Origin of the sequence: Paenibacillus sp. FSL W8-0186, assembly GCF_037969765.1 — a bacterium.
GTDB lineage: Bacteria > Bacillota > Bacilli > Paenibacillales > Paenibacillaceae > Fontibacillus > Fontibacillus woosongensis.
Genome location: NZ_CP150207.1, coordinates 4,705,434 through 4,762,496, shown reverse-complemented (window position 1 = coordinate 4,762,496; position 57,063 = coordinate 4,705,434). Strand labels below are relative to the sequence as shown.

The 57,063-nt window shown below is 51.8% G+C and carries 57 protein-coding genes and 1 riboswitch (2 of these 58 running past the window's edge); of the genes, 43 read left to right on the top strand and 14 right to left on the bottom strand.

The annotated features are described in order from the left end of the window. Window positions 1-1,419: the 3' portion of a SulP family inorganic anion transporter gene (locus MKX50_RS21405; RefSeq protein ID WP_339157751.1), read on the top strand. 42 nt of this gene lie to the left of the window's left edge; only the last 1,419 of its 1,461 coding nucleotides appear in the window; its start codon lies beyond the left edge, outside the window; the stop codon is at window positions 1,417-1,419. 55 nt (window positions 1,420-1,474) lie between these two features. Here the strand turns inward: MKX50_RS21405 and MKX50_RS21400 are convergent, their stop codons facing one another. Further along, entirely contained in the window at window positions 1,475-1,777 is a 303-nt protein-coding gene (locus MKX50_RS21400; protein WP_213593902.1) for a hypothetical protein, read from the bottom strand. Window positions 1,778-1,799: 22 nt separating this feature from the next. Next, the gene (locus tag MKX50_RS21395) at window positions 1,800-2,417 is read right to left on the bottom strand and encodes a TetR/AcrR family transcriptional regulator (protein ID WP_213593901.1); all 618 of its coding nucleotides are present in this window, start codon (window positions 2,415-2,417) and stop codon (window positions 1,800-1,802) included. Between the two features lie 188 nt (window positions 2,418-2,605). Here MKX50_RS21395 and MKX50_RS21390 point away from each other — a divergent pair, with 188 nt between their 5' ends. The 3 genes from MKX50_RS21390 (at window position 2,606) to MKX50_RS21380 (ending at window position 6,231) form a co-directional block, all read left to right on the top strand. Next, complete coding sequence (locus MKX50_RS21390; protein ID WP_339157750.1) at window positions 2,606-4,852, top strand: MMPL family transporter; 2,247 nt, start codon at window positions 2,606-2,608, stop codon at window positions 4,850-4,852. 80 nt (window positions 4,853-4,932) lie between these two features. Beyond that, window positions 4,933-5,649 (top strand): MBL fold metallo-hydrolase, encoded by a 717-nt coding sequence (locus tag MKX50_RS21385; protein ID WP_339157749.1) that lies wholly within the window; start codon window positions 4,933-4,935, stop codon window positions 5,647-5,649. 21 nt (window positions 5,650-5,670) lie between these two features. Beyond that, window positions 5,671-6,231, top strand: coding sequence for a TetR-like C-terminal domain-containing protein (locus MKX50_RS21380; protein ID WP_339157748.1), 561 nt, complete (start codon window positions 5,671-5,673; stop codon window positions 6,229-6,231). 411 nt (window positions 6,232-6,642) lie between these two features. On the opposite strand, the gene MKX50_RS21375 is transcribed toward MKX50_RS21380, so the two are convergent. Then, window positions 6,643-7,212 (bottom strand): type II toxin-antitoxin system PemK/MazF family toxin, encoded by a 570-nt coding sequence (locus MKX50_RS21375; protein WP_213593894.1) that lies wholly within the window; start codon window positions 7,210-7,212, stop codon window positions 6,643-6,645. Window positions 7,213-7,436: 224 nt separating this feature from the next. Between MKX50_RS21375 and MKX50_RS21370 the strand changes: the two genes are divergently transcribed. Together MKX50_RS21370 and def are read left to right on the top strand one after the other, a co-directional pair. Beyond that, window positions 7,437-7,694, top strand: a complete 258-nt coding sequence (locus MKX50_RS21370) for a YqkE family protein (RefSeq protein ID WP_213593892.1) — start codon at window positions 7,437-7,439, stop codon at window positions 7,692-7,694. Window positions 7,695-7,745: 51 nt separating this feature from the next. Continuing rightward, window positions 7,746-8,327 (top strand): peptide deformylase, encoded by a 582-nt coding sequence (gene def, locus MKX50_RS21365; protein WP_339157747.1) that lies wholly within the window; start codon window positions 7,746-7,748, stop codon window positions 8,325-8,327. A 70-nt stretch (window positions 8,328-8,397) separates the two neighbouring features. Here def and MKX50_RS21360 read toward each other — a convergent pair whose 3' ends face one another. Then, entirely contained in the window at window positions 8,398-9,321 is a 924-nt protein-coding gene (locus MKX50_RS21360) for an AEC family transporter (protein ID WP_339157746.1), read from the bottom strand. 186 nt (window positions 9,322-9,507) lie between these two features. Between MKX50_RS21360 and MKX50_RS21355 the strand changes: the two genes are divergently transcribed. From MKX50_RS21355 to MKX50_RS21310, 10 genes are all read left to right on the top strand, one after another. Next, window positions 9,508-10,395 (top strand): ABC transporter ATP-binding protein, encoded by an 888-nt coding sequence (locus MKX50_RS21355; protein ID WP_339157745.1) that lies wholly within the window; start codon window positions 9,508-9,510, stop codon window positions 10,393-10,395. Then, entirely contained in the window at window positions 10,392-12,593 is a 2,202-nt protein-coding gene (locus MKX50_RS21350) for a hypothetical protein (RefSeq protein WP_339157744.1), read from the top strand. Before MKX50_RS21355 ends, MKX50_RS21350 begins: the two co-directional genes overlap by 4 nt. Beyond that, the gene (locus MKX50_RS21345) at window positions 12,577-13,299 is read left to right on the top strand and encodes a hypothetical protein (protein ID WP_339157743.1); all 723 of its coding nucleotides are present in this window, start codon (window positions 12,577-12,579) and stop codon (window positions 13,297-13,299) included. The genes MKX50_RS21350 and MKX50_RS21345 overlap by 17 nt, the downstream gene beginning before the upstream one ends. 67 nt (window positions 13,300-13,366) lie before the next feature. Further along, a complete protein-coding gene (locus tag MKX50_RS21340; RefSeq protein ID WP_213593880.1) occupies window positions 13,367-13,996 on the top strand; it encodes an RNA polymerase sigma factor in 630 nt (209 codons plus the stop codon). Further along, on the top strand, window positions 13,977-14,831 hold the full coding sequence (locus MKX50_RS21335) for a hypothetical protein (protein ID WP_213593878.1): 855 nt from the start codon (window positions 13,977-13,979) through the stop codon (window positions 14,829-14,831). The genes MKX50_RS21340 and MKX50_RS21335 overlap by 20 nt, the downstream gene beginning before the upstream one ends. Next, window positions 14,818-15,678, top strand: a complete 861-nt coding sequence (locus MKX50_RS21330; protein ID WP_339157742.1) for an ABC transporter ATP-binding protein — start codon at window positions 14,818-14,820, stop codon at window positions 15,676-15,678. The genes MKX50_RS21335 and MKX50_RS21330 overlap by 14 nt, the downstream gene beginning before the upstream one ends. 311 nt (window positions 15,679-15,989) lie before the next feature. After that, window positions 15,990-17,282, top strand: a complete 1,293-nt coding sequence (locus MKX50_RS21325; RefSeq protein WP_283925829.1) for a homocysteine synthase — start codon at window positions 15,990-15,992, stop codon at window positions 17,280-17,282. 1,239 nt (window positions 17,283-18,521) lie between these two features. Further along, window positions 18,522-20,465, top strand: coding sequence for a heavy metal translocating P-type ATPase (locus MKX50_RS21320; protein WP_339157741.1), 1,944 nt, complete (start codon window positions 18,522-18,524; stop codon window positions 20,463-20,465). 183 nt (window positions 20,466-20,648) lie between these two features. Beyond that, entirely contained in the window at window positions 20,649-21,602 is a 954-nt protein-coding gene (trxB, locus tag MKX50_RS21315) for a thioredoxin-disulfide reductase (protein WP_213593865.1), read from the top strand. Window positions 21,603-21,666: 64 nt separating this feature from the next. Continuing rightward, a complete protein-coding gene (locus tag MKX50_RS21310; RefSeq protein ID WP_339157740.1) occupies window positions 21,667-21,915 on the top strand; it encodes a glutaredoxin family protein in 249 nt (82 codons plus the stop codon). A gap of 123 nt (window positions 21,916-22,038) precedes the next feature. On the opposite strand, the gene MKX50_RS21305 is transcribed toward MKX50_RS21310, so the two are convergent. Then, window positions 22,039-22,236: a hypothetical protein gene (locus tag MKX50_RS21305; RefSeq protein ID WP_213593861.1), complete on the bottom strand. Its 198-nt coding sequence runs from the start codon at window positions 22,234-22,236 to the stop codon at window positions 22,039-22,041. Window positions 22,237-22,516: 280 nt separating this feature from the next. On the opposite strand from MKX50_RS21305, the gene MKX50_RS21300 reads away from it, so the two are divergent. Further along, window positions 22,517-23,659, top strand: a complete 1,143-nt coding sequence (locus MKX50_RS21300) for a transglutaminase domain-containing protein (protein ID WP_339157739.1) — start codon at window positions 22,517-22,519, stop codon at window positions 23,657-23,659. 124 nt (window positions 23,660-23,783) lie between these two features. Here MKX50_RS21300 and MKX50_RS21295 read toward each other — a convergent pair whose 3' ends face one another. Together MKX50_RS21295 and MKX50_RS21290 are read right to left on the bottom strand one after the other, a co-directional pair. Next, a complete protein-coding gene (locus MKX50_RS21295) occupies window positions 23,784-25,244 on the bottom strand; it encodes an amino acid permease (protein ID WP_339157738.1) in 1,461 nt (486 codons plus the stop codon). A gap of 105 nt (window positions 25,245-25,349) precedes the next feature. Further along, window positions 25,350-25,545, bottom strand: a riboswitch (Lysine riboswitch). A gap of 126 nt (window positions 25,546-25,671) precedes the next feature. After that, window positions 25,672-26,820 (bottom strand): virulence factor, encoded by a 1,149-nt coding sequence (locus tag MKX50_RS21290; protein WP_339160232.1) that lies wholly within the window; start codon window positions 26,818-26,820, stop codon window positions 25,672-25,674. A 169-nt stretch (window positions 26,821-26,989) separates the two neighbouring features. On the opposite strand from MKX50_RS21290, the gene MKX50_RS21285 reads away from it, so the two are divergent. The 5 genes from MKX50_RS21285 to MKX50_RS21265 all read left to right on the top strand — a co-directional run bounded on the left by MKX50_RS21285 (window position 26,990) and on the right by MKX50_RS21265 (window position 32,483). Beyond that, window positions 26,990-27,217, top strand: a complete 228-nt coding sequence (locus MKX50_RS21285; RefSeq protein WP_339157737.1) for a hypothetical protein — start codon at window positions 26,990-26,992, stop codon at window positions 27,215-27,217. Continuing rightward, window positions 27,150-28,499 carry a cytochrome ubiquinol oxidase subunit I gene (locus tag MKX50_RS21280; protein WP_339157736.1) on the top strand — a complete coding sequence of 450 codons (1,350 nt, stop codon included), beginning with the start codon at window positions 27,150-27,152 and terminating at the stop codon, window positions 28,497-28,499. Before MKX50_RS21285 ends, MKX50_RS21280 begins: the two co-directional genes overlap by 68 nt. Next, window positions 28,496-29,527 carry a cytochrome d ubiquinol oxidase subunit II gene (locus MKX50_RS21275; protein ID WP_339157735.1) on the top strand — a complete coding sequence of 344 codons (1,032 nt, stop codon included), beginning with the start codon at window positions 28,496-28,498 and terminating at the stop codon, window positions 29,525-29,527. The genes MKX50_RS21280 and MKX50_RS21275 overlap by 4 nt, the downstream gene beginning before the upstream one ends. A 216-nt stretch (window positions 29,528-29,743) precedes the next feature. Beyond that, the gene (locus MKX50_RS21270; RefSeq protein WP_339157734.1) at window positions 29,744-30,694 is read left to right on the top strand and encodes an MBL fold metallo-hydrolase; all 951 of its coding nucleotides are present in this window, start codon (window positions 29,744-29,746) and stop codon (window positions 30,692-30,694) included. Between the two features lie 163 nt (window positions 30,695-30,857). After that, window positions 30,858-32,483 carry an ATP-binding cassette domain-containing protein gene (locus MKX50_RS21265; RefSeq protein WP_155612015.1) on the top strand — a complete coding sequence of 542 codons (1,626 nt, stop codon included), beginning with the start codon at window positions 30,858-30,860 and terminating at the stop codon, window positions 32,481-32,483. A gap of 728 nt (window positions 32,484-33,211) precedes the next feature. Here the strand turns inward: MKX50_RS21265 and MKX50_RS21260 are convergent. Continuing rightward, on the bottom strand, window positions 33,212-33,400 hold the full coding sequence (locus tag MKX50_RS21260; protein ID WP_155612014.1) for a hypothetical protein: 189 nt from the start codon (window positions 33,398-33,400) through the stop codon (window positions 33,212-33,214). Between the two features lie 194 nt (window positions 33,401-33,594). Between MKX50_RS21260 and MKX50_RS21255 the strand changes: the two genes are divergently transcribed. Further along, a complete protein-coding gene (locus MKX50_RS21255; protein ID WP_213593849.1) occupies window positions 33,595-34,467 on the top strand; it encodes a cation diffusion facilitator family transporter in 873 nt (290 codons plus the stop codon). Window positions 34,468-34,703: 236 nt separating this feature from the next. Continuing rightward, window positions 34,704-35,744: an SH3 domain-containing protein gene (locus MKX50_RS21250; RefSeq protein ID WP_339157733.1), complete on the top strand. Its 1,041-nt coding sequence runs from the start codon at window positions 34,704-34,706 to the stop codon at window positions 35,742-35,744. A 94-nt stretch (window positions 35,745-35,838) separates the two neighbouring features. Here the strand turns inward: MKX50_RS21250 and MKX50_RS21245 are convergent, their stop codons facing one another. Continuing rightward, complete coding sequence (locus tag MKX50_RS21245; protein WP_339157732.1) at window positions 35,839-36,162, bottom strand: hypothetical protein; 324 nt, start codon at window positions 36,160-36,162, stop codon at window positions 35,839-35,841. Window positions 36,163-36,290: 128 nt separating this feature from the next. Here MKX50_RS21245 and MKX50_RS21240 point away from each other — a divergent pair, with 128 nt between their 5' ends. After that, window positions 36,291-36,875, top strand: coding sequence for a hypothetical protein (locus tag MKX50_RS21240; RefSeq protein ID WP_339157731.1), 585 nt, complete (start codon window positions 36,291-36,293; stop codon window positions 36,873-36,875). 81 nt (window positions 36,876-36,956) lie between these two features. Here the strand turns inward: MKX50_RS21240 and MKX50_RS21235 are convergent, their stop codons facing one another. After that, the gene (locus tag MKX50_RS21235; protein WP_213593841.1) at window positions 36,957-37,121 is read right to left on the bottom strand and encodes a DUF1328 domain-containing protein; all 165 of its coding nucleotides are present in this window, start codon (window positions 37,119-37,121) and stop codon (window positions 36,957-36,959) included. Between the two features lie 260 nt (window positions 37,122-37,381). On the opposite strand from MKX50_RS21235, the gene MKX50_RS21230 reads away from it, so the two are divergent. The 11 genes from MKX50_RS21230 (at window position 37,382) to MKX50_RS21180 (ending at window position 49,270) form a co-directional block, all read left to right on the top strand. Beyond that, complete coding sequence (locus tag MKX50_RS21230) at window positions 37,382-37,888, top strand: DUF948 domain-containing protein (RefSeq protein ID WP_213593839.1); 507 nt, start codon at window positions 37,382-37,384, stop codon at window positions 37,886-37,888. 48 nt (window positions 37,889-37,936) lie between these two features. Further along, complete coding sequence (locus tag MKX50_RS21225; protein WP_213593837.1) at window positions 37,937-38,464, top strand: hypothetical protein; 528 nt, start codon at window positions 37,937-37,939, stop codon at window positions 38,462-38,464. A gap of 116 nt (window positions 38,465-38,580) precedes the next feature. After that, on the top strand, window positions 38,581-38,925 hold the full coding sequence (locus tag MKX50_RS21220; RefSeq protein ID WP_213593835.1) for a general stress protein: 345 nt from the start codon (window positions 38,581-38,583) through the stop codon (window positions 38,923-38,925). Between the two features lie 141 nt (window positions 38,926-39,066). Then, window positions 39,067-40,236, top strand: a complete 1,170-nt coding sequence (locus MKX50_RS21215; RefSeq protein WP_213593833.1) for a fused response regulator/phosphatase — start codon at window positions 39,067-39,069, stop codon at window positions 40,234-40,236. Continuing rightward, a complete protein-coding gene (locus tag MKX50_RS21210; protein WP_339157730.1) occupies window positions 40,233-43,901 on the top strand; it encodes a response regulator in 3,669 nt (1,222 codons plus the stop codon). The genes MKX50_RS21215 and MKX50_RS21210 overlap by 4 nt, the downstream gene beginning before the upstream one ends. An 80-nt stretch (window positions 43,902-43,981) precedes the next feature. Continuing rightward, the gene (locus MKX50_RS21205) at window positions 43,982-44,854 is read left to right on the top strand and encodes a protein-glutamate O-methyltransferase CheR (protein ID WP_155612004.1); all 873 of its coding nucleotides are present in this window, start codon (window positions 43,982-43,984) and stop codon (window positions 44,852-44,854) included. Between the two features lie 29 nt (window positions 44,855-44,883). Further along, window positions 44,884-46,578, top strand: a complete 1,695-nt coding sequence (locus MKX50_RS21200; protein ID WP_339157729.1) for a response regulator — start codon at window positions 44,884-44,886, stop codon at window positions 46,576-46,578. 53 nt (window positions 46,579-46,631) lie between these two features. After that, entirely contained in the window at window positions 46,632-46,970 is a 339-nt protein-coding gene (locus tag MKX50_RS21195; RefSeq protein WP_155612002.1) for an STAS domain-containing protein, read from the top strand. 18 nt (window positions 46,971-46,988) lie between these two features. After that, window positions 46,989-47,441: an anti-sigma B factor RsbW gene (gene rsbW, locus MKX50_RS21190; protein ID WP_339157728.1), complete on the top strand. Its 453-nt coding sequence runs from the start codon at window positions 46,989-46,991 to the stop codon at window positions 47,439-47,441. Continuing rightward, a complete protein-coding gene (locus MKX50_RS21185; RefSeq protein WP_155612000.1) occupies window positions 47,438-48,211 on the top strand; it encodes a sigma-70 family RNA polymerase sigma factor in 774 nt (257 codons plus the stop codon). The genes rsbW and MKX50_RS21185 overlap by 4 nt, the downstream gene beginning before the upstream one ends. A gap of 90 nt (window positions 48,212-48,301) precedes the next feature. Further along, window positions 48,302-49,270, top strand: a complete 969-nt coding sequence (locus MKX50_RS21180) for a magnesium transporter CorA family protein (RefSeq protein ID WP_339160230.1) — start codon at window positions 48,302-48,304, stop codon at window positions 49,268-49,270. 94 nt (window positions 49,271-49,364) lie between these two features. Here the strand turns inward: MKX50_RS21180 and MKX50_RS21175 are convergent, their stop codons facing one another. From MKX50_RS21175 to MKX50_RS21165, 3 genes are all read right to left on the bottom strand, one after another. After that, a complete protein-coding gene (locus MKX50_RS21175) occupies window positions 49,365-49,589 on the bottom strand; it encodes a hypothetical protein (protein WP_283925802.1) in 225 nt (74 codons plus the stop codon). Between the two features lie 53 nt (window positions 49,590-49,642). Continuing rightward, on the bottom strand, window positions 49,643-49,963 hold the full coding sequence (locus MKX50_RS21170) for a DUF5665 domain-containing protein (protein WP_339157727.1): 321 nt from the start codon (window positions 49,961-49,963) through the stop codon (window positions 49,643-49,645). 96 nt (window positions 49,964-50,059) lie between these two features. Beyond that, on the bottom strand, window positions 50,060-50,428 hold the full coding sequence (locus tag MKX50_RS21165; protein ID WP_213593815.1) for a YtxH domain-containing protein: 369 nt from the start codon (window positions 50,426-50,428) through the stop codon (window positions 50,060-50,062). Between the two features lie 195 nt (window positions 50,429-50,623). Between MKX50_RS21165 and MKX50_RS21160 the strand changes: the two genes are divergently transcribed. After that, complete coding sequence (locus MKX50_RS21160) at window positions 50,624-51,637, top strand: asparaginase (protein WP_339157726.1); 1,014 nt, start codon at window positions 50,624-50,626, stop codon at window positions 51,635-51,637. Window positions 51,638-51,784: 147 nt separating this feature from the next. After that, on the top strand, window positions 51,785-52,504 hold the full coding sequence (locus MKX50_RS21155; protein ID WP_339157725.1) for a pirin family protein: 720 nt from the start codon (window positions 51,785-51,787) through the stop codon (window positions 52,502-52,504). A gap of 134 nt (window positions 52,505-52,638) precedes the next feature. Here the strand turns inward: MKX50_RS21155 and MKX50_RS21150 are convergent, their stop codons facing one another. Continuing rightward, window positions 52,639-52,866, bottom strand: a complete 228-nt coding sequence (locus MKX50_RS21150) for a DUF1128 domain-containing protein (protein WP_155611993.1) — start codon at window positions 52,864-52,866, stop codon at window positions 52,639-52,641. A 134-nt stretch (window positions 52,867-53,000) separates the two neighbouring features. Between MKX50_RS21150 and yyaC the strand changes: the two genes are divergently transcribed. The 5 genes from yyaC to MKX50_RS21125 all read left to right on the top strand — a co-directional run. Further along, the gene (gene yyaC / locus MKX50_RS21145) at window positions 53,001-53,546 is read left to right on the top strand and encodes a spore protease YyaC (protein ID WP_339157724.1); all 546 of its coding nucleotides are present in this window, start codon (window positions 53,001-53,003) and stop codon (window positions 53,544-53,546) included. A gap of 101 nt (window positions 53,547-53,647) precedes the next feature. Further along, window positions 53,648-54,448, top strand: coding sequence for an alpha/beta hydrolase (locus MKX50_RS21140; protein ID WP_339157723.1), 801 nt, complete (start codon window positions 53,648-53,650; stop codon window positions 54,446-54,448). A gap of 167 nt (window positions 54,449-54,615) precedes the next feature. Continuing rightward, window positions 54,616-55,263, top strand: coding sequence for a DUF6483 family protein (locus MKX50_RS21135; RefSeq protein ID WP_339157722.1), 648 nt, complete (start codon window positions 54,616-54,618; stop codon window positions 55,261-55,263). Between the two features lie 58 nt (window positions 55,264-55,321). Then, window positions 55,322-56,488, top strand: a complete 1,167-nt coding sequence (locus MKX50_RS21130) for an SAM-dependent methyltransferase (RefSeq protein ID WP_213593804.1) — start codon at window positions 55,322-55,324, stop codon at window positions 56,486-56,488. Between the two features lie 128 nt (window positions 56,489-56,616). Next, a protein-coding gene (locus tag MKX50_RS21125) for an O-antigen ligase family protein (protein WP_339157721.1) crosses the window boundary here: on the top strand, window positions 56,617-57,063 show its beginning. Its footprint extends 1,785 nt past the window's final position; the window shows 447 of its 2,232 coding nt (coding positions 1-447); the start codon lies at window positions 56,617-56,619; the stop codon falls past the right edge of the window.

The following is a 57,063-nucleotide window of genomic DNA, read 5'->3' as shown; positions in this document are numbered from 1 at the left end:
ATACGTGCTGATCTGCTGTCCGGCCTGACGGTTGCTTTTGCTTTAATCCCCGAGGCAATCGCCTTCTCGCTGTTGGCTGGAGTGAGCCCGATGGTAGGGCTGTATGCTTCATTTTTCATCGCCGTAGTGATTGCTTTTGCGGGGGGAAGGCCGGGAATGATCTCGGCAGCCACGGGGGCAATGGCGCTGTTGATGGGCGGCCTCGTTCGCGACTATGGCATCGAGTATCTCTTTGCAGCTACGATTCTCGCCGGCGTCATTCAAATTATTCTCGGCGCGCTGCGGCTTGGGAAATTAATTACCTTTTTGCCGCATTCCGTAATGGTAGGATTCGTAAATGCACTAGCGATCCTGATCTTTATGGCCCAGCTTCATTATTTTGCAGGCGAAGGCTGGGTGATGTACGCCCTAGTTGCACTGACTCTAGTTATTATTTATGTATTTCCCCGGATGACGAAGGCTTTTCCTTCGGCTTTGGCGGCAATTATCATCGTATCCGTCATCACGATGCTGCTTGGCCTGGACGTCAAGACGGTGGGAGACATGGGGACGATTACAAGTGCTTTGCCGGTATTCCATCTTCCTGAGGTAGGCTTGTCGTGGGACATGCTTAAGGTGATATTTCCAGTATCCTTATCGTTGGCCGTAGTCGGGCTGCTGGAGTCATTGATGACGGCGACTTTGATCGATGAGATTACCGATACGCCAAGCGATAAGAACCGCGAGATGAAGGGGCAGGGACTGGCTAACATCGTTACGGGCTTCTTTGGCGGGATGGCGGGCTGTGCCATGATTGGCCAGTCGATGATCAACGTTAAATCCGGTGGACGAACCCGTTTGTCTACACTGGTGTCAGGTGTTGGCCTGTTGTTCCTCATCATCGTGCTCGGTGATGTCGTCAAGGAGATCCCTATGGCAGCCCTGGTCGGCGTAATGTTCATGGTTTGCATAGGCACGTTCGATTGGGGTTATATCAGATCCATGCGCCGAAAAATCCCATACTCGGAAGGCTTTGTGATGGTTGTAACCGTCGCGGCCGTCGTAGCCACGAACAATCTTTCCATTGGCGTCGGCATCGGCGTATTGCTCAGCGCGCTTATTTTTGCCTGGAGGATGGCCAAGATTCGGATTACTTCCGAAGAGAGGGCTGATTTCAAGCAATATACGGTGAAAGGGCAAATGTTCTTCGGCACCGTATCGGGCTTCCTGAATGAATTTGACGTATCGGACGACCCGAAGCATATCGTTATTGATTTTACGGGATCTCACGTGTGGGATCATTCCGCCGTCCAGGCTATTTCCAAAGTCATTGCGAAATACCAGGAGCAGGGTAAGAAGGTACAGATCGTTGGGCTAAACAGCGAAAGTTCGGAGCTCGTTGACCGGGTTGGATTATTCGTTCCCGGAGAACAGGGTTAATGTACAGAAAAAAGGCAGGTCCGCGTAACATGAATGCGGCCTGCCTTTTATATTTTTATAGGAGACGGAATCTTTCAAGCTGATCCTGCAGTCCTTCCCGGGTCAGAATTTCCACCTGCTTCGGCCCGATCAAATCGAAGTGAGGATAAGCGTCCCGGCGATGAATGTATTTCGGGTTCAGCCCGTTATCCTCGCACCATGCCGCCAATCGCTCCAAATCATTGCACCCGACTTTGGTGACGGTCGTAATGCCCGGAAAGCGCGGATCCAGCCAGTAATGCGTCAAGTATGCAATTTCTCCTCGCGAGGCCCGCTGTTTCCAGGCGTTCAGCTCGTCCCGGGTGATCCCAAAGGCCATAGCTTTCATCCCTTTGCTGTCATTATTTGTGAATGCCCCTCCACAGAAAGGCTACGATTTTAGCTGCTGCTTCTTCATGCGACTCGAACAAGGACTCATTATTCGAATAGCGCCGTTCGCCAATCCTCAGCATGGACACATATAAATGCGCCGTGAGAAAAGGGTCATCGCAGTGGATCTCCCCCTGCCTGGCGGCATCGGCGAAGCCGGTCTCCAGCGCCTCGTACAGGGCGTTCTCATGCTGGTTCAACTGATTATGCTGCTCCTCGGTCAAATGATGCTTCACCTTTTCTGCCATGCCGTCCATATGTATCTGCGGAACACGCAAATAATTTTGGGCAATGAGCTCAAGCCGTTCCCGAAAAGAGCCTGGCTGAGCAAGCAGCGTCTCGATCCGTTGCCTGACATTGACGAGTACAGCGACCATCGAGGCCACGAACAGTTCGTTTTTAGTTGGAAAGTAATAATAGACGGAAGCTTTGGTTACGCCCGAATGCTGCGCAACCATATTCATGGAGACGGATTCGAAGCCATTCTCCATAAACAGCTTAGAGGCTATGAATAAAATATGCTGCGAAGTAGGCAGCCCTTCCTGCTGCACGGGAGGCCTTCCCAAGGGCTTCTTGTTCGGTGCTTTCATTAAGGTCACCTCAAATTACTTTACTGACGAATCATTATACCATAAGAAGCTATTCAAATAATCATCTTTCCTTGGACAGGCAGCAAATGAAAATAGATAATTGATAATTAACCTTCCGGTATATATAATTACTGTTATGATTTAAATCACGTTGACCCAAATTTGAAAATATGGAGATGAGAGAAGCGATGGAACATTTGCTGGAGCGGCTTGGCCGCTGGTTTGCGGGAAGCAAAACGAAATGGATCACCGTGGCTGTCTGGATCGTTCTCGTAGGAGCCTTGAGCGCGATCTGGCCGGGCGTTAATGAGAAGGAGGACAATAATGCGGCCAATCTAGAGGCGTCGATGCCCTCGGTACAGGCACAGCAGTTGGCTGAGCAGGAGTTCCCGAGCGATTCCGGGATTCCGGCATTGCTTGTCTGGCAGAGGAACACCGGGTTGACCGAGCAGGATTTCGGCAGCTTGCAGCAGCTTGCGGCTTGGCTGACGGACCATCCGCTTACAGGACAGGAGGGGGTGCCGCCCTTCCACCAAATGCCGCTTCCCGTGCTTCAGAAGCTGGCTTCCGAGGATGGAACGGCATTCGTGCTGCCGCTGTTCTTCAGCAAAGAAGCCGACACGGATACCCTCGAAGCGGGCATGAAGCAAATCCGGGAACGATCGGCGGAAATATTTGGAGCTGATCCGTTTGCAGTAAGCATTGGCGATGGGGAAGATCTATCGGCAAGGGTATCTGGCCCGGCAGGTATTTCCATTGATGCGGTCGGTTTGTTCTCGAGCGCGGACGTATCGCTGCTTATTGCCACGGTGCTGCTTGTACTCGTGCTGCTGCTGCTTATTTACAGATCTCCGATATTGGCGATGATTCCTTTGATCGGGGTAGGCTTTGCCTACGGGGCGGCCAGCCCGATTCTCGGTAAAATGGCCGACATGGGCTGGATTACCGTCGATTCGCAGGGAATTTCCATCATGACGGTACTGCTGTTCGGCGCGGGAACGGACTATTGCTTGTTCATGATTTCGCGTTTCCGGCAAGTTCTCGGAGTAGAACGTGATAAGACGAAGGCGCTTGTCCGCACATTCAAAGACTCCGCCGGAGCGGTCGCAATGAGCGGCTTCACCGTCGTCATTGCCTTGCTTGCGCTTTTATTCGCCAAATACGGCGCGGTTCACCGGTTTGCGGTGCCGTTCAGCTTATCGATCCTGATTATGGGCGCAGCCAGCCTGACGCTTGTTCCTGCGCTGCTGGCTATCTTTGGCCGCGGCTCCTTCTATCCGTTCGTGCCCCGTACACCGGAGATGATTGCCGAAAGAGCCCGGAAGAAGGGCAAGCCTGTTCCGGCCAATTCTCCGGCAGCAGCCAAGCAGCAGGGGGGCCTGATCGGCCGGGCGGTAACGCGCCGTCCATGGCTTATCATTGCGATCACCGCCATTTTTCTGGGCGCCTGCGCACTGAATGCCACCCGGATCGAATATACCGTGGACTTATTGTCGACGTTTCCCGAGAGCAGCCCGTCACGCGAAGGCTTTGCCGTTATCGGCGACAAGTTTACTCCAGGCGAGCTGGCCCCGATTAAGCTTATGGTTAATACGGAAGGGAAGGACGTGCCTCTGAAAGAGACGTTCTCCGCTCTCGCTTACGTTAGTAAAGTGTCGGAGGCGGCAGAAGGGAGCGGCAACCCGGATATTAAAGCTATAGATATCGAACTGAATCTGAATCCGTATTCCAATGAAGCGATGGCGCTCCTTCCAGAGCTGCGGGAGACAGCAGAAAGAATCCTCCGGACAGCTGGCATTACTGCACCGGAGGAGCAGGTATGGATCTCGGGGCAGACGGCAACCCAATATGATACGGAGCTGACGAATCAGCGCGATACGGCCCTCATCATCCCGATCGTCATCGGGCTGATCGCGCTTCTGCTGCTGCTGTATCTGCGCTCCGTCGTGGCGATGCTGTATCTCGTTCTGACCGTTGTGTTGTCCTATTTCTCAGCGCTGGGTCTCGGCTGGTTCGTCATTCATGATTTAATGGGCACCGCGGCGATACAGGGGCTTATTCCGCTTTATGCATTTGCTTTCCTTGTAGCCCTCGGCGAGGACTATAACATATTTATGATCTCCAGCATCTGGCGCAAGAGCAGAACGATGCCGCTGAAGCAGGCGATTCGGGACGGGGTGACGGAGACGGGCGGCGTCATCACGTCAGCCGGGCTGATTCTGGCCGGAACGTTTGCCGTCCTCGCAACGCTGCCGATACAGGCGCTCGTTCAGTTCGGCATCATCTCGGCGATCGGCATTTTGCTGGATACGTTCATCGTTCGTCCATTCCTTGTGCCATCCATTACAATGGTTCTGGGCCGCATCTCCTTCTGGCCGGGACGAGGTCCAAAGAGAAAACGGGCTGAGCAAGCGGAGCCGTATTCGACAAGTTAAAAAAATAATGCTTGCAAAACTAATACCATTAGTTAAAATAAAAACTAATGGTATTAGTTTATGTAGAGGAGCGTGTGTGGATGAGGATCATTCAGCGTGAATATTTAAAGCAAATCACGTTTATGCCCAGAGTGTTTCCGGTAAATTGTTATCTGGTTGAGGAGGAGGAGAGCCTTACTTTAGTAGATGCCGCTCTTCCTTATAGTGCGGCTGGGATCACGCAGGCGGTCAAGGATAGCGGCAAACCGCTGGCGCGAATCGTATTGACCCATGCCCATGATGACCATGTTGGGGCTTTGGATAAATTGAAGGCGAGCTTTCCAGAAGCAGAGGTATATATATCCGAGCGTGATGCGCTGCTGCTTGCCGGCGACCGGAGCCTCCAGCCCGGCGAGCCGCAGATGCCGATCCGGGGCGGGGTGCCCAAGTCCGTCAAGACCCGGGCGGATCATCTCGTCCGCGAAGGAGACAGCATCGGCTCCCTGCAGGTCATTGCTGCTCCCGGCCACACACCGGGTTCGATTTCGCTGCTCGATATGAGAACAAGGACGCTGCTCGTCGGCGATGCTTTCCAAACAAGAGGAGGGCTTACCGTGTCGGGGCATCTGCGTCTGAGCTTTCCTTTTCCGGCGCTGGCTACATGGAATAAAGAGGCGGCAATTGCAAGCGCGGTCAGGCTGGCGGAGCATCGGCCCGCCCTGATTGGGGCAGGGCATGGAGAGATGCTGGATAGCCCGGACAGGGTGATGCAGGCAGCAATACTGGCGGCGCGGCGCCAATTGGAGCGAAATAATTAGAACTTATGAGGAGTGTTCATCATGCCACCAAGACCTGGTCTTGATACCCGTACAGTACTGATGGCTGCGGTAGAGATTGCCGACCAGCAGGGCGTTCAGGCCGTAACGATTGCTTCGGTCGCAGCCGCCCTAGGAGTTCGTTCTCCATCGCTGTACAACCATATCCGCGGGCTCGAAGAGCTGAAAGCTCTGCTTGCCCTGTATGCCCTGGAACAGCTCTACAGCAGTGTTCGCGAAGCAGTGGAAGGGCTGGCGGGGAAGGAGGGGCTTGAACGTTTTGCCCATGCCTATATCCGCTTTGCCCGCCTGCATCCCGGACTGTACGAGAGCGCCCAGCTCGTCCCGCAAGGGATGAACCGCGAGGAAATCGAGCTGGCGAAGGAACGGGTTGTTGATCTGGTGCTGCAGCTTCTAGAGCCTTACGGGCTTCCGCAGGAGGATGCCCTGCATGCAGTTCGCGGACTGCGGAGTTTGATTCATGGCTTCGCCGCGCTGGAGCAACTCGGCGGCTTCGGCCTGCCGCTATCTGTGGAGGAGAGCCTGGACTTCAATTTGCGGGTTTTTCTCAAGGGGCTGGCGTAATAATTTGGTTAGAGTACAGCGGGTTTGGTTAAATATTACACAAGGGAGAACACAATAATCCCCGCAAGGAAGGAGCCTCCCTGCGGGGTGAATTTGCCCACGACCAGGTGGGCGACATAGATTATTATGTGCAGAACACAGGCGCAACATGCCACCTGTGGATAAGATTCTTAATAATGCGAAAGAGGAGCCGAGGCTCCTCTTCTGACTCAATACACGTAGAACGTGTGAGTTTATCCACGACGAGGTGGATGACATAATAAAACTCTACGAACAAATCACTTGTTAACATATTAACCTTTTTCCAGACATATGTCAATTCTTTTTTATCATTTTTCCCCTCATTTTCATTCTATTATTGCGTCTAATTGCATCCTGCAATCGTGAGCGCAAAGCGCCCCCTACAAGCCCTTAAAAGCCCAGCGTCCATTTCAGCCGGTTTTCCAGGCGGTTCATATCCTCTTCATCCAAATTACCGAGGTGCTCCTTTAAGCGTATTTTGCTGACAGACGTAGCTTCTTCCGTTTTGGCAGCGGAATCAAAGGCAAGGAAGTCATATTTGCTTTTGAACAGAAAATAATGACTCTGAAAACGCGGAATCGGTTTGCCTTCCTTCGTTAAAACCGGCTGGCCGGTTTTCGGACTGGTGCGCGTTTTTAAATTTTTGGTGAGCGGTACGACGATGACGTTGCCAGACGTAGAGTTTACCGTATTGTTCGATACGACGACGACAGGCCGCTCTTCGTTTTGCTCGCAGCCGATATTTTCTCCGAAATTGCAAAAATGTACGGCACCCCGGGCCATTCTCCGTTTCATTTGCACCTTCTCATGCTCAATCCAGTATTGCGCCATTTCGATTTTAACGGGTTTCCAGGCGTTGATTTGCTCCTCTTTCAATTTTTGCAGCGCTCTGACGCGGGCACTGGGCTGGGATGCGGATCTATTCACAGCATGATGATTGTTTTCCTGCTCGTTTCTCATACATTCTCTCCTCCAAGCCTTGGGAATGGACATATTGTAGAATTACACACGTTTGCCCTGATCCTAAACAAATATTGTCAAAATTTTTAATAAAGATGGAATCGGAAGAAAATCAACTTGAAGCCGGGGAGAAGGATTATTGACAAATAAATTTGACCGTATGATACTTTAGGCAGGCATGAACCAGAACTTAAGAGGAAGTCAGAAATAGAGGTGAACCGAGAATGGCCAAGAGAAGAGATTCCAAGCCTTCGACTGCTTCCAAGGGAGATAAGCCCGCGACGCTTAAAGATCTGCTTGGGGCGGATACGATCAGCAAGCTGAAAGAACAGGCCGCGAATCTGGAGCGTGAGCAAGAGGAGCGGAAGGCTGCTGCCCGAAAGCAGGCGGAAGAGGCTCGTCGGGCGGAGCAGAAAAGATTGGAGAGCGATTTTGAGTATTTGCTGAATAACAGCGACATGGATTGGCATAAATACAAATAAGCTCAGATTGGCGCATAAATCTGGTAATAAAGGTGGATGAGTGGTTCATTTATGAGTAAATTCAATAAAGACTATTTGATTACTATGGACGATATCGTAAGAGAGGGCAATGACATTCTTCGGGTGGTCACCGAGCCTGTTAGCATTCCGCCAACGGAGGAAGACCAAGAAGAGATGGCAGCGATGCTGCAATTTTTGAAGAACAGCCAGGATCCCGAAATGTCCAAAAAATACAAGCTTCGGGCCGGTGTTGGACTATCGGCTAACCAGATTGGCCTCAATAAACGGATGTTTGCGGCCTATCTCACTGATGATCACGGACAATCCCGGGAATATGCCCTCTATAATCCGAAAATTATCAGTCATTCCGAAGCGATGATCTATTTGCCGGAGAGCGAGGGCTGCCTGTCCGTCGACAGATCCGTTCAGGGATTCGTCCCCCGCTATGAGAAGGTGCAGGTCAGGGCCTATGATGGGGAAGGCAATGAGGTGAAGCTGCGGTTCAAAGGCTTCGACGCGATCGTCATGCAGCATGAAATCGATCATTTGAACGGCATTATGTTCTACGATCATATCAATAAAGAGCATCCTTACAAGCTGCCGAGCGGCGTGCCTATCGCGAGCATGTATTAGAATTTGCTTCAGCATTTAATGAAGACCAACCCGGTTTTGCGGGTTGGTCTTTTGGTATTTCCCCTTGGCTTTATTGCAGCAGGACGATCAGAACCGGCAAGGTGATAAAGGAGGCGATCGTCGTCCACAGGACGCACTTGGATACGGTCTGCGGCGAGGCGCCGAATTTCTCGGCGAGTGCTGAAGCGTTCACGGCAGCAGGCATGCAGGCGAGGATGAACAGTACGGCGAACAGCACGCCGTCGATTTGCAGCAGCCAGAGGGCGAGCAGGGCGACTATAGGCGACAGCAGCATCCGGGTGGCGATGCCGGCCCGGAATGCCCGTTTGGAGCCCGCGTTCATCGGAACGCCGGCTACGCCAACCATTTGCGCGCCGAGGATGGCAAGCACGACGGGGGAATAAGCGGCTGCAGCCATGGATATGCCCTGAGCGATGCCGAAGGGCAGTGAGAATCCGGTAGCTCTGAGCAAAATGGCGGCAGCGGCTGCATAGATGGATGGCAAGGTAAATACCGATTTTACCGCTTGCTTCATGGAAAAGCTGGAGCGTGCCGCCAAATACACGCCTATCGTATTGACGATGATCATTTGGCCGATGACGTAGACGGAGGCCTTGTCCAGTCCGAGCTGGCCGAAGGCGAGCAGAACGAGCGGCAGGCCGTAGTTTACACTATTCGTAAACGTCGCAACGAGGGTGAGCCCCGCTTTTTCATCGGACGGAAGCTTTAGAATCCGGCCTGCCACAGCGGCGACCAGCCAGAGCAGAATAAGGTTCAGCAGCGAGAAGCCAAGCGTCTGATAAATGTCTTGATATGAGATATCCGCCTTGGCCAGCGTCTCCAGGATCAGGGCCGGGTTCAGGAAATACAGGTAGAGCGTAACCAGCGGTCTGGTATCGAGTTTCTGGAATCGCTTGAGGAGTGCCCCCGAAATGACGGGAATTGAGATCGGCACGATGACTTGCAGCATGGTGTTTAGGACAGAATACAGCATCAATAATCTCCCTCCAGCCGACTAGCACGGCTATATAGACTCTAGCAAAAATCCCGCCAGCGGTCTAAGGAAAAATAAATCTGCGGAAAGCGCGAACTTTTTGATCCGCTATCCCGTTACAGTAGCAGAAGCCAACCGCGCGGGGTTATTCATTACATTACCGTTATGAAATGAGGAAATGATGGCATGATCAAGATCAATCATTTGTATAAAATGTACCGGAAGGGCCATATGGCGCTGGATGACGTCAATTTGACGATCGGCGAGGGCATGGTCGGCCTTCTTGGGCCTAACGGCGCAGGCAAAACCTCGTTGATGCGCATCCTGGCTACATTAATCCGTCCGAGCTCGGGAGACGCATTGATTCATGGAGTATCGCTAAAGAACGCGGAGGACATCCGGAAAATGATCGGGTATTTGCCGCAGCAGTTTCAAGTATATCCTCAGCTGACCGGAGCGGAATTTTTGGATTATGTCGCCGTAATGAAGGGAATGAGCGATCCGCGCAAGCGCAAGGCGGAAATTTCCCGCCTGCTGGAGGAGGTCAACCTTGCGGAGAAGGGAAATAAGCGCATCCGCACGTATTCCGGCGGCATGAGAAGGCGCCTTGGAATTGCTCAGGCGCTGCTCGGCTCCCCCCAGGTGCTGATTGTCGACGAGCCAACTGCAGGATTGGACCCGGAGGAGCGGGTGCGCTTCCGCAATCTGCTTACGCGGTTTAGCCTGGGCCGGATTGTGCTGCTGTCCACGCATATCGTTGCGGACATTGAGAGCAACTGCCGGCAGATCGCCGTGCTTGATCGGGGGGAAGTCCGGTTTTCTGGGGATTTGACGCGCTTGCAGACCGCCGGCGATGGCAAGGTATGGGAAGGGATCGTTGAAGAGAGCCTGTTCGCTAAGCTGAACCCGATGTCCATCGTATCCACCCGGCGCACGGATGACGGGCTGCTCTGCCGGATCATCGCCGATGCCCCGCCTATTGATATGGATGCGGCCGTAGTTCGTCCTACCCTGGAGGATGGCTATTTAGCGCTGCTAAGGTCTTCCCAGGAGGAAGGAGCAGGGCAGCGATGAGGAAATGGAAGCGCCAATTTGCGCTGGAATGGAATCATATTTTCCGCAATCCTTGGCTGATGGGGCTGCCGGCCCTTTACGGGGTACTGTATACATGGTTTCTGTCGGCGGTCTCGCCGCTGAACAATTTTTTTATCGAGGCCTACAGCTTTCATGCTCTGGTTCATACACTTACGCTGGGGATCGTCATGCTCCTGGGCATTCTGGCCGTTCGCCGCGACATTAGGCGGCCCGCTTACGAGTGGAGTACGGGACTGCCCTTGTCCTACGGGATGCGGATTACGGCTAAATTTGCTGCAGCCATGGCATATTTAACCTTGTTTTCCCTGCTCGCTGCCGGTTTGTTTGTCGCGTTCTCCTATGGCAGGGGGATCCAATCTGCAATCAACATCTCACACGGCGTTTATTTCTTTTTATCTTATGAAATCTCGTATGCCGTGACGCTGGCGCTGGCCATGCTCCTTGCCGTTTGTCTGCCGAATCGGGTCGTTTATTTAATCGGCTTCTGCGCCTGGATGTTTGGGACGTTTTTCATGCAGCTATTTATTGTAGAAAGGTACAATTTATATGTACTGCGCACATTTCACTTGAGCGAGCTGTTCGTTGAAGGGACGCGGGGATATGAACTATGGGGTTATGGGACGGATATCGATGAGCTGATAAGATCGGGATTATTCGTCTTGGCATTCGCGGCGTTGCTGCTGACCGCTGCCGTGACAATTCTTAACCTGCTGCGTCCGACCAAGCATGGGGCGCGTTTGTGGTTCACCGCGGGGCTGGCCGTACTGCTCGCCAGTGCAGCTTTTGCCCCCTACGGTTTACTGTGGCATGACAGGTATAGCAGCTATAACGCTAAAATCAATGACGAGACCATTCTGGACATCGTTAAATTGTGGGATGAACGAACGGAAATGTTTGAGGTTGCAAATTATGATCTTGTGCTGGAGAAAGCGGGGAATGACGTATTATTCGGCACGGCCCGGCTGGAAATTCCGGTTTCGGCCCTTATCCCTCAAGGCAAGGAAGAAATAACGCTGACACTCAACCGGCTTTTTAGCGTTAGTGAAGTGAAAGCGAACGGTGATCCTGTGTCTTTTACCCGGCAAGGTGATTTGCTGTCGCTGCCCTGGAGTGATGCGCTGGAACAGCGGGAGAGCGTAGGCCTGGAGATCCGCTATTCGGGAAAGGTTACGGAAGACAATGGAAAGGGTCTATTCCACGCTTTTGTCCAACGGGACAATGTGCTGCTGCCAAGGGATTTTGTCTGGTATCCGTTTCCTGGCATGCGGCACGTCTATGCGAAGGAGGATTGGTCCAACACGCTGCAGCTCGCCTCGATGTATAAGGATATGCCTTTTCCGGCGGCCGAGTACCGGTTAACGGTCAAAGGCTTCGATTCAAAACTCTATACAAGCTTGCCGGAACTTGAGCCGCAGGGAAATAACGATAAGCCGCATGGCGCTGACTTCAAAATGCAGGTGTTTCAGGGGTTCGGCAAGGACGGCATCAGCTTATTCGGCGGGCCGTTTGTTGAGGTTAGCGTTCCATCGCTGCCAAGCCGGATCATTACGACACCGAGCAGCAGGGCGCTAGCTGAGCATGTCTTGCAGGAGTGGAGCGGATACTACCGTTACTTCGCCTCATGGGTAGCGGATTTTGAACCGAAAATTCAACAGGTCGGTTATTTCGTAACCAAGCAGATGATGAACGAAAGGACCGAGAACGGAATGTACTCGATCTTTGCAAGTCACGGCGGGGATAACGGCTACGCTGGTTTGCTGATGACCGAAATGCTGCTGGGGACGCGAAAGGGCTCTTTTCATATCGAGAATACGAGGAAGGACATCCGGCTGCCCCTGCGCAGCTTGATGTGGTACGTTTATTATAGAGAAGCCGAGGGGCTCAGCCATAAGGACATAGAGAATGGAATGGCCGATTTCCGCATGCTTGGCGCGCTATTCCATCCGGACAGCAATGAGGATCCCGACAATTTGGGCGGCCGCATGGCTGAAGCGGCAGGTAAGGCGATCGATGCGGGAAAAATCAGCCAAGTGAAGGAAATACTGAATTACTTCTATGCTCAGGGGATGGAAATACCGCTGGAGGACCCGGACGGACCAGTTCAAGCGAGCCCCATTCCTTACGAAGCCTGGGAACGGGAGTGGGAGAGGGTGATGGGACATGAAAACGGAGCTTAAGGCGCTGGGCAGTCAGGTGCGGCTTGATTTGAGCATCGGGAAGCAGCCGCTGTTCCTGCTCACGCTGCTTATTTATTTCACCTATTGGGCAGCCATCTGGCTGGCCGATCCATACCGCCCTCAGACTGTAAATTATTATGCGGAAATGGGGATGTTCCCCATCGTTATTATGCTCACCGTCCTGCTGTTTGAGCGGGAAATCGGCGGGGGAAGCATGGAGGTCATCGCCACCTATCCCGTATCCCTCCGGCTTATGGCCGTGAGAAAGTGGATACTCGCTCTCGTACTCACCGGGTTGGCGGGAGTGGGCTGGATGGCTATGTACCGGATGAAATTTGGCGGTATCGTGAACGTCATGCATCCCTGGAATGGCGGTGAGGCCGTATCCCGACAGGCAGGGTACCTGCCGCTTCTGCTGCAGACGCTGCCGGCCTACATGCTGCTTGCTTCCGTGGCCGTGCTGGGCATCGCCTGGTTCCAGAAGCTTTACGGCGGTTTAATAATTGCCTTTGCCCTATGGATACTTGATACGGTGAGCGCCGGACGCATTCTTGGAGGCTTTACGCTGTATACGGCATATTTGACGGAAGGCTCCTCATTTATTGCTAACCGCGTTATTTTACTGGTTCTTGCCGGCTCCTTATTACTGCTGGCTGGAGGGGTCATGGGCAGCCGGGAGCGCTGGGTCGGCAGAGATGAGGAGTAGAGCTAAAAAGAGCCATAGAGCTTAATAATCTTATTGTTTATCACAAAAAAGAGAGAGGGGGGGAGTCATGATTTCCGATCAGCAATTAACAGAGCGGGTGGCCTTAGGGGAACAGGATGCTTTCGAGCATCTAGTTACCCGCTATCATGGACCTCTGCTGAATTACGTGACCCAGCAGCTGAAAGACCGCGGGAAAGCCGAGGATATCGTCCAGGAGACGTTCATCCGGCTCATCCGGCACCTGCGGCAGCATGGAGGGATGGAGCAGCTGCGGGCGTGGCTCTACAAAGTGGCGCTGAATTTATGCCGGGATTATTGGCGCAGTGCCGCCTATCGTTCGGAGTATACCGCTGCTGAGGAGATTCCGGATGATGCCGATCCTGCTCCTGGTGCCGAGGAGATGCTGGAAAGGCAGGAAATGTCCAAGCAGATTGCAGCTACCTTGGAATATTTGCCGGATATCCAGCAGGAAGTGGTTAGAATGCGCTTCTTCCATGATTTGAAGCTGCAGGAGATCGCGGAGCTGAAGGAAATCCCCCTTAGCTCCGTCAAATCGCATTTATACGGAGCCTTGCGCAAGCTGAAGCGTTTGCTGCTCAAAGGCTCCGAGCCGGATTTATCATCCCCGCATGCGGGGAGCCGAAACCGAAGAAATAAGGATAAGGAGGTGCAGCTTCATGAATCACTTTATCGATGAAGAGCTGGAAAAGCTGGAGGAAGAACTGCGGGAGCCGCTGCGGCGCGCGATAGCCCCCCCGCCGTCCCCGGCGGAGACCGCGGAGCTGATTCGCAGGCTGCAGCCGGAATTTGATGCACTCAAGGCGGATCATGCCTTGGAATCGCTTCAGTTCAATGAGCAGGTGGAAGCTCCAACCCTGAGGAAGCTGCTGCGCAGCCAATTCCGCCTGAATCGCAAATCGTTAATTATGTCCAGTTCGGCGGTGTTTTTGATGCTGATTCTTCTCGTCGATCCGGGCCAGCCCGTAAAGTCTATTGGAGTTCTGCCGTCTTCTTTGTTTCCGGTTATCACGCCGCTCATGCTGATCGCATCCATGCTGTTCAGCTACCGGACATGGAATTCCGGAATGCGCTCGATCGAGAGCATTACTCCTTATCCTCCGGCACTTGTCATGTACAGCCGAATGCTGATGGTCATCGCCCTGATCGTCGTATGGGCCTTCATGAGCTCGGTGGTCGTGAGCGTTCGCATCTTCCAGGCCGGCGAATTTGTCCTGCCGCTGGGCCCTTTTCTGCTGCAATGGCTCGGCATTACGCTGCTGACAAGCGGAGCGGCCATGTATGTTCTCTTTCGCAAAGGAATTTATTATGCTCTAGCCAGCGCCCTGGCTGTATATGTGCTGTGGTTCATTTACATTGATAATTCCCATTCTTACCTTCTGCGGGTCGAGTACCGGGCAATAATCGATGGCCTGCTGCTGGTAGCAGGAGTTGTGCTGCTGTTACGCTCTTATTACCGCAGCCGCAAAGTAAAATTCGAGGTAGGCGCAGGTGCAGGACATGATATCCATTGACTATGTTCGGCAGCCTGTTGGCACGTTTAAGCTGGAGATTGAACAGCTGCGCCTATATCCGGGACTGACGCTGCTTGTCGGTCCTAACGGAGCCGGAAAGTCGACGCTGCTTAGGCTGCTCGCTACAGTGGACAAACCGCGGAAGGGCAGGATCGCGTATCAGGGCCGCGAAGCGGCCGATCACCTGCCGCTTATCCGCAGCCAGATCGGCTACGTTCCTTCGGACATCGAGCTGTATGAGGAGATGACGACGTACAAACTGCTTATGTACCTTGCTGAGCTGAAGGGAGTGTTCCAAACCGAGCTGGTCGACCGCCTGATTCGCGATTTTCGGCTGGAGACGTACCGCAATACCCGGATCAGACGGTTATCGATCGGCGTACAGAGAAGGATTGCCATCGTTCAGTCTCTGCTGGCCCAGCCGAAATTCCTCTTCCTTGACGAGCCGCTAAACGCGCTGGATTCAGGGGAGCGGAAAATGGCCATAACATATTTGACGCGTTATGCGCTGGGGCGGGTCGTCGTTGCCGCTGTTCATGAATTGAATGAGTGGGAGGCGGCGGCGAACCGCATACTATGGCTTGAGAACGGCGGGATTCGTTTTGAGGGCGGTGCGGCGGAATGGAAGTGGGATCTTCCTTCAAAGGTTTGGGAGGGAACGGTGACAAGCGAGCAAATGCGCGAGTTCCCGGAGGAGCGGGTTATTTTTATGAGGGAGACGGAGGCGGGGCTTGTTGTAAGAGTTGTCGCGGAGCGAGTTCCTTTTCCAGGCTTGGCAGAGGTGCTGCCGTCTATGGAGGATGCCTATTTTATCCGCAAATTTTCTGTGAATTCCCAGAGCAGATAACTGTCCACATGTGCATAACCCTGAACAGGGAGGGAATCAGCGGTATTTAGCGGTCGATCATGTGAATATGTAGATGATTCCCGACCTGCTCTCCGGAAATTATGAACAGTATGCACATATCCATGCACATATGAACAAATTAGCCGCGGTTTTCAGCCGTCGGCTTATTTGTTGTCCACAGCAGATCGAGAAAATGAATAATTCATAGGAATTTTATCGGATTTGGTATTTTCAAACGCTTCATTATGTGAGAGAATATGAAAAAACAATGACATCCTTTTGGGTATGCAAATTTAAAGGAGGATTTAACTATGTCTGAAGAGCGTCAACTCGGTCTTGAAACACTTGCGGTTCATGCGGGTCAGGAAATTGATCCTACTACTTATTCTCGCGCGGTACCGCTGTATCAAACAACATCCTATGGCTTCCGCGATACGGAGCATGCGGCCAATTTGTTCGGACTGAAGGAATTTGGCAACATTTACTCCCGTATTATGAACCCGACGAACGATGTGTTCGAGAAAAGAATCGCGGCGCTCGAGGGCGGCGTTGGCGCACTTGCCACGAGCTCCGGTCAGGCAGCGATTACGTTCTCGATCCTGAATATCGCAGGTGCCGGGGATGAAATCGTCTCCTCCGCCACGTTGTACGGCGGAACGTATAACCTGTTCTCTACTACGCTAGCGAAGCTGGGAATTAAAGTGACCTTCGTGGATTCGTCCAACCCGGAAAATTTCCGCGCGGCGATCACAGATAAGACCAAAGCTCTGTATGCAGAGACGATCGGCAATCCGAAGGGCGATGTCCTCGATATCGAAGCGGTAGCCGCGATTGCTCATGAGCACGGCATCCCGCTTATCGTAGACAACACCTTCCCAAGCCCGTACCTGCTGCAGCCGATTAAGCACGGGGCAGACATTGTTGTGCACTCAGCCACGAAATTCATCGGCGGACACGGCACTTCCATTGGCGGCGTCATCGTTGACGGCGGGAAGTTCGACTGGAAGGCCAGCGGCAAATTCCCGGGGCTGACCGAGCCGGATCCGAGCTACAACGGCGTTGTCTATACGGAGGCGCTTGGCCCGCTGGCTTACATTATTAAAGCCCGCGTACAGCTGCAGCGCGACCTGGGCGCATCCTTGTCTCCATTTAACGCTTGGCTGCTTCTTCAGGGTCTGGAGACGCTGCATCTGCGCGTAGAACGCCATAGTGAGAACGCGCTTAAGGTAGCGAAGCATTTGGAAGCACATCCGAATGTCGAATGGGTCAGCTATGCTGGACTTCCTAGCCATGAATCCTATGCGCTTGCCCAGAAATACCTGCCAAAGGGCCAAGGCGCAATCCTGACCTTTGGAATCAAGGGCGGGGTAGAAGCTGGCCGCAAGCTGATCAACAGCGTGAAACTGTTCTCGCACTTGGCCAACGTCGGTGATTCCAAATCCTTGATCATTCATCCGGCAAGCACGACGCATCTGCAGCTGTCTCCGGAGGAGCAATTGTCGGCAGGCGTTACTCCTGGACTCATTCGCCTGTCCATCGGCACAGAGTCGATTGAAGATATCCTCTATGATCTCGATCAAGCGATTGCGGCAAGCCAAGCCTAATCATCTGTTTATATCCTGTTAGAGCTATGCGAGTCTGAACGCTGCTCCCGAAGGTTTGTCATCAAGCCTTGGGAGCAGCTTTTTTAATTGGGCAATAACACCGTTTATGAATTCGGTGATTAATGGTGGCGGCATGGTGGCAGGGCGATGGTAACCGTTCGTTGGGCGGCTGCTGTGGGGCTGCAACGGCAGTGAAAGTATCAGGCAGTGACTATGCCGATTGCGGTGGCTATTATGGCTATTATGGCTGTAATGACTGCAATGACTATCGTGACTACAGTGACTAGTAGCTGTAATGACTATCGTGACTAGTAGCTGCAATGACTGCAATGTCTAAAAAGTGACTGAGAGTAACTAAAGTGACTGTAGGTGGTTTTAATGACTTTAAATGACTGTAAGGACGGTAGTAGCTGTAGTGGCTGAAGTAGCTGAAATAGCTGAGCTGTCAACGGTGATATTGTTAATGAGGTTGAGTAATTATCGTGACAGGAGTTTATAGTGGCAGTGATCGACTGGCAATTACGATACTAACTGCAATTGTTGCAGTTAGAATGAGATGTTTTTCATGCGGCGCTTTAACTAACTGTATTTCTTACAATTAAATTAGCTGATTACGGGTTGCTATGGTGAAAAGTGACATTTTAGATGTAAGAAATACATTTATAACGCAATATTGCTCGGAATGAAGCTAAATAGATGTATGAAATACAGTTAGTCTCAATGAAGATCCACCTTTCAGACTGAAATTCACCTCTCAATGAAGATCCACTTCAGCGAAAACCCATTGGCATCGAACTTTCTCTCCAGCTAAATTTCATCTAGCCAAACTGCCTACCTGCCCAACACCCCAACACCCCAACACCCCAACACCCCAACACCCCAACACCCCAACACCCCAACACCCCAACACCCCAACACCCCAACACCCCAACATGCCCGGCTCACCCACCTGTCTCCCTGCTAAAAACCTACTCAACAGCTATCAAAATGATGGAGAGAGGACAACGGGCCGTCCTTCACAAGCAGATTTGTCTACTCACCTATTTACATAAAGCGAAAAAAGGCTTAAAATGAATCTAAAGTTTCACTGAGGAAAAATTATTGTTCTGATGCAAAAATGATTATCGTTCTCAATTACATGCTGCTCCGGGATTTTCCCGGGGCAGCATGTGCCATTTTAAGGGCATTAACAATAGTATTCATTCTCAATTAGATAACACATCAAGGGAGGAGATTTATATGCAAGCGATACACAAAAGAGTTAACGCAATCCAGCAATCCGCGTCCGCAAATTCTCCGAATCCGCGGAGACGGCGGCGTCAGTCGCTGCTTCACATGCTGAAGCATCGGGAGATTATTATTGCGCTGGGCAGTGGCGTGCTTATGTTAACGGCGTGGGGAGTAGGATCGTTCTCGCAAACGATATCCGTGCTGCTCTATATTGCTGCTTATTTTACGGGAGGATTCCTGAAAGCCAAAGAAGGGCTAGAGACGTTAATCAAAGATCGCGATCTGGACGTAAATCTGCTGATGATCGCCGCGGCGCTGGGAGCTGCCTCTATTGGCTACTGGAATGAAGGCGCGATGCTCATCTTCATTTTCGCCTTGAGCGGCGCGCTGGAGTCCTTTGCCAGCGAACGCAGCCATAAGGATATCTCTGAGCTGATCTCCTTAAAACCGGAAACTGCGGTGAAGGTGGGCCAGGACGGGATGAAGGTCGTTCCTGTGGAAGAATTGGCCATCGGCGACCTTCTGCTCGTGAAGCCAGGCGAGGTAATTCCTGCGGACGGAGTAGTGCAAAGCGGCAGTTCGGCCGTCAACCAAGCTGCCATTACCGGGGAATCGATACCGGTGGATAAAGCGCTGGGCGACAGCGTATTTGCCGGAACATTGAACGGAGAAGGAGCTCTGTATGTAGAAGTAACGAGCCCGGCAGAAGGAACTCTCTTTGCCAAAATTATCGCACTCGTCGAGCAGGCGCAGAATGAGACGCCGGAGTCCCAACGCTTCATCAAACGGCTGGAAGGCATTTATGCCAAAACTATCGTGGCAGCGACAGCAGCGCTTATTCTGCTTGCCCCGCTGGTGATCGGCTGGAGCTGGTCATTTACTTTTTATAAAGCGATGGTCTTCCTCGTCGTGGCTTCGCCTTGCGCTCTGGTCTCATCTGTGATGCCAGCAATGCTATCGGCCATGTCCAAAAGCGCTAGAAAGGGCGTCCTCTTTAAGGGGGGAGCGCATATGGACAATTTGGGCAACACGAAGGTAGTGGCTTTCGACAAGACGGGCACGTTAACGGCCGGGCAGCCGGTCGTCACGGAATTGTTCGTGGCTGACGGCTATGACCGCTTGGATGTGCTGGCGGCTTGCGCTTCCGCTGAAAGCTTGTCTGAGCATCCGCTTGCCAAGGCGATCGTAAACAAGGCCGTCAGCGAAGGTCTGCAGATTAAGGAGGCCGAGGATATGAGAGCCATTACTGGCTGGGGCATCGAGGCCAGAGTGAATGGACGGATGTGGCGCATTGGCAAGGCTAGTGAGCAGGACGCCGCCATGCCGGCCGCATTGATGGAGCGGCTGAAGATATTGGTTGGAGAGGGCAATACCGTCTCGCTGATTATGCAGGACAATGACTATGTGGGCCTGGTTGCTCTGCAGGATGTCATTCGTCCTCAGGCGGTTGCCGCAATCTCCAAGCTGCGCGAGATGGGGATTGCCACGGTGATGCTGACGGGAGACCGTAGCGGGACGGCCGAGGCTATAGCGAGAGAGGCTGGCGTGGATCAGGTGTTTGGCGATTTGCTGCCGGAGGATAAGGTAAATCATGTTCGAAGCCTCCGGGAAAAGCACGGACATATCGTGATGGTCGGCGACGGCGTCAACGATGCCCCAGCCCTTGCATCCGCCACGGTCGGCATGGCCATGGGCACGGGCGGAACAGGAGCCGCACTTGAGGTGGCGGATGTCGTGCTGATGAACGATAATTTGGAAATGGTTGCGGAGACCGTAGCATTGGCTCGCCGCGCCCGCAGAATCGTGAAGCAAAATCTCGTGTTTGCCGCGGCCGTCATTCTGACGTTAATCGTAGGCAACTTTGTTCAAGGCATATCGCTTCCGCTCGGCGTGATTGGGCATGAGGGCAGCACGCTTCTCGTCATTTTGAACGGGCTGCGCCTGCTTCGTTGAAGCAGGGCAGTTCCTTCCCGGATTCATAGATCCTTCATGCAACCTTCACGGAACACGGCTAACGCAAATATTGACCTTAATTAATCATTACTTGATAATAAAGATTAGGTACTGTCATCAAAATGAATAAATAGATATGCGGCACTCATGTTAAATTATTGCCTTGAAGGAGGATGTAATAAGATGTATAAATCCATTATTATCGGAACGGGCCCGGCAGGGCTGACCGCGGCGATTTACTTGGCCCGCGCGAACCTGAAGCCGCTCGTTATTGAAGGGCCTCAGCCTGGAGGCCAGCTGACGACGACGACGGATGTAGAGAACTTCCCCGGCTTCCCGGAAGGAATCATGGGGCCTGAGCTGATGGATAATATGCGCAAGCAAGCGGAGCGTTTCGGCGCTGAATTCCGTATGGGCTGGGTGAACTCGGTCGATATGAGCAGCCGTCCGTTCAAACTTCAAGTGGAGGGCATTGGGGAGCTGGTGTCCGAAACACTAGTAATTTCGACGGGAGCTACCGCCAAATATCTTGGAATTCCAGGCGAGCAGGACAATGTGGGCCGTGGCGTAAGCACCTGCGCGACCTGCGACGGCTTTTTCTTCCGCGGGAAGGAAATCATCGTCATCGGCGGGGGCGACTCTGCGTTGGAAGAAGCAGGCTTCTTGACAAGATTCGCTTCCAAGGTAACGCTGGTTCACCGCCGGGACGAACTGCGCGGCTCGAAGATCATGCAGGACCGCGTGCGCGCCAACGAGAAGGTGGAATGGGCGCTGAACCGGACGCCGATTGAAGTCCTGACAAACGAAATGGGCGTAACCGGGCTTAAAGTACGCAATAATGCGACCGGGGAAGAGGAAGTTATCCCGGCCAGCGGTGTATTCGTAGCGATTGGGCATCACCCGAACACGGGCTTCCTGGGTGGTCAAATCGATACGGATGAGAATGGCTATATCATTGTGAAGCCGGGAACGTCCGAGACGAACGTACCGGGCGTATTCGCTTGCGGCGACGTTCAGGATACCCGTTACCGCCAGGCTATTACGGCTGCGGGAAGCGGCTGTATGGCAGCGATCGATTGCGAGAAATTCATAGAAAGCCTGGAGCATGAGGCTGCTGCAGCTGCAGCTGCGAAATAACAGATAACTACTAGATAATAGATATATAGACTAGATAAACCCGGGTAGGAAGAGGAGAAATCATATGAGTCAAGTTATCGTATATACAAGCACGAACTGTCCGAACTGCCATCGGGTCAAGAGCTACCTTGCGGAGCGTGGCGTTTCTTACGAGGAGCGCAACGTGCAGAGAAACAAGGAGTTCGCTCAGCAGGTATTGGATATGGGAATACAAGTCGTTCCGGTCACGGTTATTGGTGAGCAGCGCATTACCGGATTGAACAGGCTTCAATTTGATAAGGCATTAGCCGAGCATGCATTGCTTCAAGCTTAAGGCTGAAAAGCCTTGGCCTCCAATTCAAAGATGCGAAATCTAAATAGGAACAAGAAGAGGAGAACGGTTAGCCCGTTCTCCTCTTATATTCCATAATGCGAAGACAAAGTTGTATAGGTATTGTTAGACAATCAAGCCGGCAACAAACTGGAATACGATATAACTAACAATTCCGCTGCCGATCAGAATGAGCCCGCTCTTCTTCCGCCCTTGGAACAGGCGCAGCAAACCTAGGCTGCCTAGCGGGGCAATGATCAGGATAAAAAACATCACAGTAATAAAAAGTTCAACGGAAATGTCCGATATATTTACTATAGTCATATACTTGTCTCTCCGTTCCTAATATGGCTGATCGCGCAATGATATTTATCACACTGTTTAATATGTTTTATATTATACCTAAACTGCTATCCATTTAAAAGGAAATCGTATAGGAAAATAAGGCATTTTAGCGTCTTTTTTGTCAGGAGGACACAAAGTCGAAAGCGGCGGCAGGAGACTGAGGATTCGACAAAACTAGAAGCCCTTTTCATATTAGGTTATGTTACAATGGGCTTGAACTAACGGGAAAAGCTATATTTTTATGCAGAAGGGTTGGGATATGATGAAGCAGCAAATCGCAAAACGATGGATTACGGCTGGGATTGCAAGTGCAATTGTGTTTGGTGCCGTACCGCCGGTCGTCGGTTATAGTGAAGTATACGCGCAATCGGAAATCGCTGCAGAGAACGTAGCCGTAACCTCTTCAACGGAGCTTCAATCCGTATTAGCCGAGCTTATGGGAGCCAGGAAAACGAGCATCACTTTGAAATATCAGGGCGCGACGAGCAACCTGAAGGATATTTTGAAGGAAGCTGTAAACGGGGCGCTGGAGAGCGATCCTTACACCAAGTATGTCGTTGACCGTTATACATATTCGTGGAAAGGTACCTCCGGTTCGGCCAAGATCACCTTTCAAGTATACTACCGGGAGACGGCAGAGCAGTCGGCTTACGTTGACGAGAGGGTAAAGGCGATTTTGAAGGAAATACTGAAGCCCGGCATGAATGAACATCAGAAAATTAAAGTGATCCACGATTATGTCGTGTTAAATATGAAATATGATGAGAAGCTGCAGAAATATACCGCATATGAAGGCTTGAAAACAGGCGAAGCGGTATGCCAGGGATATACGCTGCTAACGTACAAGCTCCTGCAGCAGGCGGGAATCAACAATCGAATCGTCGAAGGCAGTGCGGGGGGCCAATTGCACGCCTGGAACCTCGTATATTTGGGAGGACATTGGTACCATCTTGATACGACGTGGGATGATCCTGCTCCGGATATGCCGGGTGTCGTTAAATACGGCTACTATATGCGGACGGACGAGCAAATGAGAAAGACGCATACCTGGAATAACGTATATCCGGCTGCAAAGCAATCCTATCGTCAGACGCTCGGATCGCTAATTGCAGCAGGCGGCCAAGCGGCTGCCGGACTGCGGGAGCTGGAAAAGCAGCTGGAATATACGCTGTACCGCCCGGATGCTGCCCTAAGCACGGCCCAGGGAATTCAAGCTCAGGTCAAGCAGGCGAACGCCAGCAAACAGCAGACGGTAACGATCCGCTATGCCGGCTCAGAGCGGCAGCTCGTCGATCATTTGGGAAGCCTGTATGATCTTGGCCTCAGCCATATTTCTTATCTGGCCGAGCCGCTAGAAGGCACTCATGATTTGCGGGTCGAAATTCATTGGGAGAATAATTGAGTTAGCTATAATTGAGTTCATATTCCTATATTTAAGAAAGGAGCTGTCCCCGAATAGATTCATCTACTTCGGGGCAGCTCCTTTTTGCACGTATACCTGTTTCTAAAGTATGGATCGATCGGTCTTATTTTCGTGCTGGCGGCTCCAGCTCGCATTCCTGCAGGGGAACTACTTTAGTGCGTTTAATCCATTTGTACCCGAGCCAGATGACCAGGAACAAGGGAACACTGATATATGACACAACGACACCGTACCAATCGATCTGCCCTCCGGTGAAGGCCGACAGATTTTGCCCCAGAATGACAACAATACATAGTACAAAGGCAAAGATCGGACCGAACGGGAACCATTTAGCCTTGTAGGGAAGATCGTTCAGGTCCCGGCCTTGGGCAATATAGGCTCGCCGGAAGCGGTAATGGCTGATCGCGATGCCGAGCCAGGTAATAAATCCGCACATCCCCGAGGCGTTAAGCAGCCATGTATACACAATCCCGTCTCCGAACAGGGAGGCCAGGAAGGCGGTCATTCCAACCAGCGTCGTCAGCAGCAGCGCATTGACCGGCAATCCCCGGCGGCTGAGCCGTGCGAGGAACTTCGGCGCTTTGCCCCGCTTGGCTAGCGAGTACAGAACGCGGGAGGACGCATACATGCCGGAATTGCCTGCGGATAGAACGGAGGAGAGAATGACCGCGTTCATCACCGAGGCGGCGAAAGCCAGTCCGGCTTTTTCGAAGACGAGCGTGAACGGGCTGACGCCAATGCTCTCGATGCCATCCTTCAGCAAATTAGGATTCGTGTAAGGAATGAGCAAGCTGATGACGAAAATCGCCAAAATGTAAAAAATAAGGATGCGCCAGAATACCTGACGGATCGCCCGGGGAACATGCTCCCGCGGGTTGTCGCTTTCGCCGGCGGCGACGCCGACCATTTCCGTTCCTTGGAAGGAGAAACCCGCGGCCATAAATACGCCGAGGAAGGCGAAGAATCCGCCGTGGAACGGCGCATCGCCGATCGTGAAATTTTTGAAGCCGACGGCTTCGCCGCCGATAATGCCGAAGATCATCAGCACACCGACCGCCAGAAATATAATAACTACCGCAACCTTAATGGTGGCAAACCAATACTCCGATTCACCGTATCCCTTAACAGATAGAAGGTTGAGACCCAAAATGAGGGCAAGGAACAGAACGCTCCACAATAGGGAGGAACTGTCCGGGAACCAGTACTTAATAATCAGCGTTGCCGCCGACAGCTCGGCCGCAATGGTAATCGCCCAGTTATACCAGAAATTCCAACCCATCGCGAAGCCCAGAGATGGATCAACGAAACGCGAGGCGTAAGTCTCGAACGAGCCCGAATCCGGCATATACGTAGCCAGCTCGCCCAGGCTCGTCATCAGGAAATAAACCATGATTCCGACGGCGGCGTAAGCGAGAAGGGCGCCGCCGGGGCCCGCCGAGGCGATCGCTCCTCCACTGGCGAGAAACAAACCGGTCCCAATTGACCCGCCGAGGGCGATCATCGTCATATGGCGGGCTTTGAGTCCCCGGTTCAATTGAGATGTGTTTGTCTTGTTGCTGCCCATAGTCCGTATCTGCATCCTTTCAGTAAACATGAATAATAGAAAAAAACAAAAGACCGCCGGAAAGGTTCCGCGGTCTTATCGTTATACCGTGACCCCATAAACAATCCTCAAGATAGCACAACACGGCTTCCCGCAGGAGTCAGCCGTGACAGTTCTGTCCCTTTCGGCAACAGCCCCAGCATGTCCGTCCATGGGAAGCAGGACGGACACGCTTCGGCGATGCTGCCTTTCCATCCGGTTCATTGGCGGCTTCCAAGCCTCCCCGGACGTACTGATCAACATCGCGACCTCTACCTCATCCGAAATGCCGATGAGGTTCTTATTAAATTGTCAGATGAACTAATTACTCAGTATATAACAGCGGGCTGCCAAGGACAATGATCAAATATTGACATCAAGGCCGGTGGCTCAAGCAGAGCAATTGGAATCAAGCATCCTTCGCGCTGTTCTGCCGATGCTGCGCCATCTGCTGCCAGATCGTGCCTGCGGCCTGCTCTCCAGATTCGATCCGCTCAAGCGCCATCCGCGCCTGAAGGCCAACCTCGAATTCCGGGTCATCCGAAGCAGCGCGGAGCGCGTCGCGCGCTTCATCTGTGCCGACCTCGTAGAGGAAGCGGGCCGCCCGCCAGCGGACAAGCTTACTCGAATCCTGCAGCGCGGCAATCATCGCCTTCGTCGCCGCCGGATCGCCGATGTCCGACAGCGTATCGCCTGCCGTGCGGCGCACCGCCGGGGACTTATCGCGCAGCGCCTCATAGAGCAGGTCCATGGCCGGCTTGCCGATATCGCCGAGGTAGACGACGGCCAGGCGGCGCACCTGCATTTGCTTGTCGCCAAGCGCCTCGGCAAGCAGCGGCAGCGCTTCGGCATCCGGCTTCAGCGCCTCCAGGCCTGCGTAGCGAACGCGCCAGTCGTCGCTCTGCATCTGCTCGCGCACCTCGTCCAGGCTAAGCTCGCGGCGCTGCTCGACGAATTCGCCCTCGCTGCTGCCGTGCTCGATCGCCTGGGCCACGAGCGCCCGCAGCCGTTCCGGCGGGTAGGCCGCCTCCAGTTCCTGCTCCACCTCGCGGGCGATGTCCGCCAGCTCGCCGTAACGCACGCCGTAGTCGGTCAGCTTGCGTTCTTTGATCAGTGTCGCGCTGGACACCTCGGTCACCGCGGCCACGAAGCGCTCGCTGAGGCCGATCCGCTCCTCCTGGCTGCCGGATTTCACGCGAATCTGCATCGGAATGCTGCGGAAAAATTGCACGAAGACCTGCGCTTCGCCGTAGCCTTGCGCAGCCTCCGAATCGCTTTGCTCCCACGCGGAAGCAATGCCCTCCTGGCCGAACTGCGATTGAACCTCGGTCAAGATCGCCGACCAATCGGCATTGCCCTTCCGGTCAAGAGCAACGAAGTCAGCGGTATGAAAGACGCTCTTCACCCCTGGGATATGCAGCATTCTTGCAATCCATGACGGGGCTGAGCGTTCGTTGTCTAGCGTATATGTTTTGCGGATGCCCGGCTCCAGACTTTCGCTCAGATGGAGCTTCATCGTATTCGGGCTCGGCGTCGGTTCGATAAATACAATTTTCATCATTTGTTCACACTCCTTTCAATTTATTGTACATCAAGGAAAGGGTTAACCCAAGTCTCAGAAGCAAGCCCGGAAGAACGGCATGTCCAGGACCGTCAGGAATAAAAAGGAACCCGGGCGGCACACTACAGGTAGACAAATCGATTCAAAGGGGAGGCGCATTGTTATTATGTATCAGCGGCAGGAACGGATACTTATCCTTGTCTGCTTCGTCGTAGCAGTCATTATGCTGTATGCCACCATCAAGAGCGCCTTCCGGTATTTGGGCGCGCCAGCGGAGCCGGAACCCGGGCGCTGGATTATGACGAGAAGGGAGCCGAGCCAGACCCATGTTCTCTATGGACCCAGTCACATTGAGCCGGATTCTAACCGGCCTCACCTTGTTTGTACATATTAATTTCGCCTCGATCGGAGTAGGCGTCCCGCTCATTATTGCTTTGGCCGAATGGAGAGGGATTACGCATAAGGATCCCCATTATTCCCTGCTCGCCCGTAGATGGGCCCGCGGATTTGTTATTTCCGTCGCAGTTGGCGTTGTCACGGGCACATCGATAGGCCTGCAGCTCAGCTTGCTGTGGCCCAGCTTCATGCGCGTAGCCGGGCAGGCGATCGCTCTTCCGCTGTTCATGGAGACGTTTGCTTTCTTTGTCGAAGCGATTTTTCTCGGCATATACTTGTATACATGGGAGCGGTTCAGACGGCCGATCCTGCACCTGCTGCTGCTGATCCCGGTCGTGCTTGGGGCATTTTCTTCGGCATTTTTTATTACCACGGTCAATGCCTTCATGAATACGCCCCAGGGATTTACGCTGGAGAACGGTGTTTTTACGAATATCGACCCGCTTAGAGCCATGTTTAACCCGGCTACGCCGACCAAGGTATCGCACGTGCTGGCGTCTTCGCTGACGATGAGCTCGGGGCTGCTGGCGGGCATTGCCGCTTACAGCTTGCTTAAGGGGCGCAATCACCCCTATTTCAAAAAAGCACTTAAGCTCACGGTAACCTGCGCGTTCGTCTTTGCGGTATCCACGGCGGTCATTGGGGACTTCTCCGGCAAATTTCTGGCGAAGTACCAGCCGGAGAAGCTGGCCGCAGCGGAGTGGCACTTCGAGACGATGGAAAAGGCTCCCCTCATTTATGGAGGGATTCTGGATGAGAATCATGAGGTGAAATATGCGCTGCGGATTCCTTACGCGCTCAGCATCCTGGCGGGCAGCACCCCAAACACCAAAGTGATTGGCCTCGAGGAATATCCCCAGGACGACTGGCCGCCGCTGCTTATTCACTACATGTTCGATATGAAGGTGACGATCGGCATGCTGCTCGTTCTCATTCCATTCCTGTTTCTGCTGCGCCGCTGGCTGCCTGGCCGCAACAAGGGCTATCCAAAATGGCTGTTGATTGGCATTCTTACGCTGGGGCCGTTTGCGATGGTGTCGATCGAGCTAGGATGGATGTTCGCCGAAATCGGGCGGCAGCCGTGGATCGTTCGCGGCTACATGAGAGTCGTTGATGCGGCGACGACTTCGCCGAATGTCGGCTCGATGCTCCTGCTGTTCATTATTTTGTATCTCGTCCTTTGCGTATCGTGCATTTACGTATTAGCCAAGCTATTCCGCAATAAAGACGTGTTTACGGAAATGAGAGAGCGGGGAATCGAGGAAGGAGGTCAGGGATGAGCTACGAAATCATCGGAATTACGGTGCTCTGGACGTTTCTATTCGGCTATTTGATCGTGGCATCGATCGATTTCGGAGCCGGTTTTTTCAGCTATTACAGCGTCATAACCGGGCAGAAGAACCGAGTTCACCATATTATTCAGCGTTATCTTTCCCCCGTCTGGGAAGTGACCAACGTATTCCTGATCTTCTTCGTCGTCGGCCTTGTCGGCTTCTTTCCGATTTCAGCGTACTACTACGGTACGGCGCTGCTCGTTCCGGGCAGCCTGGCCACGGTGCTGCTGGGGCTTCGCGGGGCTTATTACGCCTATAATACCTACGGAAGCAGCAGGGAAGACAACAAGGTTTATATGGCGATCTATGGGGCGACGGGATTGCTGATTCCAGCGGCACTATCGACAGTGCTGGCCATATCGGAAGGCGGCATCATCCGGGAAGAGGGCGGCCATGTTGTCCTGGATTGGGCGAGTTTCTTCGCTAGTCCCTACACCTGGTCCGTCATTGTGCTGGCGCTCGTCTCCGTGCTGTACATTTCCGCCATGTTCTTGACCTATTACGCAAAAAAAGCGGGAGACCGCGTGGCCTTCGAAGTGCTGCGAGGATATGCGCTCTTGTGGAGCGCACCCACGATTGCCGCTTCTGTGCTGGCTTTTTTGCAGATCAATCGGCATAATCCCGAGCATTTCCAAAATATGCTCAGTATGGCTTGGATGTTTATTGCATCGTTTCTGTGCTTCCTGCTCGCCGTCTATTTCGTTTGGAAAAGAATCCGTCTGGGCTGGTCCTTTCTGCTCGTGATGCTGCAATTCGGCTTTGCCTGGTACGGATACGGGCGATCCCATTTGCCCTATATTCTTTATAAACAGGTCAGCATTTACGAAGGCTTCACGAACGAAACGATGGCGGTGGCGCTCATTACGGCGTTTATTGCCGGGCTGTTCATCCTGATCCCTTCGCTTGTGCTGCTGATGCGTTTGTTTCTATTCGACGCGAAATACATTCGGGGAGGATCGCCGAAGAAGGGGTGAGCTAAGCCATGGAGCATTTTTTGATGATGAGGGCGCCGCAGCTGGTCCTGATCGCCGCGGTCGTGTTTTTATTCGTTTACGCCTACCGTTATAAAGATCCTACCGATTGATTTGATTCAATCCTTTGCTTTTACGGGTGTATATGTTCTAAATATAGTAAAATAAAAAACGCAAAGAACAAACTGGAGGGGAGATAGAAGGAGGGTATCCTCAAGCATGGCCAAGAAACGCTATACGAACATCGACAATGTCAACACTGACAAAACCTTAAAGCAGTTCAGACAATGGCGGGAGGAGCGGCGCAGCAAGAAGAAAGACTACTCCTACATCATTCCGAACTCTACGCCGCAGCTTGATTTTTTGCGGGCCAATACAACCGAGCTTACTGTGACCTGGATAGGCCACGCTACATTCCTGATTCAATACAAGGGCCTGAATATCGTAACCGATCCCGTCTGGGCCGGGCGAATGGGATTTCAGCGCAGGCTTGGAACGCCGGGAATACCGATTGCCGACGTACCCGAGCTTGATGTTATTCTTATTTCCCATTCCCACTATGATCATATGCATATTTCTTCCATCCGCAGGCTGTATGGGGCAAACACCCAGCTCATCGTGCCCATCGGCTTAGGCCGCAAGCTGCGGCGCAAAGGGTTTAAGCGCGTTCACGAGCTGAGCTGGTGGGAGCATCTGGAGATCGGCGACGCCAAAATTTCGTTTGTGCCGACCCAGCATTGGACGCGGCGGACGCCGTTTGATACGAATACGTCGCATTGGGGCGGATATGTTCTGGAACCGGCGAGGACAACGGAAGGACAGCAGGAGCACGTCGTTTATTTCGCCGGCGACAGCGGCTATTTCCGCGGCTTTGAGGAGATTGGCAAGCGCTATAAGATCGATATAGCCTTATTGCCGATTGGAGCCTATGAACCGGAATGGTTCATGACCTCGCAGCATACGACTCCGGAGGAGGCGCTGCAGGCATTTCTCGACGTGAAAGCTAAGCTGATGATTCCGATGCATTACGGGACGTTTCGGCTTGCCGACGATACCGCGCGGGAGGCGCTTGATCGCTTGGAGGAGGACCGGAAGCGCAGGGGTATCGCGGAAGAGGCCATCAAGATCCTGCTTCATGGCGAGACGCTCCGTTATCCGGGAAGCGGATAGGGGATTCCGGCCAAGACCGTACGAAGATATGCAGTGACTGCGAAGACGCACATGACGTGCGTCTTTTTTTGCGGGCAAATCGTTTTCGACTGGGGCGGGCGGCCATGATTTATGCTATAATGTTGACCAGTGTGTATTATTGATAAAGGATGGTAATGCCGAAATGATAAGTACTACTGGTGTAACGCTCCGCTATGGAAAACGAGCACTTTTTGAAGATGTGAATATAAAATTTACGCCGGGGAACTGCTATGGCCTCATCGGCGCGAACGGGGCGGGGAAATCAACCTTCCTCAAAATTCTGTCCGGAGAGATCGAGCCGAACCAGGGCGAAGTGCATATGACGCCGAACGAGCGTCTTGCGGTGCTGAAGCAGAACCACTATGAATATGACGAGTACCCTGTCCTGGAGACGGTGATCATGGGGCATACCCGTCTGTATTCCATCATGAAGGAGAAGGACGCTTTGTATGCCAAGGCGGATTTCTCCGAAGAGGACGGCATGCGGGCCGGGGAACTGGAAGGGGAGTTTGCGGAGCTGAACGGCTGGGATGCAGAGCCGGATGCTGCTGCGCTTCTGATCGGACTCGGAATACCGCGCGAACTTCATGACAAGAAGATGGCTGAGCTAAGCGGCAACGAGAAGGTACGTGTATTGCTGGCTCAGGCTTTGTTCGGACGTCCGAACAACCTGCTGCTGGATGAGCCGACGAACCATTTGGATTTGGAATCGATCCAATGGCTTGAGAATTTCCTCATGGACTATGAGGGAACAGTTATCGTTGTATCCCATGACCGTCACTTCTTGAATAAGGTCTGTACGCATATCGCGGACATCGACTTCGGCAAAATACAGCTCTATGTCGGCAACTACGACTTCTGGTATGAATCTAGTCAATTGGCGCTGCAGCTGCAGCGTGATGCGAACAAGAAGAAGGAAGAGAAGATCAAAGAGCTTCAAGCGTTTATTCAGCGGTTCTCCGCGAATGCTTCGAAATCGAAGCAGGCTACATCCCGGAAGAAGCAGCTGGACAAAATCACGCTCGACGATATCCGTCCTTCGAACCGGAAATATCCGTTCCTGCACTTTAAATCCGAACGCGAGGCAGGCAAGCAGCTTCTGAGCGTCGAGGGCTTGACCAAGACGGTGGAAAGCGAGAAAGTGCTGGATAACGTCAGCTTCGTTGTTAATAAAGGCGACAAAATTGCTTTTGTTGGGCCGAACGGCCTGGCGAAGACGACCTTCTTCCAAATCGTAATGGGCGAACTGGAAGCGGACGCTGGAGAGTACAGCTGGGGCGTAACGACTTCACAGGCGTATTTTCCTAAGGATAACTCTAAATATTTCGACGGTGTCAACCTCAATCTGGTTGAATGGCTGCGTGAATATTCGCACGACCAGGATGAGACCTTCCTCCGCGGCTTCCTGGGCCGGATGCTGTTCTCCGGGGAAGAGGCGCTGAAGAAGGCGAGCGTGCTGTCCGGGGGCGAGAAGGTTCGCTGTATGCTGGCGAAAATGATGCTGAACGGCGCGAACGTGCTTCTGTTTGACGAGCCGACGAACCACTTGGACTTGGAGTCGATTACGGCGCTCAATAACGGCTTGATCGATTTCGACGGCACGATTCTGTTCACGTCACATGACCATCAGTTCATCCAGACGATTGCCAACCGGATTATCGAAATTACGCCAAATGGCATCATCGACCGCGTTATGACCTACGATGAATACCTGGAGAGCGAAGAAATTCAGAATCTGCGCAAGCAAATGTATCCTGAAGAGAAGTAATCGCCAACCTGGCGCTAAATGCAGAAGGGGCTGTCCCAGAAGTCATCATAGATGACTGAGGGGCGCCCCTTTCTCCGTTTCTGTGGAACTGGAATCAACTTCTGTGAATCAATTTCTCCCTTACCTGCATTTCTTCTCTAGCTCATCTCATATAACTGTTAGACATAAGCAGTCCGGACTAAATGGAATTCATGTATCTATTATGCCCTAAACGAATGGTTTAATGGATTAAATGGATTTTATGCACCTAAAATCAAGAATTCCGCCCATAATGGACAATTTCCTTTTTCCAAAGACATAAAATCCATTTAAATTTACTTTTCATTCTTTACCGCGAACACTAACTACTATAATTCCATTTAAAACGTGAAATCCGCGATTCATGCTCGGCGTGAGGGGGGGAGTGTAATTGGTCTCATCAAGGGCAACCGGTGATAGAGAGCGCGAATGCTCGAGCCGGAGCCAGTGTTTGACGATATGAAGAACGACCGGGACTTCAAAAGATTCCTGCCTCGAGGCTTATCAACAGTAAATCTGGAGATCGGGTGGCTGTCCCTTCCCACAATCTGTTTAAGACGCCCGCAGTCGATGCCAAAAACCAAGGAGCTAAGCGAGAACAAACGACTTAGTTCCTTGGTTTTTTTACGATTTCTATCCTATTTTGCTGGTGAGGGTGCTCCAAGGTTTATTTTTGGAACACCCTCTTTTGCGTCTTGGAGCTGCTTCTCCTATGACCCGCCTGTACGGCGACGCTGGTTATTCGGTTTTTTATTGTTCTGGCTCTTCAACGTTTTTGTCTGTTGGTTTCCGGAGAATCCTGGCTTGTTTGCCGCAGCCTGCTGCTGTTTTTTCTGCTGCAGCTTCTGGCGCATCGCTTCGGCCAAGTCGATTTTCCGCGGTTCGTTGCTTTCTGACATGTCAATCATCTCCTATAGGGAAAGGGGTTGCTCTTATTCTATACGTTTTTAAATTATTGGACAACGGGAATAATGAATAACGTTTGCTTTAGCCCGGGGCAACACTGTTTCTCTAGACTCACACGAAGTTCATTTGCTACGATGATATAACCATATTTTGTTTTTCAAATAGAGAAGGAGCTGGAGGTGCAGATTTGGACATTTATAAAGATATACGCAAAGGAGAGCGGGGAGCCTGGATCAGCATTTCCGCTTATCTGGTTCTATCTGCATTCAAACTGATTTGCGGATATCTCTTTGCATCGAGCGCCCTTTTGGCAGATGGCTTCAACAACGTAACCGATATCGTGGCTTCGCTTGCGGTATTGATAGGATTGCGCATATCCCAGAAACCGCCTGATTCCGATCACGCATACGGGCATATGCGAGCGGAGACAATTGCTGCTTTAGTGGCCTCTTTTATTATGGCGATGGTAGGAATTCAAGTCATTTACGGTTCGATTCGTTCGCTTGTGGCTGGAACAGAGACTGAGCCGGATATTCGCTCGGCAGGGGTTGCATTGATCTGTGCGGCAGCGATGTGGCTCGTTTATGCCTATAATCGCAGGCTGGCGAAGCAGATTAACAATCAGGCGCTAATGGCAGCGGCCAAGGATAATTTTTCTGATGCATTGGTGAGTATCGGGGCGGCCATCGGAATTATCGGCGCGCAATTCGGGCTTCCATGGCTGGATACCGTTGCCGCCTTTGCAGTCGGCCTGTTAATTTGCAAGACCGCCTGGGATATATTCAGGGACTCGACGCATCGGTTGACCGACGGCTTCGACGAGAGCGAGCTGGGAGATTTGCGGAGCTCCATTTCAAGAATCCAAGGCGTAGAAGGGATACGGGACGTGAAGGCGCGCGTCCATGGCAATCATGTGCTGGTTGACGTCGTCATCGAAGTAGACCCGCTGCTTACCGTGATGGAGAGTCACGAAATCAGTGATCGCGTTGAGGAGCAGATGCGGCGCATCCGCAACGTGATGCATGTTCACGTTCATGTTGAACCGAAGACCGGGACGTAGAAAAGAACCGTTAGAGTGTACATGCTCTGACGGTTTTTTATGTTGGGGAGAAAAGGTACTAAGACCTATTTTCGGAATTTATACTAGGTATTTCGTAGCCTAGTCAAATACATAACACGAAAATCGACTTATTTAGACATTTATCGACAAAGGATATAATGGTTAGAAGTTAAAAAGAAAGGAGGAATTAACAGAATACCCCATATTTCCAACTACATCTAGGAGGTTTTTCATCAATGAAACGGAGTGTGGCGATTTTATTATCGAGTGCCATGGCATTATCCATTTATTCTTCCATGCCGGCGTTGACTTCGGCGGCGGCTTCATCCCAGAGTGCCGTGCAGTCTACGGGCCAGATCGTGGCAGGCGTCAATTTGCGAGACAAGCCGTCCCTGTCAGGAAAGGTCATCGGCTCATTGAAGAAGGGGACGTCGGTGCAAATTCTGGAACAAAGCAACAGCTATTTCTATAAGGTGAAGGATGCTGCCGGGAAGGTCGGATATGTGAGCGCGGCGCCAAAATATATTACGGTTAATGGTACGGCTTCTGCACCGGGGTCAGCGGAGACGAAGCAAAGCGGCCGCGTTATCTACGGAGTGAATCTGCGCACAGCGCCGTCCACGTCCGGGGAAATCATTACGATGCTGAAAAAAGGAACTGGCGTCACTATTTTGGAACAAACCAACAAATCATTTTACAAGGTAAAAAGCGAGAATGGCCTGACCGGATATGTCAGCTCATCGAGCAAATATATAGAGCTCGCCAAGGGCGGTGCGTCCCAAGGGAACGGCGGTTCATCTGCTCCTGCTCCTCAGCCATCCATTCCGGCGAATATCAAACAGCAGGTGGATAAAGTGATCCAAACGGGCAAGCAGTATATGGGCACGCCTTACGAATTCGGATCCAACCGCAATACGACGGCTACCTTTGACTGCTCCGATTTCGTAAAACATATTTATAAGAAAGCCCTTGGCATTACGCTGCCGTCCGATTCCCGGAAGCAAGGAGCGTGGATCAAGGAGAACAGCCAGCCAGTCTATCGGATTAGCGATCTGAAGGCTGGGGACCTGGTCTTTTTTATGAGCTATAAGGGTTCGTCCGCTTCCGCTTACGCGGGGATCGACAGGGATAAGGAACGGATTACACATGTTGCCATGTACATCGGAGACGGCCAGCTGCTGCATACTTATTCCGTCAAATCGGGCGGCGTCCGGATTGATAAGTTCGATGGTTCGTGGGAACGTCGTTTTCTATACGGGGGCAGTGTGCTGAAATAGTTTAGCCCCAAACTAAAAATCGCTCCGCAGAACCCGGGAAATCCCTGACTCTGCGGAGCGATTCGTGCATTAAGGCATGATCCTATGTTATATATTAGCTATAGTCCGGCACATAGTTTGGAACGTAAATCCAGGCTTTGCCGAGCCAGGTGTATATTTCCACCCAATCGTCGATGATTTGGCCAGTCGGATGCACCGATTGCGGGGCAAGGGCGCTTAGCATATCTCCGTTCGGAGCGCTATAGAAGTTAGTAATGCTTAACAATTCAATCGGGTTCGGAGCGATCACCGTGTGTTCAGCTTGAATGATAGGTTCGTCAAGAACCGGTACGGCAGGATCGGCTTCAGCTGCTGAGGCTCCGGTAGCCAGGGCGGCGGAAAGAATGACGGAAGCGGTAATGGCTGCAAATTTTTTCAAATGAAACTCCTCCTTGAATATATTTGGTTGTATTCTTTGTCGTACTTATGTAATAAACAATCAAGCAACTTCAGAATCATGATAAATGATAGATTTTAATAAATGGGTTGTTAAAGGAGCGATTTGGCGTGAAAAAAAGACGGTCATGGGGGCGGCTGCTGCTCTTGCTTCTGCTGGTATTCGCTTTGCTTGCGGCTGCTGCAGTCTGGTATATCCGCCCGGAGCGCAGCCTCGATTTAAATTATTCGGAAATACGCTGGAAGGACAAGCTGGAAAGGATGATCGAAACCCGCAGGCCGGAAGTGGAGCTGACGGAGAAGGAATTGAATGATCTGGCCAAGCAAAATTTGATCCGCGCCCTGCAGAGCCGTGGCGAACTCCCCGTTAAGATTACAGGTACGGAGTTCGAGCTTGCCGGCAATCGGCTTACGGTCTATTTGAACGGTGCATGGGGAGCATTGGAGTTCGGGGGCGAAGCCCGGTATGTGATGGAATATTCGCGGGGCCGGTTAGTTTTGACCCCGGAAGAAGCCAGGATCAGAAGTCTGTCACTTCCACCGCAAATCTTCGGGCTGGGGAAGGTGGAAGTGGATCCAGGTCCCTTTGTACCTGAACCGGTTGTCATACGGGATATAGTCTTCAACGATCAGCAAATAACGGTTAAGCTTACATTGGATTGGCTTGAAATCGCACGGTACTTGTCTTCCTACTAATGCAACAAAAAGGCGGCTGCTTCGTCATGAAGCGCCGCCTTTTTCAGCAGGGATTTGCCGAACGGATGATGGTCTTATCTATTAAAGTGAACGGCTGCGTCCGGTGAAGAGAGAAATCACGAACAAGATGAGGAAAATGAAGAAAAGCACTTTAGCGATCGAAGCAGCTGCTGCTACAATGTTAAAAAATCCGAAAATTCCTGCAATAATCGCTATCATCAGAAAAATAACTGACCATTTCAACATGATAATCACCTTTCCTTCATAGTAAAATAGTGTAGTATGAGGCTTAAAGCGACAAAGGCTGGATGTGTAAAATGTCCTATGTGAAGTGATTCCAAAATGCTGTTCCGTCGCTTGTAGTTGTCATTAACCGGGTGAAATCTGGATGAAACAGAGGGCCCTTATGCAGAAAGCCCCCTAAGACAGACGTTGTTTCGTCCAGAAAGGCCAAGGGTAACTAAGGAATATCAACGGAAGTCAGGACAGGAAAGAGAGGGAATGGTATGATTTGGCAGATTAGTGTTGCAATCATTGCCGCAGCATTTGCGGTACTAGTCGTTTTTCTAGTAAAAACTTTGCAGGCTGCGGAGAAGTCTCTGGATAAAACGACCCAGACGCTGCAGGAAATCCAGAAGACGGTGGATGAACTCAGCTATGAAGTCAAGCAGGTCGTTAGGCAGGCGAATAGCATTACGGAGGATGTCGAGCATAAGATGAAGCAGCTCGATCCCGTGCTGGAATCCGTGAAGAATGTAGGAGATGTATTAAACGAGGTGACCCTTGCGGCTAAGCAGGTATCCTCTTCGCTAATCGGCAGGGTGAAGAAAACCGCGCATAAAGCGAAAAGTACGGCTGGACCGGAGCAGGGCGCAAGTGAAGAACATCCGATCGACCGTTCTATGCATACTTATGGCTCGGCCTACGATGGTCCGGCCAATTCCAAGCCGGATCCCGGTTGGATGAAATGGGTGGATATCGCCTCTGGCGTTTGGCAAAAATACCGCTCGTGAACATAGGATAGGAACGGATCGGCAAGTTTCCAAGAAGAGGTGAGAACGATGCTGAACATGATGTTATTGCTGCTCGGGCTCTTAACAGCTTCTCCAGACCATACTCCAGCAACCGTGGACAGCATTCCGCGGCTTCCTGTGAAACTTGCCCAGACGCAGCAATCCAATCTCAAGCCCATCACGGAATTTGAGTCGATGGGCGAGGTGAGCCTTTTCGACGACCGCGACAGCGTCGTCCGAAAGAAAGGCAAGCCGCTGTCGATCAACAAGGATGTTTATTCGGGCTATACTGAATATCAGTACAAGGACATTACTGTCGGATTAAGTGAGGATTTGGTATATTATGTCCATGTGGATGTGGACGCAAGTGCGGAGGGCTGCCCCGGAAAAATCCAATTGAACGGACAATGGCTCCCGCTGGAGAAGCAGGAGATTGCGCAGGCTCTCGGGGAGCCTGACTTTACGGCGGAAGACGGAGATGTATATATCCGTGATTTGGCGGCGGTAAAAATATATCGCCATCCGGCGACAAAAGCTATTGTAGGCGTCGACTTGTTCGATACGATCGCATTTTAACCATGTTTAAATAAAAACATGAAATATTTTGTTTCAAACGATGCGGAAAAGGGTAATAACAGCCCGTGGCGACAGAGAAGGATAGGATTCATTATAGACAAAGGAGAGTGCTGACAATGAGTATGACGGACAAGAAGTCTTATGCCAAGGTGGTTCAGAACGGAGTTCAGGCGGTAGAAGCCGTAAATGAGCTGCGCTCGGCCGGATACGCGAAGGACGATATCTTTGTGCTCGCCCATGAGCAGGACCGTACGGAACGAATTGCAGACACATCCGATGCGAATGAAATCGGCATTAAGGAGGAAGGCATCTTCGATGCCATCGCCAACCTCTTCCGTTCGCGCGGCGACGAACTCCGCGCCAAGATCGAATCCTTGGGATTCACGAAGTCAGAGGCTGCCTTTTACGAGAAGGAGCTGGATTTGGGCAAAGTACTAGTTATAGCAAGATATACGGCTTAATGAAGAGGAACTCTCGCCCTGAAGCTATAGGATCAAAACATGGATAAGGAATGGGGAACCGCTCTCCCCCATTCCTTATCTATGTTTTTTTACGCAGAACGAGGAGTTTAGGGCCTATTTTTCGTTGTGAGGAGAATTCAGGTGAAAATATTAATCGTGGATGACAATCCGACTAACATAATTATTATTCGAGAGATATTGAAAAAAGAAAATTACAGAAATACGGTAGCGGCTTCTTCTGCGGCAGAGATGTTCCAACGGCTGGGAATCGAAGAACCAGGAGGCGAGCTGATGCCTGGGTCTTCTGATATTGATTTGATATTGCTGGATATGATGATGCCGGAAATGGACGGTATTACGGCCTGCCGCATCATTCAGAAATATGAGAGGCTAAAGGATATTCCCATCATTATGGTTACCGCAGTCGGCGACTCCAAGAAGCTGGCTGAAGCTCTTGACGCCGGGGCGGTCGACTATGTGACGAAGCCGATCAATAAAGTAGAGCTCATGGCGAGAATCCGCCTGGCGCTCAGGCTAAAGCAGGAGAAGGATTGGCATAAGGAAAGAGACCAGCGGATTCAGGAGGAATTGAAGCTAGCCGCGCTGGTGCAGCATGCCGTTCTAAGCTCCGCCATCGACGATCCGCAGTTCGCAATCGATGCCATGTACAAGCCGTCCTTTGAGCTGGCCGGAGATTTGTATTCCTGGTATCCGCTCGGTGAAGGGCGGTACGGTGTAATACTTCTGGATATGATGGGTCATGGTATATCTTCATCTTTGTTCTGCATGTTCATCGCTTCGGTGCTCAAAGATACGGTCAGCACCTACGTTGAGCCTGAGAAGGTCGTGCAGGAGCTAAATCGGCGCTTTAATCAGCTTCATATCGAAAATCAGCTCGTGCAATATTACTTTACAGCCATTTACCTTGTCGTCGATACGAAGCATAAGAAGATCGATTACGTCAACGCCGGGCATCCTCCAGCGCTGTTCTTCCAGAAGGGGAGAGAGGTGGTCAGGCTGGAAACGGTATGTCCGCCTGTAGGATTGTTCGACAAGATGGAGACCGAGACTCATACGATTTCGTATGAAGGAGAAGGCCATATCGTCCTGTATACCGATGGTTTAATGGAAGTGGTGGAAGGGACGCAGGATGAGCAGATCGAATACCTGGAACGGACCTTGGACGGGAGCCGCAGGCTGGACAAGGATTTGATGCAGCGGTTATTTTTTGACGAGGGACACCTGCAGGAGCGGGAAGACGATAAGTGCCTGGTCTGGATCACGCTTAAAGAAGGAGAGATTAGCGAATGAAAATCAGAAGCAAGTTAATTATCGGCTTCAGCTCACTTCTGATCATCATGCTGGTATTGACTTTCGCCAGCTACGAACGGCTGCATTTTATGAATACCCAGCTGGACCACGTGTATCAGGACGGCTATATGAAAGTAAAGGCTTCTACGGGAATGCGCGGCGATGTGAACGATATGGCCCGGATCCTTACGAATATGGTTCAAGTGAAAAACCAGGATTATTTCGTGCAAGAGAGCGGCAAGCTCGAGAAAAGAGCGGAGTCGGCGCAGCAGAATATGCAGCTGCTCCGTAACAGCCTGACGAACGGGGATGAGCGTCAGCTCATCAAGAAGATTGAAGAAGCAAGCCTGGACTTTACAAACTATCAAGCGCGCATTATAGCGCTTCTGAGCAATGAGCAATATGATCGTGCCAACGAATACCGGATTTCTTCCGGACAGGATATCCAGGATCGTTTGCTGGATACACTGAATGATCTGAAAGATTACCTTGATATTCAGATTGAGGCCGAAATCAAGGAGGCAAATGATGCGTATCAGAGCTCGATCCAGATTACGGTCGCGACGATGACGTTCGGCCTGCTCTTGGGGCTTGGTATCGTGCTGTGGGTGCTGCCAAGCATTACCAAGGGGCTTAGCGTCGTTAATGCCATGATCAAGCATTTTGGCAAGGAGCAGTTCGAAGAGATCCGAAACATACCGTTCCAGTCTAGAGACGAGATAGGCAGCGTAGCCCGTGTCTTCCAGGAGCTGAGCGAGGATCTGCGGGAGAAGCAGGAGCTTGAGAGGAGGTTCGTGCAGCAGCAGAAGGATTTGAACTGGATTAACTCGAACCTGGCGCGAATAACCGAGCTGCTGCATGGCATCAACTCGCTGGAACAGATATCGCAGATGTTCATCAATGAGTTTACCCCGGTTCTTGGCGGAACAGTCGGCGCCATTTATATCCGGAAGGAGAGCGAAAACCCGGACGAGCTGTATCTGGCGGGAAGCTATGCCAAGGAAGGAGAATTGAACTCTCCGGCGATGTTTAAGGTTGGCGAGGGCCTCATTGGCCAGGTTGCCCTTGATCATAAGCCGATATCCCTTAGCGAAACGCCGGCAGATTACTTGTCTGTCCGCTCGGCATTGGGTGAAGCGAAGCCTGCCCATGTGCTTATTTATCCAATCCTGTTTGAAGACGAGCTGCTGGGTGTCGTCGAATTGGCCTGCCTGGATCAATTTACATCACTTGAGGAGCAATTGCTTGGAGAGCTGACGGTGAATTTGGGCGTCGTATTAAATAACGTCAACCGCAGGCTTCGTGTCGAAGAGCTGCTGCGCGAATCGCAGGCTCTGACTGAGGAATTGCAGGTGCAGTCGGAAGAGCTGCAGACGCAGCAGGAAGAGCTTCGCCGCTCCAATGAAAGCATGGAGAAGCAGACAGCGGCGTTGAAGCGCTCTGAAGAACTGCTGCAGCGGCAGCAGGAGGAGCTGGAGCACTACAATACGGAGCTGATCGCCAAGACCCGCGCCCTCGAGGAGCAGGTTCAGGAAGTTAAGGAGAAGAACGAGGAGATCGAGAAAACAAAGGAAGAACTGGAGCGTCATGCCTCCCAGCTTGCTGTCACGAGCAAATACAAGTCGGAGTTTCTGGCGAATATGTCGCATGAGCTGCGTACTCCCCTGAACAGCCTGCTTATTTTGTCTCAGCTGCTGTCGGAGAATAAGGATAATAATTTGACGCCAAAGCAGGTTGAATATGCCCAGACGATTCATATGTCTGGAACGGATCTGCTGAAGATGATCGACGAGATCCTCGATTTATCGAAGGTGGATGCCGGCAAAATGGAAGTAAATCAGGAGTCGGTCAGTATGGAGGAGCTTGAGCGGTTCGTCGAGCATAATTTCCGTCCCGTTGCCGAAAGCAAAGGCATCCAGCTGCGGCTGGAAGTAAGCCCCGAAGTGCCGGAACGAATTATGACCGACGGCCACCGCGTAAAACAGATTTTGCGAAACCTGCTCTCGAATGCATTTAAATTTACAAATGAGGGCGAGGTTGCATTTCTGGTCAATATGGCCTCCCCGGAACAATTGCCTAGCTACCTCGAGGACAACCGCGAGTACTTGGCGTTGACGGTCAGGGATACCGGAATCGGTGTGCCAGAGGATAAGACAGACTTGATCTTTGAGGCCTTCCAGCAGGTGGACGGGACGACGAGCCGCAAATACGGCGGAACCGGCCTCGGTCTCTCGATTAGCCGGGGGTTGTCCGCGCTGCTTGGCGGCGGAATCGGCCTTGTTACCAAGGAAGGGGAAGGCAGCAGCTTCACGCTGTATTTGCCGAAGGAACCGGGATCCAAGCTGTTTGGGGCATCGAAAGAGGCGGCTGCAACTGCCGTCATTGGATCTCCGAGGCTGAGTCAGGAGGCCTTCGCGCTGCCTGCGCCGGCAGAGGAGCAGGCTGCTGCGCCCCACCCGATTGAGGATGACCGGGAATTGATCGCAAGCGAGGACAAAGTACTGCTTATTATCGAGGATGACGTCGTATTTGCCAAAATCCTGCTGGAAATGTCACGGAATCACGGCTTTAAAGGACTCGTTGCCGTTCAAGGCGACGAGGGACTGCGCCTCGTTCATAAATATTTGCCGGATGCGATCATTCTGGATATTCAGCTGCCTGTCATGGATGGCTGGTCGATTCTGAACGAGCTAAAGAGCGATGCCAAGACAAGGCATATTCCGGTACATGTTATTTCTGTCGTCGATGACGCGAAGCAGGGTTTAATGATGGGAGCGATCGCCTACTTGCGCAAACCATCCTCAAGAGAGCATCTCGAACGAGCCTTCACTTATATTGAGTCCTATACGGAGAAAAGCCTGAAGCATCTGCTGATCGTGGAGGATGATGAAATTCAGCAGAAATCGATTATCGAATTGATCGGCCATGACGACGTGGCTATCACAGCGGTGGCTACGGGAGCCGACGCTCTCGAAGAACTGCGGACGAAGCATTATGATTGCATGGTGCTCGATCTGATGCTGACGGACATGACCGGCTTTGAATTGCTCGATCAAATCCGTGATGACGAGAATTTGAACGATCTGCCGATCATTATTTATACCGGCAAGGATCTGGATAAGAAGGAAGAGACAAGGCTCCGCAAGTATGCCGAGTCGATCATTATCAAGGACGTTAAATCGCCGGAGCGGCTGCTCGACGAGACGACACTGTTCCTGCACCGCGTGGAAGCGAACCTGCCGGAGGACAAACGGAAAATACTTCAGAAGCTGCACAACAAGGAGGAACTGTTCGAAGGTAAGAAGATTCTGCTCGTAGACGATGACGTCCGGAACGTATTTGCGTTATCCAGCGTACTTGAAGGCTATCGGATGAACGTGGTTTATGCCGAGAATGGCCGGGAGGCGCTCGAGATATTGGAGGAGCAAAGCGATTTCGATCTTATTTTGATGGATATGATGATGCCTGAAATGGACGGCTATGAAGCGATGCGCCGCATTCGGGAGAAGCCGGAGTTCGCAAAGCTTCCAATTATTGCCTTGACCGCCAAGGCGATGAAGGAGGATCGCTCGAAATGTATTGAAGCCGGGGCCTCCGATTATGTGAAGAAGCCGATCCAAACGGATCAATTACTCTCATTGATGCGTGTATGGTTGTATTCGTAAGCAGAATAACGGGGTAATAATATTTTAGAAGGCTGTTCAGGCAGCAAGCTGTATTTTATTGAGAAAGCGGAGTTGAATTCATGTCATCCAGTGATTTTATAGACTTTGAAGATGATATTCCTTATGACCCTAACCAGAGCGAGCGTGAGAATATCGAGATTGAGCTGCTGCTGGAGGGAGTCCATCGTCTGTATGGTTATGATTTTCGAAATTATGCCGCTCCCTCTCTGCGCAGAAGGATCTGGCATCATGTGCATTCCGAGCAGCTGCAGACGATTTCCGGACTGCAGGAGAAAATTTTCCATGACCGGGAGTGTTTTGAGCGTTTTGTAAACAACCTGTCGATTCCGGTGACGGAAATGTTTCGCGACCCGAATCTGTTCCGGGTATTTAGGGAGAAGGTTATCCCCCTGCTGCGAACTTATCCTTATATTCGCATTTGGCATGCGGGCTGCTCCACGGGAGAAGAAGTGTACTCCATGGCCATATTGCTTCATGAGGAAGGTCTCTACGATAAAGCCCGCATTTATGCTACCGATATGAACGACAGATCGCTGCAAATGGCCAAAGAGGGGATCGTCGGGATCCAGAAAATGAAGCAGTATACGAAAAATTATTTGGAGGCGGGCGGGACGCGCTCGTTCTCCGAATACTATACGGCGAAATATAACTCGGTTATTTTTCAGCCGTTTCTGCGCAAGAACATTATTTTTGCCGAACATAACCTCGCGACAGACCGCTCCTTCAATGAGTTTAATGTTATATTTTGTCGTAACGTGATGATCTATTTTGACGAAACGCTGCGAAACCGCGTTCATTCCCTATTTCACGAAAGCTTAAGCCACTTTGGCGTACTGGTGCTGGGTGCTAAGGAATCGATTCATTTTACGGACTTCACGGACTGCTACGAGGCGTTGGACCGTGAAGAGAAAATATATCGAAAGGTCAAGTGATCTTTCGACAGAATTGGCAGGAGGATTTCATGGGGGTTGAAGAACCGATTCACATTTTGTTGGTAGACGACCGTCCTGAGAATTTAATGGCCCTGGAAGCCGTGCTGGGCAGCGAACAATATAAGCTCGTACTGGCCACATCGGGCCAAGAGGCGCTCAAATATTTGCTCAAGGATAATTTTGCCGTGATCGTGCTTGACGTGCAAATGCCGGGAATGGATGGCATTGAGACAGCCAGGCTGATCAAGGCCCGGGATAAGACGAAGGATATACCGATTATATTCATTTCGGCGAACAGCAAGGATGCAGAGCATTTATTCGAGGGCTATTCGGCGGGTGCGATCGATTATATGGTCAAACCGTTTATTCCGCAAATTTTAAAATCGAAAATCGATGGCTTCGTGGATATGTACATCACGAACCAGCGCCATAAGACACAGAGCATGCTGCTGCAGCAGAAGACGCAGGAACTGGAACGGATCAACGATGAATTGGTGAAGGCCAAGGAGGCAGCGGAGATTGCCGCGAAGGCCAAGACGGAATTTTTAGCGATGATGAGCCATGAGATCCGTACCCCGATGAACGGCGTCATCGGCATGATCGATTTGCTGCTGGAAACGGAGCTGCAGGATGAACAGAAGGAATATGCCGAGATCATCCGCAACAGCGCGAATACCTTAGTGACGATCATTAATGATATACTCGACTTTACGAAAATGGAATCTGGAAAAATGGAGCTGGAGGAGAGCCCGTTTGAGCTTCGAGCCGGCATCCAGGAAGTGTTTAACATGTTTTTGGTCGATGCCAGCCGCAAGGGCTTGGAACTCGTGTACTTTATGGATGATGGCATTCCTCAGGTCCTTTATGGAGATATGGGGCGATTACGTCAGGTGCTGATTAATTTGATAGCCAATTCCATTAAGTTCACCGACCAGGGCGGGATTTATTTGGTCGTATCTTCAAGCCGCGACAAAGACGATCCAGATAAGCTCATTTTGGAATTCACGGTGAAGGATACCGGTATCGGCATTGCTCCTGACAAGGTCGACAAGCTCTTCAAGCCGTTCTCGCAATTGGATTCGTCCATGACAAGAAAATACGGGGGAACCGGCCTCGGCCTCGCCATATGCCAGACGCTGGTACAGTTGATGGGGGGCGAAATCCGGGTGGAGCCCCAGGAGGAAAAAGGGGCTGCCTTTACCTTTTCGGTCCAGGTTCGCAAATGTGTAGACGAGGAGGAAGAGCCGAATTATTGCGTCTGTCCTCCAGCGGAAGGCAAGCTCCTGCAGCCAGAGCGGATGCTTGTTGTCGATGACCATCCCATCAACCAGCGCCTTATGGTCAGCATGCTGAACAAGCTGGGTTATGAAGCCATTGTAGCTGAAGACGGAGCCGAGGCTGTCCGTATGGCTCTGGAAGGGGACGGGTATTCAATGATTTTCATGGATTTGCAGATGCCCGTTATGGACGGTCTCGAAGCTACAGAACGGATTCGTGAAAGCCAGTGCCCTGACAGGCAGCCACCCGTCATCATTGCCATGACGGCGAATGTGATGGAGGGCGTAAGGAGCAAGTGCCTGAAGGCGGGGATGAACGATTACATCAGCAAGCCGGTGAAGCTCAGCTCTGTGAGGAAGATGATAACCAAGTACAGCAGCGGAGCTATTCAGGGATCGATGAAGCAGCTGCAGGAGACGTACCGGGAAAGCGTGGTTGATTCATAACTCGTCCTTTCGGGTTATGAATAGAGAAAACATTTTTCAGGAGAGAGTGGTCTATGAATACAAATAAGAATGATAAGTTTTCAGCTACGTCGCAACTGGAGAACGGCACCTGCACGGTGTATTTACGAGGTGAGCTGGATTTGTCCGTTGCTCCTGATTTCCGTCAGGTGATGGAGCCGCTTGTCGGGGATGGGGAACTGCATCTGATCATCAACATGAAAGACTTGAAATATATCGATAGTACGGGTATCGGAATTCTGTTGTCCATCCTAAAAGCAAGACATGGCATGAAGGCGGAGTTCCTGGTAGAAGAAGTGCCTGATCAAATCCAAAAGCTCTTCGATATGACAGGGATTGCCAAGTTTTTTGCCGCACAAGAGAATTCCCAATAGGAAAGGATCGAAGTAAGAATGAAAGACGAAGTACAGAGAGTTGTTATCAGTTTGCCGGCCACTGCGGATTATGTGGATATCGTCAGATTGAATCTTTATGGCGTAGCCTCTAAGATCGGATTTTCCTACGAAGAAATTGAGGATATGAAGGTTGCGGTTTCAGAGGCCTGCAATAACTCCGTATTATATGCGTACAAGCAGGAACCAGGAATAATGGAAGTGACCTTTGAAGTGCACCAGGATGCTTTATCGATTACGGTTAAAGACGAAGGGGAAAGCTTTGATTCTTGGGGTATTGCTGCAGATCGGGCATCGTTACACGACAAGGAACTGAGTGAAGCTCAAATTGGCGGGCTGGGCTTTTATCTCATGGAGGCGCTTATGGATGACGTAAGCGTGGAAAGTGCGGCCGGCCAAGGGACCAAGGTTGTTCTTACGCGTCGGCTCGTAAAGAGCGAGGAGAAGGTATGAGCGATAAAATGACTCCCCCCGAGTCTTTGAATGAATCAACCAGCCTGATCTGGAAATATCAGCAAACGAAAGACAACGAGATTGCGACGGTTCTCATTCAGAAATACGAGCCGATGGTCAAGATGGCAGCAGGCAAAATCGCCCGCAACCGCCCTGACCTGTATGAGGATTTATATCAGGTCGGACAGATGGCGCTGATTCGGCTGCTGCAGCAGTATGACATCGAACTGGGCATCCCGTTTGAGCCTTATGCCATGAAAAGCATGATCGGGCACATGAAGAACTTTCTGCGGGACAAGTCCTGGTACATCCAGGTGCCGCGCCGTATCAAGGAGAAGGGCGCCCTAGTTCAGCAGGCAATCGATGAGCTGACAGTGAAATTGGAACGTTCCCCCGACGTGAAAGAAATCGCCGAATATTTGGATCTTTCGGTGGAGGAAACGGTCGAAGTACTCGCTGGGCGGGAATGCTACCACTATGTATCGCTGGATTCTCCTTTATCCCAGGACGAAAGCGCGGCTACGCTCGGTGAACTAATCAGCTCGGAAGCCAATGATTATGACACCGTAGAGAAGCGGATGGATTTGCAGCAAGCGCTTAGCCAGCTGAAGGAGCAGGAGCAGCAGGTATTGCTGCTGGCCTTCCAGGAGGGGCAATCCCAGCGTGCCATCGCCCAACAGTTGGGAGTTTCACAAATGAGTGTTTCCCGGATCCAAAAAAGAGCGACAGAGAAATTGAAGCAAATTATGTCAAACTCTAATCTATATTAGCGGTTTGAATGGGATAGGACATAAAGGCACGCTTGCTTCCGAAAGGAACGGCGTGTCTTTTCGATGAGAGGGGGACGAAGCTTGAACCACGTGAAGCGAGGGCAGCGCCTTATTACAAGCGGGCAGGGCTGGAAGTGGCATGACCTTGAAATTAGCGGCTGGGACGATGCGGCCATTCAAGAGCTTCGTCAGGATATACCTGATACAGAGGAATGGCTGGATATTATACCTTCCGTGGACACGAATTATTTATCGGTGCGGTTTCCTGACGGAAAGAATGCGATCATGTTCGGCTCGCTCGTCTATTCCGTGGAACAGGAAATGCAGGAAATGAAAGACTGCGTGCATATCCATTTTTTTGTGAACAAGGATTGCTTTATTACCCTTAATCTGGACGCCCATACCCGGGATAGAATGCATATGCGGGAGAAAATGCTGATGCTGCACGCCTGCAGGCTGCCGGTCGAGGGCATGTTCGTATTGATTCGCACGATTCTCCACTATATTCATATCGGCATGGACCGGTTTGAGCAAAATCTCCGCAAGGTCGAAGAGATGATGCAAAAGCATAACAAGAAGCATTTAATGGACCAGATACTGAATTCCCGTTTTGAGCTGCTATACTGGTCTAACCTGTTTATTCCCTTTCAGGAAATCGTGACGGCAGCCCGGGAGGCATATTCGGCAGGGGAACTGGAAGACAGCGTATATTTCAAACGCCTGGTGTTCCGGACAGAGCGTATGCATGTGCTCTTCAAGCATTACGAGAAGGAGATTGATACGCTGATTTCCATCGATGAGGCCGTTTCCGCTTTTCGCGGGAATGATATTATGAAGACGCTGACCATTATGACGGCGATCTTTACACCAGCAACGGTGATTGGGGCCATTTGGGGCATGAATTTCGACTTTTTGCCTTGGGTCAAGACGGGCATTACCGGGTTTTTAATCATTAGTGCGATAACGATTTTCAGTACCCTCGCCTTTTATTTATGGATGAACATGAAGGGGTGGACAGGGGATCTGCTGCAGGTGGACAAAGAGGATTCACATCTGTAAATAAAACAAAACGGTGAAAGAACCTGGCGCGAGGCGTCAGGTTCTTGTGTTTGTCCGGGCTCTGTTACCTTCCTGAGCGGCTTGCCCGGGCTATTTATTGTTCCGGATCGGGGCTAAGCCCCCGCGCTTCATCCTCGCTGTTGGTCGACATTTCATCCATATCCTCGCCAAGCTGCTTTAAGTCCTCCATATCGTTGACCATGGAGCCGTTCTCGGCTTCACGGATGCTTTTATGCTCCGGATACTCGCCTTCGCGCGCTTCCCTGATTTGCTTATTCACATATTTCTCTTGCTCCTGCTCCGGACTGAATCGGGCCATCATCATCATCTCCTCTTTCGTAATAGGGCATCGCGCCTTATTACAGTGTGCCGTTACGGCTTGGATTTAATGTAATCCTGCAGCTCTTTGATGTAATCGCCTACCATGGGGATATCTACGAACAGACTCAGCACCCAGCCCAGCAGACCAAGCACGACAAAGGTGCCGACGCTCAGGCCGAGGCCGCGCGACAGGCCGGCCATGAAATTAGTAAGTATGCGCTTTTTGGGGCTTGTATAGTTCTCGAGAATATCTTTGAACTCCGCCTTTTCCAGCAGATCGGCAATATAGTCCAGCCTGCCATTCAAGCGTTTGACTTCATGCCTCAGTTCAAAGGGATGCTCCTGAGGATCGAATGGTTGAGTGCGCGCCATGACGTTCCCTCCTCGAATGTGGCATGGATAGTGCTTCATAGGATGAAACAATAAGTAGCCAGCTCTAAGAGCTGGCTACTTCAGGGGACAGCCCCGTCATGATTGCTTGGCTTCATTCATCACATCATCGGAGGCGCGCTTTACATCCTCGGCTACATCGGCGGATGCTTCTTTGGCGCTGTTAAAAATTGTTCCCGCACTTTCGCTGACCGTTTTGGCGAGATCCGTCGTTTTCTCGGTCACATTCTTCGCGAGGTCCGTCGCTTTCTCGCCTACGACGGCGGCAACCTCCTTCGATTTATCCGTAGCTGCGCTCAGCTTCTCGCTCAGATCGCTGCGCAGCTCGCGTCCCGGCTTAGGCGCGTATAGAAGAGCGGCGGCCGCTCCGAGCAGTGCGCCGATGACAAGGCCTTTAGTAAACGTAGAACCGCTTTGAACTTGGCAGTCCATTTCTTCTTTATTCATGTCTCATCGCTCCTTATATGTCCGTTTGTCGTCATTGACAGAAGTTGTTCAGCTTACTTCCTATATAAACGTCAGAAGAAGGAGTGAAACAAGAAATCCCCCTGCTGGGCCGCTCAAATTGCCCGATTTGGCACCAGCGAAGCCGCTGTACTATACTGGAATGGCACGGGTTCATGAAAGGGGAGTATAAGAGCGATGGACAGCTTGAGAGATACATTATTGATTGAGGAATATCGCGCAGGCATTCTGGAATGCAGTCATCGCGGGAATATATGCGTAGTGGATGAAGAAGGCCGGGTACTGATGCATGCCGGCGATCCGCACGCCCGGGTATTTACCCGTTCGGCCGCGAAACCTTTTCAAGCCATTCCGGCCATTCGGGCCGGCATTAAGGAAGCTTATCGTTTAACCGATGCCGAAGTAGCGGTAATGACCGCTTCTCATCGCGCAGAGGATGTTCATATTGATGTGTTGGAATCCCTGCTCTCCAAGATCGGGGTAGAAGAAGAGGGCCTGGTATGCGCTCCCAGCCTGCCGCTGGACGGCAGGTCCCGGGAAGCGCTTCTTCGGTCCGGTGGGCAGCGGCGCAGATTATACCACAATTGTTCGGGTAAACATCTGGGCGTGCTCGCTTATTGCAAAATGAAGGGCCTTGACCTGGCAAGCTATCATGAGCCCGACCATCCTGTTCAGCAGGAAATTATCGAGACGCTGGCCCAGCTTGCCGGCATTTCGGCGGAAGACATCGGGCGGGGGACGGACGGCTGCGGTTTTCCGGTATTCGCTTTGCCCTTGTCCGCATTAGCTGCCGCTTATATGAAACTGGCTTGCCCTGACCGAATACAGGACGATCGTACGGCGGCAGCCGTACGGCAAATTACCCGCGCCATGAATGCCCGTCCCGAGCTTGTCGGGGGCAGCGGGCGCATCGACTCCGCCCTGCTGGAAGATGACAATATTATCGCCAAAGGCGGCTTTAAAGGCGTATATGGCTTTAGTCTCAGACGGGAACGGCTGGGCGTTGCCTTTAAGGTATCCGACGGTTCTGAGGAAGAATGGGGAAGGATTGTCCTGGAAATCTTGAAGCAGCTCGATTATAGCAACCGGGAGCTGATGCTCAAGCTGGAGGAACAATTCCCGGCCCGTATTTTGAATGACGAGGGGAATGTCGTCGGCCAAACGGAGACTGTATTCACATTGAAGAATTAGTGTTCTGCGCCAGATTCCAGCTCTTTCAGACGTACTTTGATTAGTGTTTTTGCGTTAAGGGTAAGAAATATTCAAACCATCTCCAAACCACCATCTTAACGCCATGAATCCAAGTATTGATCTTGATAGAGAGCGAGGAGGATAACGATGATCAAAGTGGTCACCGCAGAGGAACGCCATACATCGGACAAGGGAGCCATTCATAGCGAATTCAGCTTCTCCTTTGCCGATTATGATGATCCGAGCAATGCTCATTTCGGCTGTCTGCTTGCTTTAAACGATAACGTCGTTCAGCCTGGCCAAGGGCTGGCGCCCCATCCGCATCATGACCTGGAGATCGTCACTTATGTAGTATCAGGGACGCTGCGGCATGAGGATGATCTCGGCAATAGGCAGGATCTGGCGGCAGGGAGTGTACAGGTCATGAGTGCCGGAGCAGGCATTCGCCACTCCGAGAGCAATCCTTCGCCCACAGAGCCTGTGCGCTTTATTCAGATGTGGTTCCTGCCGGAGAGGAGGAATTTGAAGCCGGCATGGGATAGCCGATGGTTTCCTTGGCAGGAACGGGAAGGGCTGCTGAAGCCTGTTATTGAGCCCGGGGGGAGCGGTCGCAGCCTGCGCATCAATCAGGATGTCCGGCTGTATATTCCGAAGCTGCAAACGGGCGAAGAGCTGGCTATCCCGTTCGGCAGCGAGCGCCGAACGCATTTATTCATGCTCGCCGGCCATATTGATTTGTACTGCGGGAAGCAAAAGTTCTCGCTGCGCCCCGGTGATGCAGCCCGCATACGGAATGCGGAGGAGTTCTCCGTATGCAGCACCGGCAGCGAAGAGGCAGCCGAATTCATATTGATTGATCTGCCTTAATTTAGGAACGGCGTCTACGGACGTATTTGCACAAATACAGAAGAGTCCGGTACCCGCCAGCGCGAAAATGCGAAAGCGGATGCCGGACTTTTCTTTAGTTCTGACATGTTCTTTGGTAAAAGTCAGCAGGAATATTAATTGCCTCTAAGCTGGCCGAGCTCCTTAGCGAGTGCTTCTACCTCCGAGATGCTCAGCCGTTCTTTGTTCATCACGATTTCATATACCTCCAGAATGTCATCGTAGCGGTCGACATGGAAGGCTGAAGCCGACATGGCTGCCCCTGTTGCCATCCTTAATTTCGCTTTAATTGCTTCGATCATATATTCCACGTTCTCCTGGGTTTTCTGCGTCAAATCTACCATGATCGCTCATCCTCTCTTTAAAATGCTCGTTCTGACCTCATTGTATTGTATCACGGCCGTCCGTCCGGTTCTATGTTTTGCGGTGAAAGGACGGTTAGGGTACAATCAAAATACGTTCAAGAGGGGGGATGAAGATGAGGTTGGAAGGCCGGAAGCTTCCTTATGACTCTGCCTTTAGCCAAAGGAAGCTCACGGGCAAGGAATTGCCGCAATTTATGCGCAGCATTCGCCAGAAGCATCCGTTGGACGAGGTTACGTTTCTATGCATCGGAACGGATCGCTCCACTGGGGATGCGCTTGGCCCCCTTGTTGGCACCCGGCTGGAGGAGCTGGGGTTTTCCTCGGTTGTCGGTTCGCTGCGGCATCCCTGTGACGCCGATAATTTGGTGCACCGGATGAATGCGATCCCTAAGGACCATGTCATCATCGCAATTGATGCTTGTTTAGGCGTTCCTGCCTCAGTAGGCAGTTATATCGTATCGGGAAAGCCGCTGCTTCCCGCCCAATCGGTAGGCGGAGGATTGCCGGAGGCTGGCCATTACAGCATTGCTGCCGTCGTAAACGTAAACGGACCGAAGCCTTATTGGACGCTGGGGATGACTTCGTTGTACAAGGTTATGCAAATGGCGGATGAAATCGTCCAGGCGGCGGCTTACGGTTTTGGCTCTGGAGACGAATAAGGGCGGCAGGTTCTATATATCATGATAAAGAGGCGTTTCAGACGGGCGATATTAGCTTAATTATATATATTCAATACATAGACAAGAAAGAAGGATGAACGATGGAAAAGCTAACGATAAACGGAGCAATGATCGCATACGAGGATCAGGGTGAAGGAGACGTTCTCGTGCTATTGCACGGCTTTTGCGGCAGTTCCGCATACTGGGAGCATGTGATGCCGCTGCTATCCAAGCAATATCGCGTCATCGCTCCCGATTTGCGGGGACATGGCTTGTCTGATGCCCCGCTTGGCGCTTACACGATAGAGCAGATGGCTGATGATGTTGCCGGCCTGCTGAAGGACTTGGCGGTTGACCGGTATACGCTGCTCGGCCATTCGATGGGCGGTTATGTCACGCTGTCGCTGGCGCAGCGGTATGCGGGCCGCTTGAACGGCTTCGGCTTGATTCATTCGACAGCTTACCCAGACAGCGAGGAAGCTAAAGAGAAGAGGCTGCAGGCGGTTTCGGTGATTGGCACTGAAGGAATTACGCCGTTCGTGGACGGCCTCGTGCCCGGCCTGTTCGCTCCGGCGAACGCTGCTTCGCATGAAACGGCCTTGGATCGGGTGAAGGAGATCGGCTACAAGACGCCTCCACAGGGAGCGTCGGGCGCCGCGCTTGCGATGCGCGAACGGATCGATCGCCGCGACGTGCTGTCAGCTACAACTTTGCCTGTCCTGTTAGTCGCAGGAGAGGATGACAGGCTTATTCCGATCGATCGGACATTCACAACTGAGGGCAGTAATGTCACCAAGGCTGTCATCAAAGGGGCCGGGCATATGAGCATGTACGAAGCCCCGGAACAGCTGGCGGTTGTCATCAACGATTTTCTGCGCCAAATCCATGAAGTGAAGGAATAAAGCTGATCTGGCTTCCGGGCTCTCTGAGCATCGGGGCAAGCGACCGGATGTCTGCTTAAGCAGGCTCCGGTTTATTTGCGTACTCTGCATTCGAGGGGGATCGCTGGAAATAGAGGTTGAAATACTATAGAATATTATCCATTTAGAGCAGGAAAGGAGTCTTTTGCATGTTACGAAAAGATTACCTCGTCCGAGCCATCGAAGAAATGACCGAGATGCTGGGGACGATTTTTGGCTTGAAGCAGCAGAAGAAGCATCCCGAAGCTCTTCAAAAGCTGGATGAACTGTATCGGAACCAGTTTCGACTGAACTCTTTGCTGCTTGGAACGCTATCTTCCAAGGATATCGCTGAATTATTCCGCAGCGGCGGAATTATCGAGGCGGATCGGCTGCAAACATTGGCCCGGCTGCTGCGGGAGGAAGGCGATCTGCTCCTGGATAGCGGGAAAACCGATGAAGGCAGGATGAGGCAGCTGAAGGCGCTCCATTTATTTCTTACGGCCAGGCAGCACGGCGCCGATCCATCTTTGTGGCAGCTGGACGAGGAAATATTCGGCCTTATGGCGAAGCTTAAGGGCTGTCCCCTTGATCCGGATACAGAGCGGATGGTATTTGGCTTTGCTGAGGACAAGGGCAGGTATGATTTGGCCGAAAATGCTTTGTACCGCTTATTGGATCAGCAGGAAATGGACGTGCATGAAGGGATTGCTTTTTACGAACGCTTAGCTGGCGTTGCTCCAGATCAACTGGAGGAGGGCGGTCTGTCTGCAGCCGAAGTCCAGGAGGGGCTTGCCGAACTGCGCCATCGCTTGTAAAATGGCTTAGTTAGCGATGAGGAACAATTATTTGAGAAGCGAAAGAGAGTTGTCTACTATGGAGTCTTTGCGGAATCTTGTTCATCAACTGGCGGAAGAAGGCACCTTGATCTCCGCTACGCTCAGCCAGGTACGCAAGGCAGGAGACGCCAGCTATACCAAAGTGGTCGTCAAACCCGTGGAATTGAAGAAGAGCCTTCATTACCAGCTGGCGTATCATTATGCCAATAAGGTCACCCATGAGAATATTGAAGCTCCGCTATTCGAGGCGAAGATCATGGAGCTGTTTGAAAACAGGTTCCGGCAGGGGCTGCTCTGTACCCCACAGGCCGACTATCAAGTGCTGATCAGCAAAAAATACAAAGTGTCGATCCTGAAGAAATCTCCTTCCAAGAAGCCCGGCGCACTGACGCATAATCGGCAGAAGCAGTACATTCTGGAGGAGGGGACGCCAGTACCATTCCTAATTGAGCTGGGCATTATGAACCCGGACGGAAAAGTGTACGCCAAGAAATACGACAAGTTCCGGCAGATCAATCGATTCCTGGAGATGGTGCAGGACGTCATTCCCCATCTTCCCGAAGATCGTCCTCTTACGATCGTCGATTTCGGCTGCGGCAAATCGTATTTGACGTTTGCGCTATACCACTATTTATCCGTACAGCAGCGACGGGAGCTGAATATCGTCGGGCTAGACCTGAAAGCGGACGTCATCGAGCATTGCGGAACGCTCGCACAGAATTTGCAATACGATCAGCTGCGCTTCCTCGTAGGAGATATCGCGGATTACGACGAGCTCAGCCAAGTGGATATGGTCGTCACTTTGCACGCTTGCGATACGGCGACGGATGCTGCGTTGGAGAAGGCGGTGCGCTGGGGAGCGTCGGTGATCTTGTCCGTCCCTTGCTGCCAGCATGAGCTGTTCAATCAGATCAAGAGCCCCGTGCTTGAGCCGCTGCTGTCGCATGGTATCCTGAAGGAGCGCTTCTCGGCGCTGGCAACGGATGCCATTCGCGCCAAGCTGCTGGATATACTCGGCTACAAAACACAGCTGCTTGAATTCATCGATATGGAGCATACGCCCAAGAATATACTAATTCGGGCTGTCAAATCGTCCGGCGGCGATACGGAGCGGCTGTGGCGGGAATATACCGCTTTTCGTGATTTTGTACAAGCCGATCCTTATCTGGAGAGGGCCTGCAGGGACCTGCTGCCCGGCAGCTGAGAACCCGCCCGGAATATAGCGCAGGCATGCCCCGGCTTCCCTGGTTTGAAGCCGTCTTCTAAGGTCAACACTTGAGGTGTTGGCCTTTTTGTATTGCGGCGGAGGCGAGATTAGAAGGCTTGTCATCAATGGGGAAGGGGGGCGGCAAAGACGGTATGGATGCAACCGGACTAAAGGGAGAAGAAGCTGTTAAGGACAGGATCGGAGTGCTGGCGGCAATCGCCTGCATCGCGGCGGGTTGCGCTGCTTGTATGAGCCAGGGACTATATTTTAAAGATACGAGAACGGCTTTGGGGCTGATGACGTGGGGAACAGCCATAACGGGCATCATCGTGGCGGTACTGGCGGCAAGGGGACGGCGGACGGGACGTGCCATTACTGTGCTGATCAGCGGCGGCGGAAGAAAGGCGGAGCGGTTCGGATCATTCCCCATGGCCCATCATCCCCTTGAGTTGCGGCATGCTGTTTTGCTTGCCGCTGCTCCGTCTATGATCGCTTTGCTCTATGCCGCACATCTGCTTGCCGGCCCGTTATCCGTGCAGAGCACCGGGGAAGCAGTGCTCGGGTGGAGTTTT

Coding starts and splice junctions, on each gene's coding strand:
- MKX50_RS21400 (WP_213593902.1), bottom strand. CDS start 1,777: ATGGCCTTTGGGATCACCCGGGACGAGCTGAACGCCTGGAAACAGCGG.
- MKX50_RS21395 (WP_213593901.1), bottom strand. CDS start 2,417: ATGAAAGCACCGAACAAGAAGCCCTTGGGAAGGCCTCCCGTGCAGCAG.
- MKX50_RS21390 (WP_339157750.1), top strand. CDS start 2,606: ATGGAACATTTGCTGGAGCGGCTTGGCCGCTGGTTTGCGGGAAGCAAA.
- MKX50_RS21385 (WP_339157749.1), top strand. CDS start 4,933: ATGAGGATCATTCAGCGTGAATATTTAAAGCAAATCACGTTTATGCCC.
- MKX50_RS21380 (WP_339157748.1), top strand. CDS start 5,671: ATGCCACCAAGACCTGGTCTTGATACCCGTACAGTACTGATGGCTGCG.
- MKX50_RS21375 (WP_213593894.1), bottom strand. CDS start 7,212: ATGAGAAACGAGCAGGAAAACAATCATCATGCTGTGAATAGATCCGCA.
- MKX50_RS21370 (WP_213593892.1), top strand. CDS start 7,437: ATGGCCAAGAGAAGAGATTCCAAGCCTTCGACTGCTTCCAAGGGAGAT.
- def (WP_339157747.1), top strand. CDS start 7,746: ATGAGTAAATTCAATAAAGACTATTTGATTACTATGGACGATATCGTA.
- MKX50_RS21360 (WP_339157746.1), bottom strand. CDS start 9,321: ATGCTGTATTCTGTCCTAAACACCATGCTGCAAGTCATCGTGCCGATC.
- MKX50_RS21355 (WP_339157745.1), top strand. CDS start 9,508: ATGATCAAGATCAATCATTTGTATAAAATGTACCGGAAGGGCCATATG.
- MKX50_RS21350 (WP_339157744.1), top strand. CDS start 10,392: ATGAGGAAATGGAAGCGCCAATTTGCGCTGGAATGGAATCATATTTTC.
- MKX50_RS21345 (WP_339157743.1), top strand. CDS start 12,577: ATGAAAACGGAGCTTAAGGCGCTGGGCAGTCAGGTGCGGCTTGATTTG.
- MKX50_RS21340 (WP_213593880.1), top strand. CDS start 13,367: ATGATTTCCGATCAGCAATTAACAGAGCGGGTGGCCTTAGGGGAACAG.
- MKX50_RS21335 (WP_213593878.1), top strand. CDS start 13,977: ATGAATCACTTTATCGATGAAGAGCTGGAAAAGCTGGAGGAAGAACTG.
- MKX50_RS21330 (WP_339157742.1), top strand. CDS start 14,818: ATGATATCCATTGACTATGTTCGGCAGCCTGTTGGCACGTTTAAGCTG.
- MKX50_RS21325 (WP_283925829.1), top strand. CDS start 15,990: ATGTCTGAAGAGCGTCAACTCGGTCTTGAAACACTTGCGGTTCATGCG.
- MKX50_RS21320 (WP_339157741.1), top strand. CDS start 18,522: ATGCAAGCGATACACAAAAGAGTTAACGCAATCCAGCAATCCGCGTCC.
- trxB (WP_213593865.1), top strand. CDS start 20,649: ATGTATAAATCCATTATTATCGGAACGGGCCCGGCAGGGCTGACCGCG.
- MKX50_RS21310 (WP_339157740.1), top strand. CDS start 21,667: ATGAGTCAAGTTATCGTATATACAAGCACGAACTGTCCGAACTGCCAT.
- MKX50_RS21305 (WP_213593861.1), bottom strand. CDS start 22,236: ATGACTATAGTAAATATATCGGACATTTCCGTTGAACTTTTTATTACT.
- MKX50_RS21300 (WP_339157739.1), top strand. CDS start 22,517: ATGATGAAGCAGCAAATCGCAAAACGATGGATTACGGCTGGGATTGCA.
- MKX50_RS21295 (WP_339157738.1), bottom strand. CDS start 25,244: ATGGGCAGCAACAAGACAAACACATCTCAATTGAACCGGGGACTCAAA.
- MKX50_RS21290 (WP_339160232.1), bottom strand. CDS start 26,820: ATGAAAATTGTATTTATCGAACCGACGCCGAGCCCGAATACGATGAAG.
- MKX50_RS21285 (WP_339157737.1), top strand. CDS start 26,990: ATGTATCAGCGGCAGGAACGGATACTTATCCTTGTCTGCTTCGTCGTA.
- MKX50_RS21280 (WP_339157736.1), top strand. CDS start 27,150: ATGTTCTCTATGGACCCAGTCACATTGAGCCGGATTCTAACCGGCCTC.
- MKX50_RS21275 (WP_339157735.1), top strand. CDS start 28,496: ATGAGCTACGAAATCATCGGAATTACGGTGCTCTGGACGTTTCTATTC.
- MKX50_RS21270 (WP_339157734.1), top strand. CDS start 29,744: ATGGCCAAGAAACGCTATACGAACATCGACAATGTCAACACTGACAAA.
- MKX50_RS21265 (WP_155612015.1), top strand. CDS start 30,858: ATGATAAGTACTACTGGTGTAACGCTCCGCTATGGAAAACGAGCACTT.
- MKX50_RS21260 (WP_155612014.1), bottom strand. CDS start 33,400: ATGTCAGAAAGCAACGAACCGCGGAAAATCGACTTGGCCGAAGCGATG.
- MKX50_RS21250 (WP_339157733.1), top strand. CDS start 34,704: ATGAAACGGAGTGTGGCGATTTTATTATCGAGTGCCATGGCATTATCC.
- MKX50_RS21235 (WP_213593841.1), bottom strand. CDS start 37,121: ATGTTGAAATGGTCAGTTATTTTTCTGATGATAGCGATTATTGCAGGA.
- MKX50_RS21230 (WP_213593839.1), top strand. CDS start 37,382: ATGATTTGGCAGATTAGTGTTGCAATCATTGCCGCAGCATTTGCGGTA.
- MKX50_RS21225 (WP_213593837.1), top strand. CDS start 37,937: ATGCTGAACATGATGTTATTGCTGCTCGGGCTCTTAACAGCTTCTCCA.
- MKX50_RS21220 (WP_213593835.1), top strand. CDS start 38,581: ATGAGTATGACGGACAAGAAGTCTTATGCCAAGGTGGTTCAGAACGGA.
- MKX50_RS21210 (WP_339157730.1), top strand. CDS start 40,233: ATGAAAATCAGAAGCAAGTTAATTATCGGCTTCAGCTCACTTCTGATC.
- MKX50_RS21205 (WP_155612004.1), top strand. CDS start 43,982: ATGTCATCCAGTGATTTTATAGACTTTGAAGATGATATTCCTTATGAC.
- MKX50_RS21200 (WP_339157729.1), top strand. CDS start 44,884: ATGGGGGTTGAAGAACCGATTCACATTTTGTTGGTAGACGACCGTCCT.
- MKX50_RS21195 (WP_155612002.1), top strand. CDS start 46,632: ATGAATACAAATAAGAATGATAAGTTTTCAGCTACGTCGCAACTGGAG.
- rsbW (WP_339157728.1), top strand. CDS start 46,989: ATGAAAGACGAAGTACAGAGAGTTGTTATCAGTTTGCCGGCCACTGCG.
- MKX50_RS21185 (WP_155612000.1), top strand. CDS start 47,438: ATGAGCGATAAAATGACTCCCCCCGAGTCTTTGAATGAATCAACCAGC.
- MKX50_RS21175 (WP_283925802.1), bottom strand. CDS start 49,589: ATGGCCCGATTCAGTCCGGAGCAGGAGCAAGAGAAATATGTGAATAAG.
- MKX50_RS21170 (WP_339157727.1), bottom strand. CDS start 49,963: ATGGCGCGCACTCAACCATTCGATCCTCAGGAGCATCCCTTTGAACTG.
- MKX50_RS21165 (WP_213593815.1), bottom strand. CDS start 50,428: ATGAATAAAGAAGAAATGGACTGCCAAGTTCAAAGCGGTTCTACGTTT.
- MKX50_RS21160 (WP_339157726.1), top strand. CDS start 50,624: ATGGACAGCTTGAGAGATACATTATTGATTGAGGAATATCGCGCAGGC.
- MKX50_RS21155 (WP_339157725.1), top strand. CDS start 51,785: ATGATCAAAGTGGTCACCGCAGAGGAACGCCATACATCGGACAAGGGA.
- MKX50_RS21150 (WP_155611993.1), bottom strand. CDS start 52,866: ATGGTAGATTTGACGCAGAAAACCCAGGAGAACGTGGAATATATGATC.
- yyaC (WP_339157724.1), top strand. CDS start 53,001: ATGAGGTTGGAAGGCCGGAAGCTTCCTTATGACTCTGCCTTTAGCCAA.
- MKX50_RS21140 (WP_339157723.1), top strand. CDS start 53,648: ATGGAAAAGCTAACGATAAACGGAGCAATGATCGCATACGAGGATCAG.
- MKX50_RS21135 (WP_339157722.1), top strand. CDS start 54,616: ATGTTACGAAAAGATTACCTCGTCCGAGCCATCGAAGAAATGACCGAG.
- MKX50_RS21130 (WP_213593804.1), top strand. CDS start 55,322: ATGGAGTCTTTGCGGAATCTTGTTCATCAACTGGCGGAAGAAGGCACC.